This is a genomic window from Ralstonia sp. SA306 (assembly GCF_054792405.1).
In genome coordinates this window covers 115,343-172,673 of the sequence record NZ_CP096452.1, presented here as the reverse complement: position 1 = coordinate 172,673, position 57,331 = coordinate 115,343, and the positions used below count along the sequence as shown (strand labels likewise).

General features: G+C 65.5%; 50 protein-coding genes (1 of these 50 only partly in view). 27 read left to right on the top strand and 23 right to left on the bottom strand.

All coding sequences use genetic code 11. From position 1 onward, the window contains the following. Positions 1 to 120: 120 nt before the first annotated feature. The 4 genes from M1D44_RS17400 to M1D44_RS17385 form a co-directional block, all read right to left on the bottom strand. Positions 121 to 1,602 carry a DegQ family serine endoprotease gene (locus M1D44_RS17400; RefSeq protein WP_024977932.1) on the bottom strand — a complete coding sequence of 494 codons (1,482 nt, stop codon included), beginning with the start codon at positions 1,600 to 1,602 and terminating at the stop codon, positions 121 to 123. Positions 1,603 to 1,749: 147 nt separating this feature from the next. Further along, entirely contained in the window at positions 1,750 to 3,066 is a 1,317-nt protein-coding gene (locus M1D44_RS17395) for an ATP-binding protein (RefSeq protein ID WP_316853504.1), read from the bottom strand. 3 nt (positions 3,067 to 3,069) lie between these two features. After that, a complete protein-coding gene (locus M1D44_RS17390; protein ID WP_024977934.1) occupies positions 3,070 to 3,804 on the bottom strand; it encodes a response regulator transcription factor in 735 nt (244 codons plus the stop codon). 95 nt (positions 3,805 to 3,899) lie between these two features. Then, a complete protein-coding gene (locus M1D44_RS17385) occupies positions 3,900 to 5,624 on the bottom strand; it encodes a S53 family peptidase (protein ID WP_316853503.1) in 1,725 nt (574 codons plus the stop codon). A gap of 214 nt (positions 5,625 to 5,838) precedes the next feature. Between M1D44_RS17385 and M1D44_RS17380 the strand changes: the two genes are divergently transcribed. Then, positions 5,839 to 6,672, top strand: a complete 834-nt coding sequence (locus M1D44_RS17380) for a MurR/RpiR family transcriptional regulator (RefSeq protein WP_316853502.1) — start codon at positions 5,839 to 5,841, stop codon at positions 6,670 to 6,672. 13 nt (positions 6,673 to 6,685) lie between these two features. Here the strand turns inward: M1D44_RS17380 and M1D44_RS17375 are convergent, their stop codons facing one another. The 3 genes from M1D44_RS17375 to zwf are packed head-to-tail and all read right to left on the bottom strand — an operon-like array spanning position 6,686 to position 9,907. Then, positions 6,686 to 7,753 carry a glucokinase gene (locus M1D44_RS17375; RefSeq protein WP_024977937.1) on the bottom strand — a complete coding sequence of 356 codons (1,068 nt, stop codon included), beginning with the start codon at positions 7,751 to 7,753 and terminating at the stop codon, positions 6,686 to 6,688. Next, positions 7,734 to 8,438 (bottom strand): 6-phosphogluconolactonase, encoded by a 705-nt coding sequence (pgl, locus tag M1D44_RS17370; protein ID WP_024977938.1) that lies wholly within the window; start codon positions 8,436 to 8,438, stop codon positions 7,734 to 7,736. Before pgl ends, M1D44_RS17375 begins: the two co-directional genes overlap by 20 nt. Continuing rightward, on the bottom strand, positions 8,438 to 9,907 hold the full coding sequence (gene zwf / locus M1D44_RS17365; RefSeq protein ID WP_024977939.1) for a glucose-6-phosphate dehydrogenase: 1,470 nt from the start codon (positions 9,905 to 9,907) through the stop codon (positions 8,438 to 8,440). Before zwf ends, pgl begins: the two co-directional genes overlap by 1 nt. A 321-nt stretch (positions 9,908 to 10,228) precedes the next feature. Here zwf and edd point away from each other — a divergent pair, with 321 nt between their 5' ends. Then, positions 10,229 to 12,058, top strand: a complete 1,830-nt coding sequence (gene edd, locus M1D44_RS17360) for a phosphogluconate dehydratase (protein WP_316853501.1) — start codon at positions 10,229 to 10,231, stop codon at positions 12,056 to 12,058. 50 nt (positions 12,059 to 12,108) lie between these two features. On the opposite strand, the gene M1D44_RS17355 is transcribed toward edd, so the two are convergent. Then, a complete protein-coding gene (locus tag M1D44_RS17355) occupies positions 12,109 to 12,807 on the bottom strand; it encodes a YceH family protein (RefSeq protein WP_112186902.1) in 699 nt (232 codons plus the stop codon). A gap of 101 nt (positions 12,808 to 12,908) precedes the next feature. Then, complete coding sequence (locus tag M1D44_RS17350; RefSeq protein ID WP_024977942.1) at positions 12,909 to 13,364, bottom strand: universal stress protein; 456 nt, start codon at positions 13,362 to 13,364, stop codon at positions 12,909 to 12,911. Between the two features lie 146 nt (positions 13,365 to 13,510). Here M1D44_RS17350 and M1D44_RS17345 point away from each other — a divergent pair, with 146 nt between their 5' ends. From M1D44_RS17345 to M1D44_RS17310, 8 genes are all read left to right on the top strand, one after another. Next, on the top strand, positions 13,511 to 13,969 hold the full coding sequence (locus M1D44_RS17345; protein ID WP_316853500.1) for a DUF3293 domain-containing protein: 459 nt from the start codon (positions 13,511 to 13,513) through the stop codon (positions 13,967 to 13,969). 97 nt (positions 13,970 to 14,066) lie between these two features. Beyond that, positions 14,067 to 14,579, top strand: a complete 513-nt coding sequence (locus M1D44_RS17340) for a hypothetical protein (protein WP_316683564.1) — start codon at positions 14,067 to 14,069, stop codon at positions 14,577 to 14,579. A 231-nt stretch (positions 14,580 to 14,810) separates the two neighbouring features. Beyond that, positions 14,811 to 15,968 carry a cytochrome c oxidase subunit II gene (locus M1D44_RS17335; protein ID WP_024977945.1) on the top strand — a complete coding sequence of 386 codons (1,158 nt, stop codon included), beginning with the start codon at positions 14,811 to 14,813 and terminating at the stop codon, positions 15,966 to 15,968. Between the two features lie 12 nt (positions 15,969 to 15,980). After that, complete coding sequence (gene ctaD, locus M1D44_RS17330) at positions 15,981 to 17,762, top strand: cytochrome c oxidase subunit I (protein WP_316853499.1); 1,782 nt, start codon at positions 15,981 to 15,983, stop codon at positions 17,760 to 17,762. Continuing rightward, positions 17,759 to 18,367 (top strand): cytochrome c oxidase subunit 3, encoded by a 609-nt coding sequence (locus M1D44_RS17325; protein ID WP_112186894.1) that lies wholly within the window; start codon positions 17,759 to 17,761, stop codon positions 18,365 to 18,367. The genes ctaD and M1D44_RS17325 overlap by 4 nt, the downstream gene beginning before the upstream one ends. After that, positions 18,364 to 19,056: a heme-copper oxidase subunit III family protein gene (locus M1D44_RS17320; protein ID WP_024977948.1), complete on the top strand. Its 693-nt coding sequence runs from the start codon at positions 18,364 to 18,366 to the stop codon at positions 19,054 to 19,056. Before M1D44_RS17325 ends, M1D44_RS17320 begins: the two co-directional genes overlap by 4 nt. A gap of 7 nt (positions 19,057 to 19,063) precedes the next feature. Continuing rightward, positions 19,064 to 19,411 carry a cytochrome C oxidase subunit IV family protein gene (locus M1D44_RS17315; RefSeq protein WP_024977949.1) on the top strand — a complete coding sequence of 116 codons (348 nt, stop codon included), beginning with the start codon at positions 19,064 to 19,066 and terminating at the stop codon, positions 19,409 to 19,411. Positions 19,412 to 19,574: 163 nt separating this feature from the next. Then, entirely contained in the window at positions 19,575 to 20,930 is a 1,356-nt protein-coding gene (locus M1D44_RS17310) for an MFS transporter (protein ID WP_316853498.1), read from the top strand. A 476-nt stretch (positions 20,931 to 21,406) separates the two neighbouring features. Here the strand turns inward: M1D44_RS17310 and M1D44_RS17305 are convergent, their stop codons facing one another. After that, positions 21,407 to 22,309 (bottom strand): LysR family transcriptional regulator, encoded by a 903-nt coding sequence (locus M1D44_RS17305; RefSeq protein ID WP_260803474.1) that lies wholly within the window; start codon positions 22,307 to 22,309, stop codon positions 21,407 to 21,409. A gap of 130 nt (positions 22,310 to 22,439) precedes the next feature. On the opposite strand from M1D44_RS17305, the gene M1D44_RS17300 reads away from it, so the two are divergent. From M1D44_RS17300 to M1D44_RS17265, 8 genes are all read left to right on the top strand, one after another. After that, positions 22,440 to 23,426: a 2Fe-2S iron-sulfur cluster-binding protein gene (locus M1D44_RS17300; RefSeq protein WP_316683561.1), complete on the top strand. Its 987-nt coding sequence runs from the start codon at positions 22,440 to 22,442 to the stop codon at positions 23,424 to 23,426. Between the two features lie 34 nt (positions 23,427 to 23,460). Continuing rightward, the gene (locus M1D44_RS17295; RefSeq protein WP_316853497.1) at positions 23,461 to 24,717 is read left to right on the top strand and encodes an aromatic ring-hydroxylating dioxygenase subunit alpha; all 1,257 of its coding nucleotides are present in this window, start codon (positions 23,461 to 23,463) and stop codon (positions 24,715 to 24,717) included. 1 nt (position 24,718) lies between these two features. Then, a complete protein-coding gene (locus M1D44_RS17290) occupies positions 24,719 to 25,210 on the top strand; it encodes an aromatic-ring-hydroxylating dioxygenase subunit beta (protein ID WP_024977954.1) in 492 nt (163 codons plus the stop codon). Between the two features lie 9 nt (positions 25,211 to 25,219). Further along, positions 25,220 to 25,543: a non-heme iron oxygenase ferredoxin subunit gene (locus tag M1D44_RS17285; protein ID WP_024977955.1), complete on the top strand. Its 324-nt coding sequence runs from the start codon at positions 25,220 to 25,222 to the stop codon at positions 25,541 to 25,543. A 10-nt stretch (positions 25,544 to 25,553) separates the two neighbouring features. Next, positions 25,554 to 26,600 (top strand): gentisate 1,2-dioxygenase, encoded by a 1,047-nt coding sequence (gtdA, locus tag M1D44_RS17280; protein WP_316853496.1) that lies wholly within the window; start codon positions 25,554 to 25,556, stop codon positions 26,598 to 26,600. A gap of 101 nt (positions 26,601 to 26,701) precedes the next feature. After that, positions 26,702 to 27,400 carry a fumarylacetoacetate hydrolase family protein gene (locus M1D44_RS17275; RefSeq protein WP_316853495.1) on the top strand — a complete coding sequence of 233 codons (699 nt, stop codon included), beginning with the start codon at positions 26,702 to 26,704 and terminating at the stop codon, positions 27,398 to 27,400. Between the two features lie 11 nt (positions 27,401 to 27,411). Then, complete coding sequence (gene maiA, locus M1D44_RS17270) at positions 27,412 to 28,053, top strand: maleylacetoacetate isomerase (protein WP_316853494.1); 642 nt, start codon at positions 27,412 to 27,414, stop codon at positions 28,051 to 28,053. Between the two features lie 77 nt (positions 28,054 to 28,130). Further along, positions 28,131 to 29,234, top strand: coding sequence for a porin (locus M1D44_RS17265; RefSeq protein ID WP_316853493.1), 1,104 nt, complete (start codon positions 28,131 to 28,133; stop codon positions 29,232 to 29,234). Between the two features lie 74 nt (positions 29,235 to 29,308). On the opposite strand, the gene M1D44_RS17260 is transcribed toward M1D44_RS17265, so the two are convergent. From M1D44_RS17260 to M1D44_RS17245, 4 genes are all read right to left on the bottom strand, one after another. Further along, a complete protein-coding gene (locus M1D44_RS17260) occupies positions 29,309 to 30,544 on the bottom strand; it encodes a cystathionine gamma-synthase family protein (protein WP_112186878.1) in 1,236 nt (411 codons plus the stop codon). A 390-nt stretch (positions 30,545 to 30,934) separates the two neighbouring features. After that, positions 30,935 to 32,206 (bottom strand): Nramp family divalent metal transporter, encoded by a 1,272-nt coding sequence (locus M1D44_RS17255; RefSeq protein ID WP_316853491.1) that lies wholly within the window; start codon positions 32,204 to 32,206, stop codon positions 30,935 to 30,937. 7 nt (positions 32,207 to 32,213) lie between these two features. Beyond that, on the bottom strand, positions 32,214 to 32,480 hold the full coding sequence (locus M1D44_RS17250) for a hypothetical protein (protein WP_112186876.1): 267 nt from the start codon (positions 32,478 to 32,480) through the stop codon (positions 32,214 to 32,216). Positions 32,481 to 32,509: 29 nt separating this feature from the next. Further along, a complete protein-coding gene (locus M1D44_RS17245) occupies positions 32,510 to 33,001 on the bottom strand; it encodes a DUF421 domain-containing protein (RefSeq protein WP_316853490.1) in 492 nt (163 codons plus the stop codon). A gap of 157 nt (positions 33,002 to 33,158) precedes the next feature. Between M1D44_RS17245 and M1D44_RS17240 the strand changes: the two genes are divergently transcribed. Then, positions 33,159 to 34,019 (top strand): SDR family oxidoreductase, encoded by an 861-nt coding sequence (locus tag M1D44_RS17240; protein ID WP_316853489.1) that lies wholly within the window; start codon positions 33,159 to 33,161, stop codon positions 34,017 to 34,019. A 33-nt stretch (positions 34,020 to 34,052) separates the two neighbouring features. On the opposite strand, the gene M1D44_RS17235 is transcribed toward M1D44_RS17240, so the two are convergent. The 6 genes from M1D44_RS17235 to M1D44_RS17210 form a co-directional block, all read right to left on the bottom strand. Continuing rightward, a complete protein-coding gene (locus M1D44_RS17235; RefSeq protein WP_024977965.1) occupies positions 34,053 to 35,189 on the bottom strand; it encodes a porin in 1,137 nt (378 codons plus the stop codon). A 116-nt stretch (positions 35,190 to 35,305) separates the two neighbouring features. Beyond that, a complete protein-coding gene (mhpT, locus tag M1D44_RS17230; protein ID WP_024977966.1) occupies positions 35,306 to 36,526 on the bottom strand; it encodes a 3-(3-hydroxy-phenyl)propionate transporter MhpT in 1,221 nt (406 codons plus the stop codon). A gap of 29 nt (positions 36,527 to 36,555) precedes the next feature. Continuing rightward, complete coding sequence (locus tag M1D44_RS17225) at positions 36,556 to 38,304, bottom strand: tannase/feruloyl esterase family alpha/beta hydrolase (protein ID WP_316853487.1); 1,749 nt, start codon at positions 38,302 to 38,304, stop codon at positions 36,556 to 36,558. A 60-nt stretch (positions 38,305 to 38,364) separates the two neighbouring features. Further along, entirely contained in the window at positions 38,365 to 40,230 is a 1,866-nt protein-coding gene (locus tag M1D44_RS17220; protein ID WP_428984665.1) for a feruloyl-CoA synthase, read from the bottom strand. Positions 40,231 to 40,350: 120 nt separating this feature from the next. After that, the gene (locus M1D44_RS17215; RefSeq protein WP_112186869.1) at positions 40,351 to 41,814 is read right to left on the bottom strand and encodes an aldehyde dehydrogenase; all 1,464 of its coding nucleotides are present in this window, start codon (positions 41,812 to 41,814) and stop codon (positions 40,351 to 40,353) included. Between the two features lie 33 nt (positions 41,815 to 41,847). Further along, positions 41,848 to 42,681, bottom strand: a complete 834-nt coding sequence (locus M1D44_RS17210; RefSeq protein WP_024977970.1) for a p-hydroxycinnamoyl CoA hydratase/lyase — start codon at positions 42,679 to 42,681, stop codon at positions 41,848 to 41,850. 190 nt (positions 42,682 to 42,871) lie between these two features. Here M1D44_RS17210 and M1D44_RS17205 point away from each other — a divergent pair, with 190 nt between their 5' ends. The 4 genes from M1D44_RS17205 (at position 42,872) to M1D44_RS17190 (ending at position 49,482) form a co-directional block, all read left to right on the top strand. Continuing rightward, positions 42,872 to 43,345 carry a MarR family winged helix-turn-helix transcriptional regulator gene (locus tag M1D44_RS17205; protein ID WP_024977971.1) on the top strand — a complete coding sequence of 158 codons (474 nt, stop codon included), beginning with the start codon at positions 42,872 to 42,874 and terminating at the stop codon, positions 43,343 to 43,345. 161 nt (positions 43,346 to 43,506) lie between these two features. Continuing rightward, positions 43,507 to 46,713: an efflux RND transporter permease subunit gene (locus M1D44_RS17200; protein ID WP_316853486.1), complete on the top strand. Its 3,207-nt coding sequence runs from the start codon at positions 43,507 to 43,509 to the stop codon at positions 46,711 to 46,713. Then, complete coding sequence (locus M1D44_RS17195; protein WP_316853485.1) at positions 46,706 to 48,031, top strand: efflux RND transporter periplasmic adaptor subunit; 1,326 nt, start codon at positions 46,706 to 46,708, stop codon at positions 48,029 to 48,031. Before M1D44_RS17200 ends, M1D44_RS17195 begins: the two co-directional genes overlap by 8 nt. Beyond that, positions 48,031 to 49,482 carry an efflux transporter outer membrane subunit gene (locus M1D44_RS17190; protein ID WP_428984664.1) on the top strand — a complete coding sequence of 484 codons (1,452 nt, stop codon included), beginning with the start codon at positions 48,031 to 48,033 and terminating at the stop codon, positions 49,480 to 49,482. Before M1D44_RS17195 ends, M1D44_RS17190 begins: the two co-directional genes overlap by 1 nt. A 3-nt stretch (positions 49,483 to 49,485) precedes the next feature. On the opposite strand, the gene M1D44_RS17185 is transcribed toward M1D44_RS17190, so the two are convergent. Next, on the bottom strand, positions 49,486 to 50,400 hold the full coding sequence (locus tag M1D44_RS17185; RefSeq protein WP_316853483.1) for a hypothetical protein: 915 nt from the start codon (positions 50,398 to 50,400) through the stop codon (positions 49,486 to 49,488). 670 nt (positions 50,401 to 51,070) lie between these two features. Beyond that, positions 51,071 to 51,721, bottom strand: coding sequence for a helix-turn-helix domain-containing protein (locus M1D44_RS17180; protein WP_316683546.1), 651 nt, complete (start codon positions 51,719 to 51,721; stop codon positions 51,071 to 51,073). A gap of 94 nt (positions 51,722 to 51,815) precedes the next feature. Here M1D44_RS17180 and M1D44_RS17175 point away from each other — a divergent pair, with 94 nt between their 5' ends. Genes M1D44_RS17175 through M1D44_RS17160 form a run of 4 tightly spaced genes read left to right on the top strand, consistent with a single transcriptional unit; the run spans position 51,816 to position 56,288 of the window. Further along, positions 51,816 to 53,108: an MFS transporter gene (locus M1D44_RS17175; RefSeq protein ID WP_316683545.1), complete on the top strand. Its 1,293-nt coding sequence runs from the start codon at positions 51,816 to 51,818 to the stop codon at positions 53,106 to 53,108. 11 nt (positions 53,109 to 53,119) lie between these two features. Then, entirely contained in the window at positions 53,120 to 54,643 is a 1,524-nt protein-coding gene (locus M1D44_RS17170; protein WP_316853482.1) for an amidase, read from the top strand. Between the two features lie 21 nt (positions 54,644 to 54,664). Then, positions 54,665 to 55,021, top strand: a complete 357-nt coding sequence (locus M1D44_RS17165) for a RidA family protein (protein WP_024977979.1) — start codon at positions 54,665 to 54,667, stop codon at positions 55,019 to 55,021. 13 nt (positions 55,022 to 55,034) lie between these two features. Beyond that, entirely contained in the window at positions 55,035 to 56,288 is a 1,254-nt protein-coding gene (locus M1D44_RS17160) for an NAD(P)/FAD-dependent oxidoreductase (RefSeq protein WP_316853481.1), read from the top strand. Here M1D44_RS17160 and M1D44_RS17155 read toward each other — a convergent pair. Then, positions 56,285 to 57,331, bottom strand: the 3' portion of a protein-coding gene (locus M1D44_RS17155; RefSeq protein WP_316853480.1) for an NAD-dependent succinate-semialdehyde dehydrogenase. Its footprint extends 435 nt past the window's final position; only the last 1,047 of its 1,482 coding nucleotides appear in the window; its start codon lies off the right edge, out of view — the gene reads right to left on this strand; it ends in the stop codon at positions 56,285 to 56,287. The genes M1D44_RS17160 and M1D44_RS17155 overlap by 4 nt on opposite strands.

Sequence of the window (57,331 nt, the reverse complement as noted above, 5' to 3'; positions counted from 1 at the left end):
ATATATTAGAAGTCAAGGCAGGGTTTTCCCGGCAGAGCCGTAAGGCCGGCAAGACGGTAACAAAAAAAAGCCGGCCCCAGGGGACCGGCTATGCGAGAAGATGCAGCGCCGAGATTTACGTCAACCCAGATCCACAGGCACGAAGATCTTCGTATCGTCACGCTGTACGAGCAGGGCGACATGCTTGCCGGCGCGATCCACCAGCGTGCGCAACTCCTGCACCGACGACACCGGTGTGCCGTTGAGCGACAGGATCACGTCGCCGGGTTGGATGCCAACCTTGGCCGCCGGGCCGGTCACGTCCATCACCACCAGGCCGCCAGGCAGGCCGTTCTGGCGCTTCTCTTCCGGCTGCAGCGGTCGCACCGCCAGGCCCAGGCGGCCTTGGTCCGGCGCGGCCTTTTCACTGGATGCCACCTTGGCGTCCTTGGCGGCACCGACGGTCACAGTCAGTGTGGTCGGCTTGCCCTGGCGGATGATCTGCAGCGGCACGGTGGAGCCCGGCTTGATGTCGGCCACCTGCTCGGGCAGATCGCCCGACCGGTCGATCCGTGCACCGCCAATCTGCAGGATCACGTCGCCAGGTTGCAGGCCGGCCTTGGCTGCGGGGCCGCCGTCTTCCACCGAGTTGACCAATGCGCCTTCGGGCTTGGGCAGCTTGAAGGAATCGGCCAGCGACTGGTCGACCTCCTGCACCGCAATGCCCAGGCGGCCGCGCGTGACCTTGCCCGTCGACACAAGCTGCTGCTCCACCTTCATCGCCACATCAATCGGCACGGCAAACGACAAGCCCTGGTAGCCACCGGTCTGGCTGTAGATCTGCGAATTGATGCCGATCACCTCGCCGCGCTGATTGAACAGCGGGCCGCCCGAGTTGCCGGGGTTCACGGCCACATCGGTCTGGATGAACGGCACATAGGTATCGTCCGGCAGCGAGCGCGACTTGGCGCTCACGATGCCCGCCGTGACGGTGTTCTCGAAACCGTACGGCGAACCGATGGCCAGCACGGGCTCACCCACCTTGGTATTGGCTGGGCTGCCAATCTGCACGATCGGCAGGTTCTTGGCGGAGATGCGCAGCACTGCCACGTCGGATTGCTTGTCGACGCCGAGCACCTTGGCCTTGAACTCGCGGCGGTCCGTCAGCTTGACGTTGACCTCCTGCGCGCCATCCACCACGTGGGCGTTGGTCAGGATCAGGCCATCGGCCGAGACGATGAAGCCGGAGCCCAGACCGCGCACGATCTGGTCGCCGCGCTGCTGCGGCATCTGCGGCATGAACCGCTTGAAGAATTCGGAGAACGGATCATCCGGGCTCATGCCGGGCGGCAAGCCCTGCATGCTGGTGCGCTGCGCGTGCGCGGTGGTGCTGATGTTGACCACCGCCGGGCCGTAGCGATCGACGATGCCTGAGAAGTCCATTGGCGCCGCCACAGCCACCGGAGCTGCACCGGGAGCAGGCGCGGTTGTTGCCGTCGCAGTGGCCACGGGCGCCGCTACCGCACGCGAAATCATGTCTTTCTGCAGATAGGCATAGCCGCCTGCAACGGCGACCACTGCGGCCAGGCCAGCCGCACTGCGTGCCAGGGTTTGACGCGTCATTGTCGTGTCCTCTCTTGCTTAGCACGAGGGTCACGGCCTGCGGAGTCGCCTGTCGTGCCCATCGGTTGAAGGCATCGTAGGCGGGCAGACTTAAACGAGACTTAAAGGTGCAAGGCGCACGCGCACATCACACGAAACAAAATGTTTCTACGCATTGGCCTTGAATGGAAAGCGCAGCACCACGCGCAGGCCGCCACCCTCGCGCGCTTCCAGCGCCAGGGTTGCGTCGTGCGCCTGGGCGATCTCGCGCACGATGGCGAGGCCGAGGCCGCTACCGCCCGTGGGTGCCTGAGCAGGCCGATAAAAGCGATCGAGCACGCGTTCGCGTTCCTCCGCAGGGATGCCAGGGCCGTTGTCTTCCACCACCAGCTGCGCGCCACCGTCGGGCGTGTGTTCGGTTGATACATCGACGCGCGCACCGCGCGGGCAGTAGTTCAGCGCGTTGTCGACAAGGTTGACCAGCAGCACGCGCAGCGCATCAGCATTGCCGATGACCGATGCCGGCTGCGACTCCACCGCGACCCCCAAATCAATGCCCTTGTGCACTGCCGCCGGTGACAACTCGGCAAGCACGTCGGCCGCCACGGCGTCTAGCGCAACGGATGCGCGTTGCGTATCGGCCGCGCCCGGCTCCTGCCGCGCGAGCGTCAGCAACTGGCCAACGAGACGGATCATGCGTTCGACACCGCGATGCAGATCGGCATGCGCGGCGCGGCGTTCGTCTTCGTTCTCAGCGCGGTCGGCCACTTGCAACTGCAGCTTGAGGGCGGCCAGCGGCGTACGCAGCGCGTGTGCGGCATCGGCAACGAACGCGCGCTGGTGCGCAAGTGCGGTGCCGAGCCGCGCAAGCAGATCGTTCAATGCTTGTGTCAGCGGGCGGATCTCGTCAGGCAAACCCTGCGTGGGCAACGGCGACAGCGCTGCCGCATCGCGCGCCTGCACCTGCTTGGCCACCGAGCCCAGCGGCGCCAGCCCACGCCCGACCGCCAGCCACACGATCCATCCCAGCAGCGGCAGCAGGATCAGCAACGGTGCGACCGTACGCAGCGCCATGCGCGCCGCCACCTCGTGCCGCGCGCTATATGGCTGCGCGATCTGCACCACGGCGGGCCCGAACGCGACGCTGTAGATGCGCCACGGGCCCTCCGGCGTATTCGCGTCGGAAAAGCCGAGCTCCGCCTGGTCCGGCAGATCGGGCCGCGCGTGCGAGAGATACAGGCTGCGGCCAGTGCCGTCCCAGATGCGGATCACGACGTCATCGTCACGCGCAATGCCGGCGAGCGCCGGCGGCGGCGGGTCGATCCACTGGCTCGGCAGCGCGGCGGCCACCTGCTGCATCTGGTAGTCGAACAGCGCGTTGGCTTCCTGGCGCGCCTGCGCGTAGATCAGACCGGTGGCGATGACGATGCCCGCCAGCAGGCCGCCGGCCAGCCACCACAGCAGGGTTTTACGGATCGATTGCATGGCTTATTGGTGCGCGTCGCCAGCGGCAGGTTCCGCAGGCGACGTCGACGCCTCACGCGGAATCACATACCCCACGCCGCGGATGTTCTGGATGAAATGGCTACCAAGCTTCTTGCGCAACGCGTGAATGTAGACCTCGACCGTGTTGCTGCCCACCTCTTCATCCCAGCCGTAGAGGTTGTCTTGCAACTGGGCGATCGACCACACCTTGCCCGGCCGCGCAAGCAGCGCATGCAGCACCGCAAACTCGCGGCCCGACAGTTTGACCGGCACACCCGCGCGCAGCACCTCGCGGGTGACGGGGTTGAGCAGCACCTCGCCGTGGCGCATGAGCGGATCGGCGCGGCCGCCTTGTCTGCGCAGCAGCGCGTGCATGCGTGCCGCCAGCTCCTGGAGGTCGAAGGGCTTGACGAGGTAATCGTCTGCGCCGGCATTGAGACCGGCCACGCGGTCGGCCACCGCATCGCGCGCGGTCAGGATCAGGATGGGGATGGCGATGCCGCGCTGGCGCAGTTCGCGCACCACATCCAGCCCGTCGCGCTTGGGCAGGCCGAGGTCGAGCAGCATGAGGTCGAACATGGTGGCGCCGGACTCTGCGCCGGCGGCGCCAGGCGCCGTGATGGCGTGCACGGCTGCCTCGCCGTCACGCACCCAATCGATGGCGAAACCGTCGTGGCGCAAACCCTTGCGCACGCTGTCGCCGATCATGTCGTCGTCTTCTACGAGCAGTACGCGCATGGCGAATCAAAAATTAGCCGGGGAGGGCTCATTGTAGAACTGCTGCGCGGGCGGCCCGCACTTTGTGCAGAGCCGCCCGCAGTTTCACCCCCGCATCAGAACCCGCCCGATTTGATCAGTTGATTCAACGCGCCGATGTTCAGGCTGCCCCAACCCGTCGGGTAGTCCCAACCCGTAGCGGCGCTGTAACCGTAGCCCTGGTAGCCGTTGTTGCCCGAGACCACGTCATACCGCAGCAGCGACGCGTTGGCCTGAATGGCGCTGTACAGGCGCGCCGCCGGAAAGCCCAGGTTGCCGTTCGCCGCCAGCAACCGTGCCCAGAAGCCGACAAAGATGGGCGATGCCAGGCTCGTGCCGCCAATCTGTTGCAGTTGCCCGTAGTTGTAGATGTAGGCGCCGGTGCTCTGTGCTGCGTCGAACGACACATCGGGCAATAGGCGCGCATTGCCGCCCTGCCAACTTGGCGCCGGCAGGATCTGGCTGATGCCGCCGCCGGTGGCCCACAGCTTGCCGTTGCCGTCCAGGCCTTCGTTCCACACGGTCTCGCTAGCGAAGCTGGAACCGTTCGTATAGAGCGTGGTGCCGCCAATGGCGAGCACGTGCGGTGACGATGCCGGCCACGACACGCTGTAGTTGGCGCCGTCCGGATAGCCGCGATTGTTGCACTCGTAGACGCCCTCGTCGCCCGAAGACACGGAGAACGTCTGCCCCTGCGCGGCGGCAGTTGTGAAGATGGCCTCTTCGGCGTCGAGCGTGCCGTCGGCGCTGGCATCGTTCTCGCACCAGCCGAGCGACACGTTGATGACCTTGGCGGTGTTGTCGGTCACTGCCTTGTTGAAAGCCTTGGTCAAGCCCGTGTTGCCCGGCGCGTTCAGGTCGGCCATGTAGAAGGCCAGCTTGCCGACCGCGCCACCAGCCGCACCTACGATGGACTGGCTGTCGAGGTTCCATTCGCCCTGGCCTTCCTGATCATCGGTGTAGTTGCCGCTGCTGCCGTTGGTCTTGATCGTGGTGGTGGACACCGCGGCGTAGCCGTTGTTGCTCGTGAACGTACGCAGGTCACGCAGCGTTTGCGATACGCCGCCGATGGTGATGACGCCCACGGTCGTGCCCGCCGCCGTCGGAACGCCGGTCGCACCGTACAGCTCTGGGAATTCCTTCGGATAGTGGCCCGTCGCGGTGCCAGCAGCCAACGTGCGCGCTTCCGCCACATCCCCCACACGCAGCAGCGGACGCGCACGCGCCACGTTCTGCAGGCCCAGCACCGAGCCAACGATGCCGCCCAGCGCGCGCGGCACCTGGGCCTTGCTGCTGTTCGCAAACCCGCTGCGGCCGGCAAGCTGGTAATGCACCAGCGGCGTGTTGAACGCCGCCTTGACCGTGCCGGCCGTACCGCGCGCCGACACCAACAGCCGGTTGGGCGCAACGTCGATATCGATAAAGCCGTTCTGCCGCAGATAGCGCACCACGGCATCCACCTGTGCCTGCGTGGGCGCGTGGTTGGCCAGGAACTGCTCGCTGGTCAGGTACTTGCGGTAGTGTGAGCTGCTCGGGTCGTTGACATCGTGCGCGAGCGCCTTAAGGCTGGCCTCATTGCGCAGCTTGAGACTGATCAGTACATCAGTGGTCTGGCCGGGCGCGACCTCGTTGGCGGCGCCGCGCGCCATGAGTTGCGGGCCGGTGACGAAGGCCTTGGTGTGGGTGTCGACCCAGTCGGTGGCGGCATGCAGCGGCCCGGCCGCGAGCACCAGCGGCCATGCACAAGCCAGTTGACGGCACAAAGTAGAAAGTTGCTGCGTGGGGAGAGCAGTACGGAGCATCGGATGTCCTTTTGAGGAGTACGACGTTGCAGGACCACGCCGCTTGTGACGACGTGGGCGTCGTTCACCGTATCCAACGCGTTGCCCTCGCAACAGTGCGAAAACAGTCAGTTGCATCCGGAGCGCGCTGCATCTAGCACCCCTCGCCGGGCGGTTGCGCAAGGCAGCGCTTGCCTTTATCGTGATGCGATCCGCGATTCGAACCCGCGCCCAGATGAGCGCCCAGCAAACCACTTCCCCCGCCACCCCTGATTCACCGACCGACCTGCGCGAGCGCATTCGCATGGCGCGCCCGTCGCTCTCGCCGGCCGAACGCCAGGTGGCGGACTGGGTGTTGCGCCAGCCCGGTACAGTGCTGAGCCTGCCGGTGGCGGCCATCGCGCGTGAGGCCGGTGTCAGCCAGCCGACCGTGATCCGCTTCTGCCGCTCGATGGGCTGCCATGGCCTGTCGGATTTCAAGCTGCGGCTGGCGCAAGGCAACGTGGCCCGCGATACCGCGCCGGCGCGCATCGCGTCCCCCTCGGGCATGCGCGTCCTGCAGAACGCCATCGATTCGCTCACCACGCTGCAGGACCGCTTCGACCCGGGCACGCTCGATGCGGCGGTGGCGCTGGTCGACAACGCCCACCGCATCGATCTCTACGGCTTCGGCAGCTCGGGCGTGGTGGCGCTCGATGCACAGACGAAATTCTTCCGCTACGGCATTCCTGCGAATGCGTATAGCGATCCGTATCTCGTGTCGATGTCGCTGAACGTGCTGCAGGCAGGCGACGTGGTGATCGCCATTTCCAAATCGGGTGCCCTGCCCGAACTGCAGACAGCGGTGGAGCGTGTGCGCGAACTGGGCGTGCGCGTGATTGCCGTGACAGCGCCCGGCAGCCCGCTCGCGGCACTCGCCGATGTCGTGCTGCCCGCTGGCGTTGACGATACTGTGGCCGACCGTTCGATGGTCGCGCGCATCTTGCACCTGGCGCTGCTCGATGCGCTGGTGCTGGAAGTGGCGCTGCGCAAGGGCAGCGCACTCCATCACGCCGATCAACCTGAGTAACGCGAAAGCTGCGTCAGTGTCCCTGGGCCACCGCGTGGTCCATGGCAGCGCAAAGGCCGATCAGCCCCGGGTACGGAGAATGAATCACATACACCGGCATCGACGCCACATAGGTCGAGAAGCGGCCCTTGTCTTCAAAGCGGCGCCGGAACGGTGAGTTGGCAAACGCCGGCCCCAGACGCGGGACGATGCCCCCGCCGATGTACACGCCGCCGCGCGCACCCAGCGTGACCGCCAGGTTGGCCGCGATGGTGCCGAGAAACGCGCAGAACGTATCGACGGCATAGCGGCAGCGCGCATGGTCGCCGGCGGCGTCTTCCATCTCGCCAAGTGCGATGGCGGTGATGTCGGCCGCGCGGCGGAGGGTGGGGCCTTGCTGCCAGAGGTCGAAGCACGCACCCAGCGCCTCGTAGATCAGCTCCAGGCCCATGCCGGAGATCAGCCGCTCGGCCGACACATGGCCGAAGCGCTCGCGCGCGAAGCGCCAGATGACGGCTTCCTCGTCGTTCATCGGCGGGAAGGCGACATGGCCGCCCTCGCCGGCCACGGCGATGTAGCGGCCCTCCTGCGTCGGCAGCAGCGATGCAACGCCCAGGCCCGTGCCGGCACCGAGCAGCGCCCGCGGTGCATCGGCCAGGCTGGCACCGCCGCCCACCTGTTCCAGCTCATCTGCGGGCAGATAGGGCAATGCGTGCGCCAGCGCGGCAAAGTCGTTGAGCACGACAAAGGTGTCGAAGCCCAGCGACTGGCGCATTGCCTCGATCGAGAACGCCCAATCGCGGTTGGTCATGCGAATCTGGTCGCCCAGCACCGGATTGGCGATGCCGATGGCCGCATGGCGCACGCCAGCGGTTGCGATTTCCGGCGGCAACGATGCCAGGTACGCGCGCATGGCCGCTTCGAGCGACGGGTAGTCATCGCCGGCCAGCACACCGATGTGGGCCAGGCGCATCGGCGCCATCTCCAGCGCAAAGCGCACGTTGGTGCCGCCAACGTCGGCCACCAGCCGCGGGTAGGCCAGCATATCGGCCAATTGGTCGGCCCCAGTGCCCGCGTTCACCTCATGTAGTCCAATAGACATCGAGCGGTACCTCCCGCTGATGAATGACGTAGCTCACCGGCAGCGCACGCTGTGCCGCGCCTCGCGCGGCATCGTCGAACACACCGCGCTTGACCGGCCCGGAGATCGAAAGGAACAACCGCCGCGCCGCACACAGCGCAGACAGATTCAGGCTGATACGCCGATGCGGCGCTGTGCCCGGACGCACCGGCAGATAGGCCGGCGCCTGCGTGCGATCGAGGCCCTCGTTCAATTCGGGCGCGTCGGGAAACAACGATGCGGTATGCCCGTCGTCGCCCATGCCGAGAATCACTACGTCGGGTTGCTGAAACGGATCATTGGCAGTCGCCACGCATGCATCCACGTCAACCGATTCACCATGCACGTGCGGTGGCAACACCAGCGGAAAAAAGCGCGCCGCAGCCGCGGCATCCTGCAACAGGTGCTCGCGGACGAGGCGCGCGTTGCTGTCGGCGTGCTCGGGCGGCACGGCACGCTCGTCGACCAGCGTGATCGACACATCAGCCCAGCGCAGCGGCAACACGCGCAGCGCGGAAAACAGCGCGATGGGCGAACGCCCGCCCGACACGGCAAGGCACACGCTGCCCTGCTCGGCAATCACATGCGTGAGCGTGCTCGCAATGGACTGGGCCAACGCCTGGACCTGCGCGGTGGCGTCCGGAACTGCGTGCCAGCGCATCGCCATTACATCTCCTCGTGCCAGGCAGCGTTGTCGCGCGAGAGCAGCGCGCTCGATGCCGCCGGGCCCCAGCTACCCGCGGTGTAGCCCTTGGGCGGAATGCGTGCTTCGTTCCACGCTTCAATGATCGGCTCGACCCAGCGCCAGGCTTCGGCCTGTTCATCGCGGCGCACGAACAGGCCCAGCTTGCCATTGACGGCGTCCATCAGCAAACGCTCATAGGCGCCGGCATGGCGCACGCCGCCGTGGTCGGTAAAGTCCAGGTCCAGCGTGGACGGCTGCAGGCCGAGCGCCGCGCCCGGCGTCTTGGTCAGGAACTGCAGGCGGATGCTCTCTTCCGGCTGCAGGCGGATGACGAGACGGTTTTCCGGGAACTGGATCAGCGGCTTGGGAAACAGCGCGTGCGGCACATCGTGAAAACGCACCACGATCTCCGCCAGGCGCTGCGGCATGCGCTTGCCGGTGCGCAGGTAGAACGGCACGCCAGCCCAGCGCCAGTTGGCAATCTCAGCCTTGATCGAGACGAACGTTTCGGTACGGCTGTCCGGCGGAATGCCCTGCTCATGCAGATAGCCCTGCACCGGCTGCCCCGCAATGGCGCCTTCGAGATACTGGCCGCGCACGGTCTTCTCGGGCACCTCTTGCAGCGGGATCGGCTTGAGCGCCTTGAGAATCTTCAGCTTCTCGTCACGGATGGCGTCTTGCGACAGGCTCGACGGCGGCTCCATGGCGACGATACACAGCAGTTGCAGCAGGTGGTTCTGCACCATGTCGCGCAGCGCGCCGACACCGTCGTAGAAATCGCCGCGCTTTTCCACGCCAAGCTGCTCGGCAATGGTGATCTGCACGTCCTTGATCCACTCGCGGCGCCACAGCGGCTCGAACAGCGCGTTGCCGAAGCGGATCGCCATCAGGTTCTGGACGGATTCTTTCCCGAGGTAGTGGTCGATCCGGTAGATCTGGTCTTCGGCAAAGAACTCGGCCACGGCGGAGTTGATGCGCTCGTTCGACGCGAGATCGGTGCCCAGCGGCTTTTCCAGCACCAGCCGCACATTCGGCGTATTCAGCCCGACACGGGCGAGCTGCTTGCAGATATCGATGAAGAAGCCAGGCGCCGTGGCCAGATAGCACACGGTCACTGGCGCGCGGTCCTCGCCCAGCGCGGCGGCCAGTCCATCGAACTGTTCGGGTTTGCGGGCGTCGACCTGCTGGTAGACGATGCGCTCGGCAAACGAGGCCCAGGCGTCGTCGGAAACGGGCGCGCCGGAATACAGGCGCATGGTCGGGCGCGTTTCACGCTCCAGCAGGGCAAGGTAGCCGGCTGTCTCCAGCGGCTGCGTGCCGATGGCGAAGATCCGCCCGCGCGGGTGCAGTTCGCCGCCCTGATGCGCATCGAACAAGGCCGGAATCAGCTTGCGGCGGGCAAGATCGCCCGTACCGCCGAACAACACCATGTCGAATGCGGGCACCGACATCGTCATCTCCTGTGTGTGAGCCATCGATTAGGCTAGCCTAGCTGACTAGCAAGACAACACGCGTTTTAAGCTCATTTTGTAGTATTACTACATCGCGAGCAAGGCGTTCGTGAAACTGCCCCGGCAAGCGTTTCCAGCGAGACTTTTGCCACAGGGCACTGGCTCCGGCGCGTCTTCTGGCACGCAATTCGCGTGCTCGACCGTGTTATCGGCGCTGCATCGGATGCGATACCTGTGGAAAACCCTGCACCACATCCGGCGCATTTGTAGGAAAATTACAGCATTCCGTCCTGCCCGGACCTACCCCCCAGGAGAACCCGCATGGCCCTGCACCGCACTTTGGCCGCCGTCACCCAGCGCATCATCGACCGCAGCCGCGGCCCCCGTCAGGCCTATCTGGACGTCACCCGCAAGAACGCCGGCCGCAAGGTCGAGCGTACGCTGCTTTCGTGTACGAACCTCGCCCACGGTTTTGCGGCCATGCCGGGCGAAGCGAAGATCCGCCTGAAAGCGCTGGAACGGCCGAACCTCGGCATTGTCTCGGCGTACAACGACATGCTCTCTGCGCATCAGCCGCTGGAGGCGTTTCCCGCATGGCTCAAGCAGGCCGCGCTGGATGCCGGCGGCACCGCACAGTTTGCCGGCGGCGTGCCGGCCATGTGCGATGGCGTCACGCAGGGGCAGGATGGGATGGAGCTGTCGCTGTTCTCGCGCGACACGATTGCCTTGTCGACGGCCGTGGCGTTGTCGCACCAGATGTTCGACGCGGCGCTGTACCTGGGCGTGTGCGACAAGATCGTGCCGGGGCTGGTGATCGGTGCGTTGTCGTTCGGCCACCTGCCCGCCGTGTTCGTGCCGGCCGGCCCGATGACCACCGGCATCAGCAATGATGAAAAAGCCCGCACGCGGCAGCTTTACGCCGAGGGCAAGCTCTCGCGCGCCGACCTGCTGGAAGCCGAATCCAAGTCGTACCACGGCGCCGGCACCTGCACGTTCTACGGCACGGCCAACTCCAACCAGATGCTGATGGAAGTGATGGGCCTGCACCTGCCGGGCACCGCCTTCATCAACCCAAACACGCCGCTGCGCGAGGCGCTCACGCGTGAATCGGCGCGCCAGGCGCTCAAGCTCGTCTTCAGCGGCGACCAGTACACCCCCATTGCCGACGTGCTGAATGAGCGCGCCTTCGTCAACGGCATCGTCGGCCTGCTGGCCACGGGCGGCTCGACCAACCACACGCTGCACCTGATTGCGATGGCGCGCGCGGCCGGCATCCTGCTCACGTGGGATGACTTCAACGATCTGTCGGGCGTGATTCCGCTGCTGGCGCGTGTCTACCCGAACGGCAAGGCCGACGTGAACGAATTCCAGGCGGCGGGTGGCCTCTCCATCGTGATTCGCGAGCTGATCGATGCGGGCCTCCTGCACGACGACGTGACGACGATCATGGGCAAGGGCCTGCGCCGTCATTCGCAAGAGCCCTTCCTGGACGGAGACGAACTCGTGTGGCGCGATGGTGCCGCGGCCTCGCTCGATACCAACATCGTGCGCGGCGTGGCCGAGCCGTTCTCGCCGGACGGTGGCCTGCGCGTGCTGGACGGCAACATCGGGCGCTCGGTCATCAAGGTGTCGGCGGTCAAGCCGGAGCATCGTTTTGTGGAAGCGCCAGCGCGCGTGTTCCTCGCGCAGGACGATCTGATCAATGCATTCAAGGCCGGCGAACTGGAGCGCGATTTCGTGGCCGTGCTGCCGTATCAGGGCCCGGCCGCCAACGGCATGCCCGAGCTGCACAAGCTCACGCCCACACTGTCGGTGCTGCAGGAGCGCGGCTTCAAGGTCGCGCTGGTGACGGACGGCCGCATGTCAGGCGCGTCAGGCAAGGTGCCGGCTGCCATTCACATCACGCCGGAAGCGCTCAACGGCGGGCCGCTGGCGCGCGTGCGCGATGGCGACATCGTCGTGCTGGATGCCGAAGCGGGCACGCTCTCGGTGCGCGTGTCGGAAGATGAGTGGAATGCGCGCCAGGTCAGCACGCCCGATCTGTCGCATTACCACGCAGGCGTGGGGCGAGACCTCTTCTCGGGTTTCCGCCGCAATGTGTCCACGGCGGAAGAAGGCGCCTGCACGTTGTTCGTATCGGCGGGCGCATAAGCTGAAGGCAAACTAACCGGCCCCGAGGTCGATACCGGGGCCGGTTGCTTCTACAGCATCGACTTGTCGATCGAGATACCCAGCTCACCCGCCATCTGTTCGACGAGCGCCTGAAGCCTGGCCACCTTGTCGGCCAACTGCTTCTGCTCCGCCTTCAGCGCTTCAAACTCAGACGGTGCGATGGACTCGTCAACGCCGTCGCCCTGACGGATGTCGGCTTGCGCAACTTCACCGCAGAGCAGGTGCATCCAACGGCTTTCACGCTCCCCCGGCATACGTTGCAGTTTGACGACATAGGGTGGATCGTTCTCGGCCAGTTCATCCAGAAACGCTTCAACGGATGAAATATCGGCAAAGGCGTGGAACCGCGCGGCGTTCAGTCGCAGCTCGGCTGCGGTCTGCGGACCGCGCAGCAGCAGCACGGTAAGCAACGCGATGGATTGGCTCGGCACACCGAGCACGCGGTTCATGTTGTGCTCGAACCGCGGCACGCGGCTGCTGCTGCCCTCCATGACCAGGCTCATCGATTTCAGCCCGTCGATGGCCGTGAGGATCTCGGCTTCGGTGACGGACATGACCGGCGCACGCGCGGTTTTCTGATTGCAGCCGGCCGCCAGCGCATTGAGCGTCAGCGGATAAGTGTCGGGTACCGTGTGCTGCTTTTCGACCAGAACGCCAAGCACGCGTCCTTCAAGTGCGGTGAGGGTACGGATGGCACGACGCTGCACAGCGTCGGGATTGATATTCATGATGGGGCGGCGACGGATACGCTGGTTGGGGCAAATCGAATCCCAACATCATATCCGGCACCCGCAGGCAGGAGGCCCTGCCTGCGCAACGACAGCGAAACTCAGCCCTTGGCCGGGCCGCGCACCAGCAACACAGGCGTGGTCGCCTGGCGGATGAACTTCTCGGCCACGCTGCCCAGCATCGCATGCGCCAGCCCACGGCGGCCGTGCGTGCCGATCACGACCACATCGGCGCCACTGCGCACCGCTTCGCCCTGCAGAGCGGCGGCCACATCCTCACCCACGTTCTGCGTTTCCACCAGCACCGTTTCCTGCTGCAAACCGGCAGAGGTGAGCGTTGCGGCGGTGTCGGCCAGCAGCGCGGTGCCGGCCTGGATGAACGACTTGCGCAGCTCGGTCGGGTCGTAATAGCCAACGTCGAACAACATGGCGGGGCTGTCGACGATATAGACGGCACGGACGGTGCTTTGGAATGCCTTGGCCAGGCGCACGGCCTCGGCCAGGGCCAGCTTGCTGGTTTCGCTGCCATCAATGGCGACCAGGATCTTCTTGTACATGGTTCAAGCCTCGCAGGGGAGTGGTTGTCGGAATACTGTGCTGACTGTGCTGGGGCAGCGTTTTGGCCACCCACACGCTATTCTGTGACATCGAACGCCCTTTTGCGTTGCGCCAAATCAGATGGCCGCGACCATGCGACGCAACAATGTACCGTCATCCGCCCGCTCCTACGCCCGAGTTGATTGCTGCTTACCGCAGCGCGCGGTATCGCGTCAGCGCACCGCAAGGCGACGTGCTGCTGCGCGTCGATGCCATCAACCCATGTATGGCGGCATTGCTCGCGCAAGCCGATTCACCGTGGGCCGTCTTCGTGACGGCGCATCAGCCTTTCTCCCGCGCGGTGTCTGCCGATGAAAACGCTGCGCGGCAGGCCGAGCTGCTGGCCTGGGCCATCGCGCGCGGCATGCCCTGGCTCTCTGGCGAAGGCGGCCCGCCGGAAGATGCCCCGGCGAACACGTGGTCGCCCGAGCCGAGCCTGCTCCTGTTCATCGAAGACCCGGCCATCGCCGACACCCTGATGCTCACGTTCGAGCAGAACGCCGTAGTGCTGTGCGATGCGCACGGATTTTGTACCTTGCGTTGGCACCCGTATCTGCCAGACTGATTTTGCACAAGGCACTTGGCGCACAGCGCTTTGCAGCACCGTAAGTGGCGCTTCCGATTCCTAAGTGCTTGCGTAGATACATCAGCAGGAGGTTCGTATGGAACTGCACATGCAATCGCATCATTGGGAGCGCCGCATGCCCGACTGGCTCGCCGCCAGCGTGGCCGGCCTCGTGGGCGGCGCACTGGTCATCGTGCTCGAATTCTTCTGGTCGACCATGGTGCTCAATGAAAGCCCATGGCGCCCGACCCACAAGATCGCCGCTATGGTCATGGGCCGGGGCGCACTGGAAGAGATGTCGTTGTTCAGCTACAGCATCGTGGCGACGGCTCTCGTGCTGCACTTCGTGCTGGGCGCCATCATGGGGATGATTCTTGGCGCCATCATCGCGCCGTTCCACTTCGATTCGAGCCCGGGCATGCTCGCGGCCGTCGGCGTGGCCTTCGGGATCGTGGCGTACGTGGTGAACTTCTACGGCATGACGGCCGTGTTTCCGTGGTTTGTGTCGGAGCGCGGCTCGGGGCCGCTACTGGCGAACCTGCTGTTTGGGGTGGCGGCGGCCATCACCTACGGCATGCTGGAACGGCGCGTGCGGGAACCAATGCACTGACACGACCCTTTTTCCTGCGGCGCCGCAAGCTGAGCGGCGCTCTCAGGAGGCGGCCGCCTCTGGCAACACATGCCGGAGGCGGCCGTTTTGCATTGCGGCGCAGCACACAGATGCCGCATTGGCGCGATCCGTACGCGGGGTGCGCCTCGTCCTTACGTTGCCTTGCACGATCCGAGTGCGCGACCTAGCCTGTCTTTAGCGTGTTGAGGAAGTCCCTCGCCGGAGGTGCCCATGGCCCTTGCGATTGCGCTCGTGCTGATCGTCGTGCTGGCGGTGGGGTTTCACTTTGCCAGCCCGTGGTGGATCACCCCGATCGCCTCCAACTGGGTGCGCATGGACGACACGCTGACGATCACCATCGTCATCACCGGCGTGCTGTTTGTCGCCATCAACCTCTTCGTCGTCGCGGCGCTCCTGCGCTATCGCCATCGCGATGGCCAACCCAACCAACGCGCCGCCTACGAGCCGCACAACACACGACTGGAATGGTGGCTGATCGGTGTCACCAGCGTGGGTGTGGCGGCGCTGCTCGCGCCCGGCCTGTTCGTCTATGCCGATTACGTACGCCCACCAGCGAACGCCCTGCAGATGGAAGTGCTCGGCCAGCAGTGGCAATGGCGCTTCCGCTTTGCCGGCCCCGGCGGCAAGCTCGGCACGACCGACGTGCGCTACATCAGCAACAACAACCCGTTCGGCATGAACCCGGCTGACCCGAACGGACGCGACAACTACCTGATCGAAACCCCCGAGCTGCACCTGCCGATCAACCGCCCGATCCAGGTACTGGCGCGCTCGCGCGACGTGCTGCACGACTTTTATGTGCCGCCGTTCCGCGCACGCATGAACATGGTGCCGGGCATGGTCACCACCTTCTGGTTCACGCCCACCAAGGCAGGCCGCTACGACATCCTGTGTGCGCAGCTTTGCGGTATCGGGCACTCCAACATGCGCGGTGTGGTGGTCGTGGAAGACGAGGCATCGTTTGCACGCTGGCTCGCACAGCAGACCACCTTTGAGCAGAGCCAGAAGGCGAAGGTGCAGGCCGCGTCCGGCGCTGCGGGCGGCGGTGCACAGGCATTGGCCGAGCAAGGCCACACGCTCGCCCAGGCCAAGGGCTGCGTCGCCTGCCACTCGGTGAATGGCAGCCCCGGCGTCGGCCCGACATGGAAGGGCTTGTACGGCTCCACACAGACCATGGCCGACGGCTCGACCGCAGTGGCCGATGAAGCCTATCTGCGCGCCTTCATCCGCGATCCGAAAGCGCGTGTGGTCAAAGGCTTCGCGCCCATCATGCCGAACTTCGACCTGAGCGAGCAGGAACTCGCAGCGCTGGTGGCGTACATCAAGGCGCAAGGTGGCGACGCAGCGGCGACCGCTGCAAAACCGTAGCGAGGAGAAACCATGTCCTACGCACAGACCGACCCCCACGGCCAGGGCCACGCACCGCAAAGCTTCTGGACACGCTACGTCTGGAGCCAGGACCACAAGGTCATCGCGGTGCAGTATTCGCTCACGGCCATCGCCATCGGGCTGGTGGGGCTCGTGCTGTCGAACCTGATGCGGCTGCAGCTGGGCTTTCCGGGCAAGTTCGCCTTTATCGACGCCAACCACTACTACCAGTTCGTCACCATGCACGGAATGATCATGGTGATCTACCTGCTCACGGCGCTGTTCCTCGGTGGCTTCGGCAACTACCTGATCCCGCTGATGCTGGGCGCGCGCGACATGGTGTTTCCGTTTCTGAACATGCTCAGCTACTGGGTGTATCTGCTGGCCGTGCTGGTGCTGGTGGCGAGCTTTTTCGTACCGGGCGGGCCCACCGGTGCGGGCTGGACCTTGTATCCGCCGCAGGCGATCCTGCCCGGCACGCCGGGCACCGAATGGGGCATCGTGCTGATGCTGGTGTCGCTTGGGATCTTTATCGTGGCGGCAACGATGGGCGGCCTGAACTACGTGACCACCACGCTGCAGGCGCGCACGCGCGGTATGACGCTCATGCGCATGCCGCTCACGGTGTGGGGCATCTTCATCGCGACCATCCTGGCGTTGCTGGCGTTTCCGGCGCTGTTCGTGTCGGCCATCATGATGTTGCTCGACAAGACGCTGGGCACCAGCTTCTTCGTGCCGGCGGTGGTATCGATGGGGCAGCAGCTCAAGCACAGCGGCGGCAGCCCGCTGCTGTTCCAGCACCTGTTCTGGTTCTTCGGGCACCCCGAGGTGTACATCGTGGCGCTGCCCGCCTTCGGCATCGTGTCGGACCTCATCAGCACGCACGCGCGCAAGAACATCTTCGGCTACAAGATGATGGTATGGGCCATCGTCATCATCGGAGCCTTGAGCTTCGTCGTCTGGGCGCATCACATGTTCGTGTCAGGCATGAACCCGTACTTCGGGTTCTTCTTTGCCACCACCACGCTCATCATCGCCATCCCGACCGCGCTCAAGGTCTACAACTGGGTGCTCACGCTGTGGCGTGGCGACATCCACCTGACCGTGCCCATGCTGTTTGCCATCGGCTTCATCAGCACGTTCCTGATTGGCGGGTTGACGGGGCTGTTCCTGGGCAACGTGAGCGTGGACATTCCGCTGTCCAACACGTACTTCGTGGTGGCGCACTTCCACATGGTGATGGGCGTGTCGCCGATCCTGGTCGTGTTCGGCGGGCTCTACCACTGGTATCCCAAGGTAACGGGCCGCATGCTGAACGACACGCTGGGCCGCGCGCATTTCTGGATCACCTTCATCGGCACGTACCTGATCTACTTCCCGATGCACTACCTGGGTGTGCTGGGCATGCCACGGCGGTACTACGCGTATGAGGGCTACAGCTTCATCCCGCCCTCGGCGCAGACGCTGAATACGTTCATCACCGTCATCGCCATCATCGTGGGCGTGGCGCAGTTGCTGTTCCTCTTCAACCTGGCATGGAGCCTCGTGCGCGGCAGGAAGGCCGAGGCCAACCCGTGGCGGGCAACGACGCTCGAATGGCAGACGCCGCAGACTCCGCCCGTGCACGGCAATTGGGGGCCCGCGCTGCCGGTGGTCTACCGCTGGGCATACGAGTACAGCCCGCCCGACCGTGTGGATGACTTCGTGCCCCAGAACGAACCGCCCACCGGTGCACCCGACATGGGAACGGAATCCGGAACCGACATCCTTCACGCCGGCGGGGTGCGCACATGACGACCCTGCCCCGCCACTTTGTTCCCGATGCTTCGCCTGTATTGCCACCCGCGGGGCGCATTGGCCTGCGCGTCTTCATGGCCGTGGTGACGGCGCTGTTCTCGCTGCTGATCCTGGCCTATGCCATGCGCATGCGCGAGCCGGATTGGATGCCCGTTCCGCACCCCGTGCTGCTGTGGTGGAACACCGGCGTGCTGGCGCTGGCGAGCATGGCCATGGAACTGGCACGGCGCGCGCAGGCACGCCGCTCGATCTGGCTGCTGGCGGGTGGCGTGCTTGCCGCGCTGTTCGTCTTCGGCCAATGGGCAGCGTGGCAGCAGCTGTCCGCCACCGGGCAAGGCGTGGCAGTCAACCCATCCAACAGTTTTCTGTATGTGTTCACCGGCCTGCATGCAGCGCATGTCATCGGTGGCCTTGTCGTCTGGGCGGTGACGGTCGCGCGGCTGCGCAAGAACGCTGATCGCACCCAACGTGCCGTTGCCCTCTGCGCGACGTACTGGCACTTCCTGCTGGCCGTGTGGCTCGTGCTGCTGGCCGCAATGTGGTGGATCACGCCCGCATTCGTCAGCGCCATCTGCGGGCCGTTGTACGGAGCCACGCCATGAGCAACCCCACGCTTCCCACCGACTCGGCCAACGCCTTGCCCGAGGGCTGGCCCGGCATCGTCAACGACTGGTCGGGCGACCGCGAAACCTTCAAGGTGCCGTGGGGCAAGGCCATGATGTGGATCTTCCTGCTGTCGGACACCTTCGTCTTCAGCAGTTTCCTGATCGGCTACATGACGGTGCGCATGTCGACCACGGTGCCGTGGCCCGACACGGCCGAAGTGTTCGGCATGAAGATCGGTGGCGTGGAGGTGCCGTTGCTGCTGATCGCCATCATGACCTTCGTGCTCATCAGCAGCAGCGGCACCATGGCCATGGCCGTCAACTTCGGTTATCGGCGCAATGCAAAGCGTGCCGCCGCGCTCATGCTGGCCACGGCATTGCTGGGGGTCTGCTTCGTCAGCTTGCAGGCGTTCGAGTGGACCAAGCTGATCGTGCTCGAAGGCGTGCGCCCCTGGGGCAACCCTCTGGGTGCAGCGCAGTTTGGCGCGTGCTTTTTCATGATCACCGGGTTCCACGGCTTTCACGTGACCTGCGGCGTGATCTACCTGCTGCTGGTCGCACGCAAGATCCGGCAACCGGGCTTTGCCGAGCACGGCAACTTCCAGATCGTGGAGATCGCGGGCCTCTACTGGCACTTCGTCGATCTCGTCTGGGTGTTCATCTTCGCGTTGTTCTATCTGTGGTGAGGCAGCCATGAACCACACCGACCCATCCTCCACGCCAGCAGTGCCCGACACCCATGGCCAGCAGCACAGCATCAGCGTCTACCTGAAAATCTGGGGCCTGCTGTTCGTGCTCAGCACGCTGTCGTACCTCGTCGATTACTTTCGCGTGGAAGGCCTCACGCGCTGGGTGCTGATCGTCGTTCTGATGATCGCCAAGGCGGGGCTGATCGTCTCTGTGTTCATGCACATGATGTGGGAGCGGCTGGCACTGGTGTACGCCATTCTCATGCCGCCGCTCGCGTTGCTGGTGCTGATGGTTCTGATGGCGGCCGAGGCGCATCACACGTTCGGGATGCGCATGTTGTTCTTCCACTGAGCCGCCTCTCGGCTGTCGCTTGACTTGCCGGCCCAGGCCAGCCACACCTACCTTTTCCGTCCAGTATCAATCTGGTGAATGTCGCGCATTCACCAGCCGACTGGCGTGCCTCCTCGGTGCCCGCTACCTTCAGCGCACACCTACAAAAAACTGAGGAGACACCATGCTGCCCCACCCTACAACCATCGACGTGCGAGCGTGGCTCGACGGCCAGCGCTTTTCCGCTTTCCAGTGGCGCGTTGTTGCGCTGTGCTTCTTCATTGTTGCCATTGACGGCTTCGACACCGCCTGCGTCGGCTTCATCGCGCCGGCGCTCGTGCAGGACTGGCACGTCACCCCCGGCGTGTTGGGCACCGTGTTCAGTGCCGGCCTGGCGGGGCTGATGGTTGGGGCCCTTGCCTTTGGCCCACTGGCCGACCGCATCGGGCGCAAACGCACGCTGCTGATCACGGTAGCGGCGTTTGGCGTTGCCACCGTGGCATCGGCGTTTGCACCAAACGTGAGCGCGCTGATCGCGTTGCGGTTCCTGACGGGCCTTGGCCTGGGCGGCGCCATGCCCAACGCCATCGCCCTCACGTCCGAGTACTGCCCGGAGCGCCGACGGTCCTTCCTCACCACGGTCATGTTCTGCGGCTTCACATTGGGCTCGGGCTTTGGCGGCATCGTTGCCGCGCAACTGGTGCCCGACTTTGGCTGGCGCAGCGTGCTGCTGTTTGGCGGCGTCGTGCCACTGGTGCTGGTGCCATTGATGGCCTTTGCGCTGCCGGAGTCGGTGCGCTACTTGGTGTCCAGTGGTGCCGACAACACCACGGTCGGCAAGCTGCTCAACCGCATTGCGCCATTGGCCGTCACGTCCGACACGCGCTTCGCGCTGCATGAGGCCAAGGCGCCGGGGTCGCCGGTGCGGCAGCTCTTCCTGCCGGCTTTCCGCACGGGCACGCTGCTGCTGTGGACGGTGTTCTTTATGAGCCTGCTGATCGTCTATCTGTTGACGAACTGGCTGCCGACGCTCATTCACGCGGGTGGCGTGTCGCTGGCGCTGGCGTCGCGCATTGCGGTGATGTACCAGGTGGGCGGCACCATTGGCGCGCTCATCATCGGACGGTTGATGGATCGGTACCCCGCGACGATCGTGCTGTGCGGCACCTACGGCCTGGGTGCCCTATTTCTTGCCCTGACAGGCGTGACGCAAGGCACGATGCTCGCCTTTGCCGTCACGGGTGTGGGCTTCTGCATCAGCGGCTCGCAAATCGGCGCGAACGCATTCGCGGCCCAGTTCTACCCCACCGCCAACCGTGTGACAGGGATCAGTTGGGCACTGGGCGTAGGCCGTCTCGGTTCGGTGTGCGGTGCACTGGTGGGCGGCGTATTGCTGACGGCAAACATCGGGTTCCAGCTGCTGTTCCTGATCGTGGCGGTGCCGGCAGCAATTGCGGCGGTGGCCATCTTCCTATGCGGCAGCCAGGCAAAACGTGGCGGCGCCGGGCAGGCATTGCCCATTGCCCCGGAAGGCACGTAAGCATTCGGCCTGTTGCGGGCGGATTACGGACCTCGAACAATGGAGTGTCACCGTTTGAGGTCGAAAATTTCGACCTCAGAGCGCGGCGTTCGACAGTCCGAGAGCCGAACGCCAGCCCCAACCCGCCGAGCGCAACGGTCCGAGGGCGGATTGCGAGCCTCGGAGCACGGAAGGGTCGAATGTTTCAGGGCGGAGCACGAGCCTCCAACAGTCGCGTTCGAGCCTTCGAGGCTGAAACGTCAGCCTCCGAACGCGGCAGCCGAGTGTTCGAGAGTGAGACACGCCACCCAGACGGTGGAGCTTGTCCATCAGAGCGCCATCGTCGAGCGATCGAGCCTGACGCTCGACCCTCGGAAGTTGGAGCATCAGTGTTCGAGCCTCAGTCCTGACGATCCCCAGTTGGAATTCGAATGTTCGACGGTGGAGCGATGCTCCAGCACTCGCAGGCAACGAGGCGGCACACCCTTGTGTCCTGCCTAGATAGCAAACATCTCGAACAGCAACTGCCGCAGCCATTGGTTGGCCGGCTCGCGGTGATTGCGCCCGTGCCACAGCACATTGATGGTGATATCCGGAATCTTGGCCGGGCAAGGCGCCGTGGCAAGGTCAAACGGTTTGAGCGTGCGCGTGGCATAGGCCTCGGGCACCACCGCAATCATGTCTGTCGACTGCAGGATGTGCCCCAGCGCCACGAAGTGCGGCACACGCAGGCTCACCCGCCGCGACATCCCTGCCCGCAGGATGGTTGAATCCACCATGCCGTGGCCCGTTCCCTCGGCCACGATCGACACGTGCTCGGCTTCCAGGAAGCTCTTCATCGTCATGCCGTTCCTGGCGAGCGGATGGCCCTTTCGGAAGAGGCACACATAGCGCTGCTTGAACAGCCTGCGCTGGAAGAACCCCGCCTTCAGGTCCGGCAGAAAACCAATGGCGAGATCCACACGGCCGGCCTCCATCTCATCGCGCAGCGTGTCGGCATGGTTGCGCACCGTGCTGATGGTGACCCCGGGTGCGTCCTTCTCCAGGCGGCGCATCAGACTGGGCAGGAAGTAGATCTCGCCGATGTCCGTCATCGCAATGGTGAAGGCGCGTGTGCTCGTCTTGGGGTCGAACTTGGTCGTGGCATTGAGCGAGTTGTAGATCGCCCCGAGCGCGTAGGCGATGGGCTCGGCAAGTGTCTCGGCAAAGGGCGTCGGCACCATACCTTTGGATGTGCGGATGAACAGCTCATCTCCAAACAACTTGCGCATGCGGTTCAGCGCATTGCTGATGGCGGGTTGCGAGATGCCCAGTGTTTCCGCCACGGCCGAGACACGACGCTGCCGAAGCAATTCATTGAAGACGACCAACAGGTTGAGGTCGATGTCCTGCAGTTCCACCGCGTGTCTCCTCTTGTTCTCGCATTATCACTGCGAGTGATATGAGACATCAGGTTGCTTCTATTTATGTATGTCGTCAAGCAGGCCATGATGCTTCCACACAGAAAAACGACTAGCCCGGAGACACGGCATGGACGTCACCGTCACCCCACTGCAGCGCATCGTCAGCGCGCGCTCGGGCGATAACCTGCTCGAAGTCCTTCGCACCAACGAAGTCCCTATCTCGTACAGCTGCATGGCCGGTCGCTGCGGAACGTGCCGCTGCCGTGTCGTATCCGGCAATGTGGCCGTCACGGGTGGTGCCGACATGAACAGCCCCTCGGCCTCGGGCCAGATCGTGCTGGCCTGCCAGACCACGCTGGTAGAAGACTGCGCAATCGAACTGCCGGAAGTGGACGAGGTGGTCGTGCACGCCGCCAGGATCGTCAAGTCGAAGGTCGCGTCCATCGAGGACATGACCCACGACATCAAGCGCATCCGTCTGGACCTCGCCAAGCCGCTCGATTACTCGCCCGGCCAGTACGCCACGCTGCAGTTCACGCCCAAGCATGTGCGGCCGTACTCGATGGCCGTGGCCAACGAAGGGAGCACGCTTGAGTTCCATGTACGTGTGGTGCCGGATGGCCGTGTCACTTCGTACATTGCCAGCGAACTCAAGGTGGGCGATGACGTGCGCGTGAGTGGCCCGCTGGGCACGGCGTATCTGCGCCGCCGGAATGCAGACCCGATCCTTTGCGTTGCGGGCGGCACCGGCCTCGCGCCCATTCTCTCCATCCTGCGCGGCATGGCCGATGCGCGCATGACCAACCCGGTACACGTGTACTTCGGCGTGCGCTCACCCATCGACGTGTACGGCACCCATTGGCTGGATGCGCTGCGCGAGCGCCTGCCGAACCTGCACACGCACGTCGTCATCACGACATCCAACACAGACCACCGCTACCGCTCGGGCGTCGTGACCGACGCAGTGGCGAGCGACTGGCAGAGCCTCACGGGCTGGCGCGCCTACCTGGCCGGCGCGCCCGTCATGGTGGACGCCGCGAGCCTGCTGTTGCGCCAGCGCGGCGTGCTGCCCGAACACATCTACGCGGATGCCTTCTACGCCGTTGGCGTCTGAAGCCGCACGCCCATTACAAGCCTCGGAGACACCCATGAAAGAGTCGACCCTCACGTTTTCCAGACCCGCCTGGAAAGACGATGGCTCCAGCCGGATTCCATTCCGCGCCTACACCGACGACGAGATCCACCAGCGCGAGCTGGAACGCCTGTTCTACAACGGGCACTGGTGCTACGTCGGCCTGGAAGCGGAGATACCCAACGCGGGCGATTTCAAGCGCACGGTGGTGGGCGAACGTTCGGTGATCGTCACACGCACGCAGGACAGCTCGATTGCCGTGGTGGAGAACGTCTGCGCGCACCGCGGCGTGCGCTTCTGCCGCGAGAGATCCGGCAACCGCAAAGACTTCACCTGCCCCTACCACCAGTGGAACTACGACCTGAAAGGCAACCTGATCGGCGTGCCCTTTCGGCGGGGCGTGAAGTCCGAAGGCAAGGTGCAGGGCGGCATGCCTGCCGATTTCGATCCGAAGGAACACGGCCTCACGCAACTCAACGTGGCCGTGCGCAACGGGGTCATCTTTGCCTCGTTCGACCACGACCTGCCGTCTTTGGAAGACTTTCTCGGGCCGACCATCCTTGGCTATTTCGACCGCGTGTTCGACGGTCGCAAGCTGAAGATCCTTGGCTACAACAAGCAGCGCATTCCGGGCAACTGGAAGCTGATGCAGGAGAACATCAAAGACCCGTATCACCCGGGGCTTCTGCACACGTGGTTCGTCACGTTCGGGCTCTGGCGGGCGGACAACAAATCCGAGCTGAAGATGGATGCGCTGCATCGCCACGCCGCGATGATTTCCACGCGCGGCACCGGCGGGAAAGGCGCCGTCACCAGCGGCGTCACCAGCTTCAAAGAGAAGATGACGCTGCACGACGACCGCTTTCTCGATGTTGTGCAGGAACCCTGGTGGGGCGGCCCGACGGCCGTGATGATGACCATCTTCCCGAGCGTGATCATCCAGCAGCAGGTCAATTCCGTGTCGACACGACACATCCAGCCCAACGGCCACGGCTCATTCGATTTCGTCTGGACCCACTTCGGCTTTGAAGACGACACCGAAGAGATGACGCAGCGCCGCCTGCGCCAGGCCAACCTGTTCGGGCCCGCCGGCTTTGTCTCGGCAGATGACGGCGAGGTCATCGAGTTCTCGCAGGAAGGCTTTGAGCAGAAGCCGGGCCACCGCACCGTGGCCGAACTCGGCGGCCGCGAAGTGGGCGACACCGACCACATGGTCACGGAAACGCTTATCCGCGGCATGTACGAATACTGGCGCAAGGTGATGGAGATCTGACATGGCTGACGTGACTGACACGCTCGATTTCTCGACCTACCAGCAACTGCTGGCCCTCTATACCCGTTACGCCGCCGCCGTGGACAACGCGGCGTGGGATCAATGGACCGACCTCTTCGTCGACGACTGCACCTACAAGGTCCAGCCGCGCGAAAACTACGAACGCGGCTTTCCGCTCGCCACGCTGTCGTTCGAAAGCAAGGGCATGTTGAAGGACCGCATCTACGGCATCACAGAGACGATCTTCCACGACCCGTACTACCAGCGCCATGTGGTTGGCCTGCCCGAGGTCACGCATGTGGAAGGCGACCGCATTGAAGCGCAGGCCAACTACGCAGTGTTCCGCACCAAGCCCGATGCGTTGTCGACGGTGTTCAACGTCGGCCGCTACATCGACATCATCGTCCGCACCGAAGCGGGATTGAAGCTGAAGTCGCGCACCTGCGTGTTCGACAGCGAAATGATCCCGAACTCGATCATCTATCCGATCTGAGGTCTGCCCATGAGCAATACATCAACCACCACCTGGCTCAAGCTCATCAGCGTTGACGACCTGCCGGACGACGACGTGATTGCCGTCAGTGCCGGCGACGCGGAGATCGCGGTGTACCGCGTTGCCGGTGAAGTCTTCGCCACCGACAACGTCTGCACGCACGGCCACGCGCGCCTGTGCGACGGTTTTCTCGACGGCTACGAGATCGAATGCCCGCTGCACCAGGGCAAGTTCGACGTGCGCTCGGGCAAGGCGATGTGCGAACCGCTCACGACCGACGTGCGCACGTTCCCGATCAAGATCGAAGACGGCCACGTCTTTGTCGAGCTGTAAGGGGATGGCCATGACATCAACCACGCTGCAGACCGAGCGCGGCGCGTACTACGCGCAACTCGATGGCAGGCAACTGGCGCCGCTGTGGGAATCGCTGCATTCGCTGGTGCCGCGCGAGCCCAAGCCGCGCATCGTGCCCGCCATCTGGAAGTACAACGAGGTGCGCCCGCTGGTCATGCAGGCCGGCGCCGTCATCAGCGCCGAAGAGGCCGTGCGCCGCGTTCTGATCCTGGAGAACCCGGGGCTGCCGGGCAAGGCCAGCGTGACGTCCACGCTGTACGCGGGGCTGCAATTGATCCTGCCGGGTGAGATCGCGCCGAGCCACCGGCATACGCAATCGGCGCTGCGCTTCATTGTCGAAGGCCGTGGCGCGTGGACGGCCGTCAACGGCGAACGCACCACGATGCACCCCGGCGATTTCATCATCACGCCTTCGTGGACGTGGCACGACCACGGCTGCCCGACGCTTGAGGATGGTGGCGAACCCGTCGTCTGGCTGGACGGCCTCGACATTCCACTGGTGCAGCAGTTCGACTGCGGCTTTGCCGAGAACTATCCGGAAGCGCAGCAACCCGTGATGCGCCCGGAAGGCGACAGCTACGCGCGCTTCGGCCACAACATGGTGCCGGTGCGCCATCGCGTGACCGACCCCACGTCACCGATCTTCAGCTACCCGTATGCGCGCTCGCTCGAAGCGCTCGACACGCTCTACCGCCACGGCGAACTGGACCCCTGGGACGGCGTGAAGCTGCGCTACGTGAATCCCGCCACCGGCGGCTGGCCGATGCCGACCATCGCCACCTTCATGCAGTTCCTGCCCAAGGGCTTTGCGGGCAAGACCTACCGCAGCACCGACGCCACCGTCTACAGCGTGGTGGAAGGCCGCGGCACGGCACGCATTGGCGACGCGCAATTCGAGTTCGAGCCGCGCGACGTGTTTGTCGCGCCGTCGTGGGCGCCGGTGCAGCTCAACGCATCGGAGGACGCGGTGCTGTTCAGCTATTCCGACCGGCCCGTGCTGTCCGCACTGAATCTGCTGCGCGAAGCGCGTACCTGACAAGAACCCACTCCATTGCTCTTGCGGTGTGCCAGACGGCACCGCCGCCGGGCCGATTCACGCCTGACCCTTGCGCTTTGACCGACCACACTGAGCCCACCATGACCTACGTCTTCACGCCCCCTGCCCTCACCACGGTGCCCGTTGCAGGCAGCAGCGACCAATTTGCCGTCCGCCGCGTCTATTGCGTCGGCCGCAACTACGCCGCCCACGCCCGCGAGATGGGCTACGACCCTGACCGCGAACCGCCGTTCTTCTTCTGCAAGCCCACCGACGCCATCGTGCCGGTGGCGGATGGTCAAACGCTTGAACTGCCGTATCCCTCGCAAACGCAGAACTACCACTATGAAGCCGAGCTGGTGGCCGTGATCGGCAAACCCGGCGCCGACATCTCCGTGGACACCGCGCTCGACCATGTGTGGGGCTACGCCGTCGGGCTCGACATGACCCGCCGCGATCTGCAGATGAAGATGCGTGAGATGGGCCGCCCGTGGGAAATCGGCAAGGCATTCGATGTGTCCGCACCGATGGGCCCCATCCATCCGGTCAGCAAGATCGGCCACCCGCAGCAAGCCGGCATCTGGCTGACCGTCAATGGCGAGACCAAACAGCGCAGCGACGTATCGCACCTGATCTGGTCGGTGGCGGAAACGGTGGCGTACCTGTCGCAGTTCTTCCGTCTGGAGCCGGGTGACGTGATCTTTACCGGCACGCCGGAAGGTGTCGGGGCCGTGAAGCCCGGCGACCGCATCGTCATGGGCGTGGATGGCCTGGGCGAGCTGAAAGCCTGCATCGTCTGAGCAGGCGCGCCATGCAGCTCTACAGCTTCTTCAATAGCTCGACGTCGTATCGGGTGCGCATTGCGCTGGCGCTCAAAGGGCTGCCTTACGAGACGCTGCCGGTGAACATCCGCACCGGCGAACATCGCGCGGCAGGCTATGTGGAGCACATCAACCCGTCGGCGGGCGTACCGGCGCTCATCGACGGCGAGATGCAATTGAGCCAGTCGCTCGCGATCATCGATTACCTCGATGCGCGCCACCCCGAGCCACGGCTCATTCCGCTCGAACCGTTGCAGCGGGCACGCGTGCTGGAACTGGCCAATGCCATCGCTTGCGACATCCACCCCATCAACAACCTGCGCGTGCTGCGCTATCTGCAAGACGTGCTGAAGGTCACGTCCGAGCAGAAAGACGCGTGGTATCGCCACTGGATCGACGAAGGCATGGCGACCGTCGAGCGTTTGCTTGCGCGATATGGCGCCGGCCCATGGTGCTTTGGCGATGCGCCGACGCTGGCCGACGTGGCCCTGGTGCCGCAGGTTGCCAACGCGCTGCGCATGGGCTGTTCGCTGGAGCGGTACGAGCACGCGATGACGATCTACCAACACGCCAGTGCGCATCCGGCCTTCAAGGCTGCCGCGCCGGCACAACAGCCCGATTTCATCGCTTGATTCGCCACCAAAACGCCTGATGCACCGATGGGTGCACATAGGGCATCCACGCAAAAAAACACAACGGAGGAGACCTCATGAACCTGCGCCACCTGGCGTTTCCCTTGCTGCTGGCAGCGCCCGCGCTTGCCGCCGCACAATCAGCAGCCCAGTCCGTGACGCTGTACGGCGTCATCGATACGGGCGTCGAATACGTCAACCGCATCGGCTCGACCGGCAATAGCGTCGTGCGCATGCCCAACCTGAGCGGCACCGTACCCTCGCGCTGGGGCCTGCGCGGCACCGAAGACCTGGGCGGCGGCGCCAAGGCGCTGTTCACCTTGGAATCGGGCTTCGCGCCCGACAGCGGCACGAGCAACCAGGGCGGCCGCCTGTTCGGTCGGCAGGCGTGGGTGGGCCTGTCCAACAACTGGGGGCAGATCAGCCTCGGCCGTCAGTACACGATGCTGTTCTGGGCCACGCTCGATACCGACCTGCTCGGCCCCAACGCGTACGGTTCCAGCTCGCTCGACACCTATCTGCCCAACGCCCGCGCCGACAACGCCGTTGCCTACAAGGGCAAGTTCGGCGGGCTCACGGTCGGTGCGACCTACAGCTTTGGCCGCGATGCCGTCAACGCCGGGCCCAGCCCGTCCGGCACCAACTGCGCAGGCGAAAACCCTGCCGACACGCGAGCCTGTCGCGAGTGGTCTGCGCTGCTGATGTACGAGACCGGCAAGTGGGGCGTTTCCGCTGCGTACGATTCCCAGCGCGGCGGGCCCGGCGCGTTTGCGGGGTTGACGTCAAGCTCGCTCAAGGATGAGCGTATGGCGTTGGGCGGCTATGCGCTGTTCGACCGCGCGAAGATCGGCCTGGGCTGGATCGGCCGCCGCAATGGCGCATCGGCCACGCCGCGCAGCGACCTCTTCTATGCGGGCGCCGCGTACGACCTGACACCGGCACTCACGCTCACGGGCGAGGTCTTCCACCTGCGGTTCCACAACAGCGCCAACAAGGCATGGCTGGGGGCGGTGCGCGCCAGCTACGCGTTCAGCAAGCACTCGTCGGTGTATGCCACGGTCGGCTATATCGACAACCGCGGCAGCCTGGCGCTGTCTGTAGACAGTGCCGCCACGGGCGCCGCACCCGCCGCCGGCGGAAACCAGCTCGGCACGATGATCGGCATCCGACACGTGTTCTGACCTGCCGTGAAAAAGGCCCGCCACTCTATGCGAGTGAGCGGGCCTTCAAATTTCAAAGCCAGAACGATGCCAGCTCAGCCGACGGCCGTAGCATCCAGCGCCTGCGTGAAATCCGCCAACAGATCGGCCTCATCTTCAATGCCGACCGACACGCGGACCAGCGAATCGGCAATGCCCATGGATGCGCGGCGCTCCGCGCCCATTTCCCAGTAGATGGTCGGCGCGACCGGAATCACCAGCGTGCGTGTGTCGCCCAGGTGCGTGGCGCGCACGGCGTAGCGCAGGTGGTCGAGCATGTCGACGTAGTCTGCACCGTCCACCAGTTCGAAGCTCAGCAGGCCGCCGTAGTGGCGGAACAGCTCGGTGGCGCGGGCATGCTCGGGGTGCTCCGGCAGGCCGGGGTAGTACACGCGTGCCACCTTCGGGTGCGCCGCCAGCGTGCGGGCCAGCGCTAGGGCGTTGCTGCAGGTGCGGTCAATGCGCAGCGCCATTGTTTCGGCCCCCACGGCAATGCGGTGCGCGGCATCGGCAATCAACGTCGCGCCCTGGTCACGCAGGCCCTTCTTGCGAATCTGCTGGATGCCCTGCATTTCCGGCTTGGCCTTGCGGTACGCCGGGTAGATGTTCGGATACGTCGTCCAGTCGAACAGGCCGGTATCGACCACCGCACCGCCCAGCGCGTTGCCGTGCCCGCCGATGTACTTGGACAGCGAATGCACCACCAGGCTCGCCTGCGCGTCGCGCGCGCGGAACAGCCACGGCGAGGTCATCGTGCCGTCGACCACGTAGATCAGGCCGCGTGCCTTGCACACGTCGCCAATGCCCTTCAGATCCGCCACCTGGGTGCGCGGGTTGGCAATGGTTTCCACGAAGACGAGGCGCGTATTCGGCTGCACAGCGTCGGCCACGGCCTGGGCAGACGTGGCATCGACGAACGTCACCTCCACGCCCAGGTTGCGCAGCGTCTCGAACACGCTGTTGGTGTTGCCGAACAGGAAGGCGCTGGAGACCACGTGGTCGCCCGCGCGCAGCATGGTCGAAAACACCGCCATGATGGCCGCCATGCCGGTGGCAAAGCACGCAGTGGCCACGCCGGCTTCCATCATCGTGATCTTGGCTTCCAGTGCGGCGGTGGTCGGGTTGCCCTGGCGCGCGTAGGTGTAGCCGGGCTTGCCCTGGAACACGTCGATCAGCTCGCGTGTATCGGCATAGCCGTACGTGGTTGACGTGTGCAGGGGCTTGTGGACGGCGTAGTGCTCGACGCCGGCTTCACGGTCGGCGTGCAGGAGGGCGGTGGTCAGTCCGGTCATGGCGGGGCGGCAGAAAGGCGGGGTAGGACAGGAAACAGCAGGAAAGTCCTGCATTATCGCGCGATTCCGGGGCCGCCTGGGCGCCAGAGCCCGGGCGGGCGTGGAACATGGCTTGCGTCGCACCTCGCGTTGCAAGACTGACCGAATTCCACGCCTGGTGACGAGCCCGTCTTCTGCACCGTCCCAGTTCGGGCCGCGCCTTCATGCAAGCCGGCAGACGGGCGGGCTGATCTGCGATGTGGAGCGCGGCACTACGGGCACGTCTTCCAGACGAATGTCGCCAATGCCGTGGAATACGACAGCTTTCATGATTGACCCCTTGTTGGGAAACGGGACACCGCGCCTGTTGCACGGTTGCGCCCAAGACACGCAACCCCGGTGCCGGCCGTTTCACGAACCGCGCACAGCCAGCACGAAGAACAGGAGCGTACTGGCGCACATGCTCAGCGTCGCCAGCCACGCCGTGCCATGCAGCAGGCGGGAGCTGCGGAACGGCCCCATCACGGCCTTGCGGCGCGACATCAACTGCAGCATCACCATGACAGGCGTGGCCGCCACACCATTGAGCACAGCCGCCCAGTACAGCAACTTGAACGGTTCGATAGGCAGAAACACCATCACCGTGGCCACCGCCATCACGAGCGCCAGGAACAGGTAGAACTTGGGCGCGCGGTGCACCTTCGCCTCCAGGCTGCTGTGCCACTGGAAGGCCTCGGCAGCGGCATAGGCAGCGGAGCCCGCCAGCACCGGCACCGCCAGCAGCCCCGTGCCGATCACGCCCACGGCAAACAATGTCTGCGCAAAGCGCCCGGCCACGGGCTTGAGCGCTTCAGCGGCCTGTGCGCAGGTCTCGATTTGCGTGACGCCGTGCGTGTGCAATGCGTAAGCGGCCGTCAACATGATGCAGAAGGCGATCAGCGCCGACACCACCATCCCGACCGTGGTGTCGATGCGGATGCGTGCGAGCTGATCCTTCGCCTGCCACGGCGCTTTCTTGAGCGGCGCTTCGTCTTCGGCCAGCCGTGTTTCCTCGACCTCGCCCGCAGCCTGCCAGACAAACAGATAGGGGCTGATGGTGGTGCCAAACACCGCCACCAGCGTCATTGCATAGTCTTTCGACCAATGCAGCCGGGGCACCACGGTGTCGTGCAGCGCGTGCACCCAGTCCACCTTCACGACAAATGCCGTCGCCACATATGCCAGCAGTGACAGCGCCGTCCATTGCAGATAGCGCGCATAGCGGCGGTACGGCATCCAGACTTGCAGCACGAGCGTGAAGACGGCAAACAGGCATGCATACCACGCTGTCGCCCCCCCCAGAAGCAGGCGCACGCTGTCGCCCATGGCCGCAATGTCGGCACCCACGTTGATGATGTTGGCAAGCGTCACCAGCGCCACAAATGCATAGGCAAGCCATGGCGACTGATGCCGCCGGATGTTGGCGACCACGCCCTGCCCGGACACGCGCCCCAAGCGGGCGCTGACGAGCTGGATGGAAATCATCAGGGGCAGCGTCAGCAACAGCGTCCACAGCATGCCGGTACCCATCTGCGCGCCGGCCTGCGCATAGGTGGCGATCCCGCTCGGATCGTCATCTGCGGCGCCGGTGATCAGGCCGGGCCCCAGCCGGCGGTACCACGGGGCGTCGTCTGCGGCAGGCACGTTGCGCTCAGCTGCGGTTATCTGTGGGTGAAGCGCCGGGGGTCTGGTCGCCGGGGTCGTGCAGCTTGTCGCGGGTGATGCCAGGCGGCACCTCGCCCTGGCGCATGCGGCGCAGCGTGTCGTGCGGGCTCTGCTGCTTGGGTGCCGTGCTGCCGGTGCGGCCGACTTCCGCATTGGCCGGCCGGTCGCCCGGCTTGCGGTGCGATTCGGCCTGTTCCCAATCAGCCTTGCGTTGTTCGGCGTCTCGGTTTTCCTTCTGTTGCTTGTTTCGCATGGCTGGCTCCGGTGTGCGTGTGTGCAAAATCAGCGACGCTTGCGGATCAGGCTGACCTGTCCGTTGCGCTCCAGGATGGCGGCCTCCACATCGTCGAGCGTGCGCGAGCCTAAGGTCTGGCGCACGCTCTCTTGCAAATCGCCCACGGTGATGAGCGCGGCATCCATCTGCCCTTGGTCGAAGCGCCCTTCGCGATAGACCTCGCGTTCGCGCCCCGCGATGAGCCGGTCCAGCTTCGGCAGCCGCACGCATGCCCACCCCAGCAGGCGGTGCACGGCCACCAGCGCGAGCGACGCCGACACCGTGGCCACAAACGGCGAGGCCCCGACAATCGCTCGGCTCAGCGTCGCGCCCAGCAACACGGCGACAACGAAGTCGAACGGCGCCCGCTGGCCGAACGAGCGCCGGCCCGACAGGCGCACCAGCGCCAGCCCGATGGCGAACACGACCACCGCGCGCAATGCGGTTTGCAGCGGGTTGAGATCCTTGCCTTCGCCAAACAGGAACAGCAGCGTGTCCATGGCGCCTCCCGTGGTCGATGTGGAGTCTGTTCCACCAGCAGAGCAAGCGGCGTGCCGCACGGCATGCGCCCGAGAGTGCATCTCACGCCGCGTTCGGGCGCAATGGCATGCCGCGTGCTGAAAGCCGGCGTATCCACACTTTCATAGCGAGCCCGCCATGCCCGACCAGCCACAGCAGCAACCGCCACAGCACCAGGACCGTCAGCCCGGCACCGAGGGCAACATGACGCCACGCCCGCGCGCGGAGATGGAGAATTACGTCGGCAGCGGCAAGCTCACCGACAAGGTCGCCATCATCACCGGCGGCGACAGCGGCATCGGACGCGCCGTCGCCATCGGCTTCGCCAAGGAAGGCGCGGACGTGCTGATCGCCTACCTGGATGAACACGACGACGCCAACCAGACCTGCCGCCTGGTACGCGCCACGGGCCGCCGCTGCGAAGCCATTGCCGGCGACCTGGGCGACGAAGCGCATGCACGCGCAGTAGTTACGCAGGCGGTGGCCATGTTCGGCAAGATCGATCTCGTGGTCAGCAATGCGGCAGAGCAGCATCCACAGCAAAGCCTGGCCGACATTGATGCGGCGCAGCTGGAGCGCACGTTCCGCACCAATGTCTTTGCGATGTTCTATTTGATACGCGCGGCGCTACCGCACTTGCATGAAGGCGCGCGCATCATCGCGACCACGTCGGTCACGGCGTTTCGCGGCAGCGGGCACCTGGTGGACTACGCCGCCACCAAAGGCGCGATCGTGGCGTTCACCCGCTCACTGGCGCAGCAGTTGGCGGACAAGGGCATCCTGGTGAACGCCGTGGCGCCGGGGCCGATCTGGACGCCGTTGATCCCGTCCACCTTCGATGCTGAGCACGTCGCCAAGTTTGGCAGCAAGGAGCCATTGGGCCGGGCCGGCCAGCCGGATGAAGTGGCCCCCTGCTACATATTTCTTGCGTCTGCCGATGCGAGTTACATGACGGGGCAGACGCTGCATCCGAATGGGGGGGAGATCGTCAATGGGTGACGGGGTGGCGATGCTCCCCCCCCTTCCACATCATCAAAACGCCGTCCGCATCCCCACCATCGCACCGAGCTGGTTCACGCCCTTGGCGGGCGTGGTGCCGCCGCCTCCGGCGCTGACGGAATACTGCGCGTTGGCGCTGTTCCAGAGATAGCCAGTCTGCGCATACAGCGCCGTGCGCTTGGACAACGCATAGACGCCGCGCAGCACGGCCATCGTTGCGCTGCGGCTCTGGTCGGCATTGACGATACGGAGCAGGCCGGCATCGAGCGTGAGCGCACCCGTGAGCGGATAGCTGCCGTTGACGAAGTACAGGTTGGAGCGGACATCCCCAGCAACGGCTTGCAGGTGGCGGCCGATCCAGCCGACGCCAAGCTTGGCGTTGCCGAGCTTCACATAACCGTTGGCGACGATGCGGCGGTCCTTGTCGCCCGCATCGGTGAACGCGATGGGCGCGCTGCCGTTGAAGAACGATGCAGTAGCCCCGGTGCCGCCGCGCTGCTCTTCGTAGGCGCCGGCCACACCAAAGGTGGCGGCGTCGTACTTCACCATTGCCGACATGGTGCGGCACGCCGATGCATTACCCGCTACCTCTCCCGCACACGTGCCGGACGCGGGCACACCGCCCGCGGCATCGTGGCCGAACGAATACGTGGCGCCCACCGTCAGGCCGCTGAAGGTGCCCTTGTAGGCGATGGTGTTGTCTGTGCGGGCGTTGGGGATGTAGGCGTCCAGTGAACCGATGGCGTACTGGCTGGGGCCGAGAATGTCAGCATCGGCCAGCGACAGAAACACCATGCTGTACTGCCGGCCCAGCGTGACGGTGCCGTAATCGCTTGCGAGCCCGACCCACGCCTGCCGGCCGAAGAGACGACCGCCCTGACCGGAGGTGCCGGTGTCTGTGTTGAAACCGCTTTCCAGCGTGAACACGGCCTTCATGCCGCTGCCCAGGTCTTCAGCGCCGCGCAGGCCCCAGCGCGAGGGCAACGTACCCGTCACCGAGGGGATGCGTGTTAGGCCATTGCCGTTGGCGTTGGCATGGCTCACGTATTCGATGCCGGTGTCGATCAGGCCGTAAAGCGTGACGCTCTGGGCGTTGGCCACGCCGCTGGCGAGTGCGCAGGTGGCCGCTGCCAGCGCGAGACAGTGCGTGCGCAAGGTGGTGGTTTGCATGTGGGGCCCCTCCTAGGGTCGAGCCGGTCCCGCCCCCCATGTCTGGCGGGCCGGCAGTTTGGAATGCGTGGAAGGCGCCATCCGGGCGGACGGCGCGAGAAAGAAGAAGCGCTGTGTCAGTCCTGCACGCGCGGCCGCTTGAGCAGCAGCAACGCCGCCAGCGCCGCAACAACGGTGACGGGGATGCTCGCGCCGATGATGGTGGTGGCGTGCTGCCCCATCGCCAGCAACTGCCCCGCCAGCAACGGCCCGGCGATCGAGCCCAGCCGGCCCACCGCCACCGCCGCGCCCACCCCGGTGCCGCGCACGACGGTCGGGTAGTACGCCGCCGCCAGCGCATACAGCACCGATTGCGCGCCGATCACAAACAGCCCGGCCATGAACGCCCCGGCCGACATCGATGCCATACCGCCCGCAGCGGCCAGCAACGACAGCGCCGCGATGATGCCGACATACATGCCCGACACCACCCAGCGCGGGCGCGCCGCGTCCATCAGCATGCCGATACCCAGCGCACCGGCGCCGCCACCAATGTTGAACAGGATCTGCACCATGCCCACCTGCGGCCGGCTCAGCCCCTGCGCGGCCATCAGCGAAGGCAGCCAGTTGAGCAGGAAATACAGCACGATCAGCGTGAAGAAGTAGCTGACCCACAGGAACAGCGTGGCGGCCGTGCGGCGCTCGCCAAACAGTGCCCATGACACGGGCGGTGGCTGGATGGCGCCACGCTGTGCGCTGTCGAACCGGCGCGATTCCTGCAGCGTCAGCAGCAGCGGCACCACGACCAGCGGGCCGAAGCCGCCCACGTAGAAGATGTGGCGCCAGCCGGAATCGCCCGCGCTCAACATGCCGACCACCGCGGCGATGGCGCCGCCAAACGGGATGCCGCAATACATGACGCTCACGGCGGTGTTGCGCAGGCGTGTGGGTACCGCTTCGGCACACAACGCGATCAGGTTGGGCATGGCAGCACCCAGGCCGATGCCGGTGGCCACGCGGATCATCAGCAGGCTGTTGAAATCCCACACGTGCGCCGTGGCGATTGAAAAAATGCCAAACAGCGCCGTGGCCAGGATCAGCACACGCTTGCGGCCGATGCGATCGGCCAGGCGGCCGCCCAGCATGGCGCCCGGCAACAGGCCGAACGTGCCGGCGCTAAAGGCCAGGCCCATCTGCCCGACCGATAGGCCGAACTCGCGCGCCATGCGCGGCGCGGCCACGCCGATGGATTGCAGATCGAGCCCTTCAAGCAGTGCAACGATGAAGCACAGCCCGAGGGTCATGGCGACACCGGGGCCAACGTTCTCCCGGGTCAATGTCGTGGTGGTGGTTTGCATGGCGTCTCCTTCCGGATGTTGGGCGGCCGTCATTGGCAACTGAAGCTCGACGCGTCGTTGACGTTACCGGTGCCCGTATAGCGGGCGTTCTTCGGGTACGCGCACAGCGGGCGCGTGCGGTCGTGGCCGGCGGAATTCCAATCGCTGGGCACTTCGGCATTGGGCACGGCGTTGGCAGGGCCGCGCGCGGTGGCGACCACGCTGTCGGGCGCCACGCCGTGTTCCACCCAGGCCACCAGCGGCGTGAGCATGTCGAACTGGTCGGCGGTCGGGCCGCCCGCGCAGTGGTTCATGCCGGGCACCGGATAGAAGCGCGCGAAGTTGCTGGCATCGCCGCCGTTGGCAGCAGCCAGGCGCTGGTACCAGTCGGTCGTATCGTCGGACGAGAACACCGGGTCGCTCGTGCCGTGATAGACCATCAGCTTGGCGCCGCGCCCCTTGAGCGTGCCGAGGTTGGTCTCGTCGGGCGGCGTCATGAACGACCAGGCGGATTCGGTGTACGTGGCGTCGGTGGCGAAGATCTTCGGCGCGTCGGTGTCCATGTTGAACGCCAGGCCATACGCGGTGAGTGACGTAATGGCGGATGCGGGCTGCGGCGTGGTCGTAAACACGAACGCCAGTGCTGCGGGGTCGAGCTGAATGGAGTTGCCCTGCTTCCAGGCAGCCCAGTTGCTGCCGCTGATACCGGCATCAAACGAAAAGCCCGAATACAACGCCTGCCCTGCGCTGTTGTGCGCGCCGGCAAACAGATTGGCCATCACGGTCTTCTGCGCGGCGGTCAGGCAAGTGCCGTCGCGTGCGCCGGTGCAGGTCGGCACATCGTTAGCGAGGCTGAAGGCCGTCTGGCACGCCTTGAGGTTGTTGATCATGCCGTCGGTCGTGCCATCCAGCGCATCGCACTTGGCGAGCACGTGGCTGGCCACCATGGCGCGCTCCGTTGCGCTCAGGGACGTGGTGATGTCCGGAAAGCCGGCACTGGTGTTGGCCGTGGCCACCGTCGCCAGCTGCTGCGCGCTGTACACCTCGTTGATGGCCGCCTTGGGCAGATGGAAGCCCGGGTCGCCGGCAACGATGCCGTCATACGCATTGGCCGAGCGCGCAGCGGCCACCATCGCATGGCGCCCGCCGTTGGAGCACCCGCCAAAGTAGCTGCGGTCCGGCGCCTTGCCGTACACCTGCGCGATCATCGACTTGGCCATTGGCGTGAGCGTGGCGACGGCGTTGTAGCCGTAGTCGAGGCGCGCCTGCGGGTCACGCCCGAACAGCGGCACCTGGCTGCCGTTATGCCCAGCATCCGAACTGATCACGGCAAACCCCGAGCCCAGCGCACTGCTCACGGGCCCGCCACCCAGCGCGCCCAGCGCGGTGGCCACCGAGCCATCCAGCCCGCCGTTGGCCTGATAGAAGAAGCGACCATTCCACGCCTTGGGCAGGCGCATTTCAAAACCGATGGCGTAGGTCTTGCCGTCTACCGGGCTCACGCGCGTGTTCATGGTTCCGGTGATCAGGCAATGCTCGGGCACGGCGTTGCCGCCAACGGTCAACGTGCCTGCCGCCACGGTAGAGACGGCGGTGATGCTGGTGTTGGCAAAGCTCAGCTTGCCGGCAAAGCTCTCGCACGTGGTGGCGAGCGTCAAACCGGTGGCAGGCGTGAGTTGTGGCAGTTGCGATGCTTGCGACGTTGATGCGTCGCCTGTGCTGTCGTCGTTGCAGCCGGCGCAGCTCAGCGCGAGGGCGAGCGCGGTCAGCGCCATGCCCCGTGACATGACGGTCTTCATGAGTCTCCTCCTGGGTGGATGAACCAGTCTTTGCCGGTTGGTCGTATTGCTGCGTTGGGATCAGCCCGCGCGGATGACAGCGGGATCGCCATCGCGATACAGCGTGTCGACCTGCTCTGCACGGTGGGTCAGCACGGCACGCTGGTTGAGCGTGCCCTTGTCGGTGATCTCGCCACGGTCCAGCGACGGCGGCGCGTCAAGCAAGCGCAGCCGCGCCACGCGCGTGGCGCTGCCGGTGGCCGTGGCGTTCAGTTCATGCAGCAGCGCGGCAAATGCGGCGCGCACGGCGGGGGCAGCCAATACTTCGGCCACGCCCGCGGTGGCCGGCAGGCCAGACAGGCTGCGGCATCGCTCCATTTGCGGAAACACCAGCAAGCCGATGTCATCGCGGTTCATGCCGGCAATAACCACGTCCTGCACGTACGGCGCGCCCGCCGCAATCACGCGGGCGCGCAACGGCCCCACGCTCACGAAGGTGCCGGAGCTGAGCTTGAAGTCCTCCGCGATGCGGCCATCGAAGACGAGGCCCTTCTCGGGGTGCTCCGGGTCGTAGAAACGCAGCGCGTCGCCGCTGCAGTAATAGCCGTCTTCGTCGAAAACGGGAGCCGCGGGCTCTTCGCCCAGGCGCCAGTAGCCACGCATGACGTGCGGCCCGCGAAAACGCGCCTCCAGCTTGTCGCCCACGGGCACGAGCTTGAGTTCGCACCCCGGTGCCGGCGTGCCGACATAGCCGGAGCGCATGATCGGCGCGGTGGTGAACAGGCAGCACGGCGAGGTCTCGGTCATGCCCAGCCCGGCCATGATGCGGATGCGCTCGCCGCAGTGCTGGCCGGTCACGCGCTCCAGCCGGTCCCATGCCTCTTGCGACAGCCCGGCACCGCCAAAGAAGTAGAGCTTCACGCGCGAGAAGAAGCGCTCGCGCAACGCCGGGTCCCGTTCCAGCGCCAGCGCGAGTTCTTCCCACCCCTTGGGCACGTTGAAATACGCGGTGGGCGCGATCTCGTGCAGGTTGCGCAGGGTCTCGTCGAATTTGCCCGGCACGGGCCGGCCGTCATCGATGTAAAGCGTGCCGCCGTTGTAAAGCACGATGCCAACGTTGTGGCTGCCGCCAAAGGTGTGGTTCCAGGGCAGCCAGTCCACCAGCACCGGCGGTTCCTTGGCAAATTCGGGAATGGTCTGGCGCAGCATCTGCTGGTTGCTGCACAGCATGCGGTGCGTGGTCGGCACGGCCTTGGGCGCGCGTGTCGAGCCGGAAGTGAAGAGCACCTTCACCAGCGTATCGGGGCCGGTTGCGGCCTGCGCGGCGTCTGCTGTCGTTACGGGCGTCTGCAGCAGCGTGCCGAAGGCTGTAGCGCTGCGCCCCGGCAGTATGCCGTCGCGCGTGATCACCTCCACGCCCTCCGGCACCACCGCATCGATGGCTTTGGCAAAGGCCGCGCCATCTGCCGCATAGACGAGCCCCGGCGTGAGCACATCAAACACGTGGCGCAGCTTGCCAAAATCCGTCGACACCAACGCATACGGCGGCGACACCGGCGCGTACGGCACACCCGCCCACATGGCGCCCAGGGCCAGCTGCAGATGCTCAAGATCATTGCCGGACAGAATCGCCAGCGGGCGCTCGGTGGAGACACCACGATCCAGCAACGCCTGGCCGATGGCGCGGGCGCGCTCCAGCATCTCGCGATACGTCAGCTTGATCCACGCGCCGTCTGCCCCGCGGCGTGCAGCCAGCACACGATCCGGATGGCGCTGCGCGCCCGCCACGAGGCAGTCGGTCATGCGTTGCGGATGCTCGGCAAGCGCCTCGGTATTGCGCACGTGCCAGACGGTGCCGTCGCGCGCGTCCATCTCGCAACGCGCAGGCGCATCGCTCACGGCAACCTGCCTGTATGGGTGATTTGGCACACCTGCCGGGGGCGGCATGTGATGCCCGGTTTGAACCTGCCGGCCTTGAGCCTGCATTTCGACGTGATTCACGTCTTGTCTCCTGAATGCGCCGCCCGTTTTATGGTTGTGGTGGGCGGCTGCCGAACTTCAGATCGGTTAAATCGGATAGTGGCGCGGCGTATTCTGCAAGGTGATCCAGCGCAGCTCCGTAAATTCCGCAATCGATGCCTTGCCGCCAAAACGGCCATAGCCACTGCTCTTCACGCCGCCAAACGGCATCTGCGCTTCATCGTGCACGGTGGGGCCGTTGATGTGGCAGATGCCCGATTCGATACGCTGCGCAACCCGCATGGCGCGCGACACATCGCGGCTGAACACGGCGGCCGACAAGCCGTATTCGCTATCGTTGGCCAAGCGGATCGCCTCTTCGTCGCCATCCACGCGCGCCACCGTCACCACGGGGCCGAACGATTCCTCGTTGTACAACCGCATGGCAGGCGTCACGCCATCCACGATGGCCGGCTGCACGATGGCGCCATCCATGTGCAAGCCAACGGGCAGCGCGGCGCCGAGCGCGCGGGCATCTTCCACCAGCGCCTGCACGCGCTTGGCCGCATCCACGCTCACCATCGCGCCCAGCTGCGCGGTGGCGTCGGTCGGGTCACCTGCGCGAAGCGTGCGCGCCTTGGCGGCCAGCTTGTCGACGAGGGCATCGGCAATCTTGCGATCGACGATGACGCGTTCGGTCGACATGCAGATCTGCCCCTGGTTGAAGAACGCACCGAAGGCAATCGCATCCACCGCGGCGTCGAGATCCGCATCGTCCAGCACCAGCACCGGCGCCTTGCCGCCCAGCTCCAGCAGCGCTGGCTTCAGATGCCGCGCGGCGTGCTGCGCAATGATGCGCCCCACGTGCGTCGAGCCCGTGAAGTTCACGCGCCGCACGGCCGGGTGCGCGATCAGGCGTTCCACCACCTGGGCCGCATCGGCCGGCGCGTTGCTCACCACGTTGACCACACCGTCGCCCAAGCCAGCCTCTTGCAGCACGGTGCCGATCAGCCGGTGCACGCCCGGACACATCTCCGAGGCCTTCAACACGACCGTGTTGCCGCACGCCAGCGGCATCGCCAGCGCGCGCGTGCCCAGGATCACTGGCGCGTTCCACGGCGCAATGCCCAGCACCACGCCGCACGGCTGACGCACGGCCATCGCAAAGTTGCCCGGCACATCGGACGGGATCACGCTGCCGTCGATCTGCGTGGTCATGGAGGCAGCTTCGCGCAGCATGTTGGCCGCCAGCATGACGTTGAAGCCGATCCAGTTGGGGCTGGCGCCGGTTTCGGCTGCGCCGGCATGGATGAATGCCTCGGTGTGCTGGTCCATCAGGTCGGCCGCCTTGAGCAGGCGCTTGCGGCGCTCGCCCGGCGGTAGCGCTGCCCACGCGGGGAAGGCATCGGCGGCGGCCTGCACGGCGGCGTCCGCATCCTCCAGCGTGGCAGCCGCCGCGCGCGAGGCGACCGCGTCGTTGACTGGGTTGCGGCGCTCGAAGGTGGCACCGTTGGCGGCTGGCCGGCTTTGACCGCCGATCAGCAAGGTCACAAGCTGAGTCACGTCAGGCATGGGTTCGTCTCCGGGGGCGTTGGAGGGAGCGGATCAGGCGCGCTTGTATGCCTGCAGACCCGGCTTGATCGACTTGTCGTCCAGGAACTGCTTGAGGCCCTGCTCGCGGCCGCCCTCAGGGTCCCGCAGCGTGGCCTGGTCGAGCTTGGCGTACAGGTAGTCCTCGTTCTGCTCCCACGTCAGCTCGCGGCTGCGCTTGAAGCCGTGCTTGGCGGCACGCAGCACCACCGGGTTCTTCTCCAGCAGCTTCTCGGCCAGCGCCACGGTGCGGGCGCGCAGGTGGGCGCGCGGCACGCTCTCGTTGACGAGCCCCATGGCGGCGGCCTGCTGGCCTGTGAAGGTCTCGCCGGTCATGATGTAGTAGAGCGCCTGACGGTGGCCAACGGTATCCGCCATCGCTTTGCTGACGAGGTTGCCCGGCGGGATGCCCCAGTTGATCTCCGACAGACCGAAGGTGGCCTCGTCTGCGGCAATCGCCAGATCGCACGCCACCAGCGGCGAAAACCCGCCACCGAAGCACCAGCCGTTGACCATCGCGATGGTCGGCTTGGCATACATGCGCAAGAGCTTCCATTGCCACTGGCAGGCGTCGCGGCGGATCTTCTCCTGCAGGATCTCGGGGCCCGCGTCCACTTCGCGGAAGTATTCCTTCAAGTCCATGCCGGCCGTCCATGCATCGCCCGCGCCGGTCAGCACCAGCACCTTGGCATCGGCATCCAACTCCAGCGCTTCAAGCACCTGGATCATCTCCGCGTTGAGCGTCGGGCTCATGGCGTTGCGCTTCTCGGGGCGGTTGAACGTCACCCATGCAATGCCCTGGTCCACCTTCACGTCCACGGTCTGCCAGCGCCCTTGGTAATCAGCCATTTCCATCTCCTTGATCAGTCGGCTTGCTTGAGACACCCGCCGCCTTGTGTGTGCGGCGCGTCTCAGCTTGGTGCCCATTTAATATCAGGTAACCTGATATCACAAGGAGATTATCATTGCCGTAAACCCTGATCCGAACGACACGTAGCAGAATGTGCGCATCTGCATAGGTGCACACCCACTCACATCCATGGCGGCCACACGAACCAAACGCAACACCCCCCAGCCCGCGCAAGAGGGCGCCCCTGCAACGTCTGCCCGACTGCCCTACCTGATCGGCCGCACCGACCGCATCGTCAAGCGCCGCCTGGGCGAGGCGCTGGCGCCGCATGGGCTGACAGTCCCGCAGTTCACCGCGCTCTCTGTGCTGCATGCGCGCGGCAGCCTGTCGAACGCGCAACTGGCGGAACGCTCTTTCATGTCGCCGCAATCGGCCAATGAAGTGGTGAAGACGATGGAAGCGCGGGGCTGGGTGACGCGCACGCCCGATCCGACGCACGGCCGCATCGTCATGCTGGGCCTGACCGACGAAGCGCTCGCGCTGCTGGCGCTATGCGACGAGGCCGTCAGCCGGCTGGAGAAGGAAATGTTGCAGGGAATCGACGTCGCGCACGCCGCATTGCTGCACGATCTGCTGCTGCAATGTGGGCGGAATCTGCGCTGAGCGGGCGCCTTCAGTTGCCCCGGCGGCCGCCGTTATTCAATGTAATAAAGTCTGATCATAGGAACATTCTGATCGACACCCCTCGGCGATAGAATGGCTGGTCGCCGCCGTTCGAGCGGCCTTCGTCCCCCATCAACGCACCGCGGTTCTGAAACACCTCCATGTGGATTGTCCAACTCGCGCTGCGAAGGCCGCTGACGTTCATCGTCCTCGCCCTGCTGATCCTGCTGGCGACGCCGTTTACGCTCATGCGTACGCCAACGGACATCTTTCCGGAAATCGATATTCCGGTCGTCAGCATCATCTGGAATTACAACGGCCTGCCCGCCAAGGAGATGGCCGACCGCATCGTGTCAGTCACGGAGCGCAGCCTGACGACCACCGTCAACGACATCGAGCACATTGAATCGCAATCGTTGAACGGCATCTCGATCGTCAAGGTGTTCTTCCAGCCGACGGCCAACATCCAGACCGCGCTGGCGCAGATCGTTTCGGTGTCGCAGGCGCAGGTGCGGCAGTTGCCACCGGGAACGACTCCGCCGCTGATCATCAAGTATTCAGCGTCGAGCATTCCGATCCTGCAACTGGGCCTGTCGAGCAACACGCTGTCGGAGCAGGAACTCAATGATGCGGCGCTGAACTTCCTGCGCCCGCGCCTGATTACGGTGCCTGGCATCGCCGTGCCGTTCCCGTATGGCGGCAAGAGCCGGCAGATCACCGTCGATCTCGACACGCAGAAGCTGCTGGCGCAGGGCTTGACGCCCGTGGACATCGTCAACGCGGTGGGCGCGCAGAACCTGATCCTGCCAGCGGGCACGCAAAAGATCGACGCCACCGAATACGGCGTCACGCTCAACGGCACGCCCGGCAGCATCGCCGCGCTCAACGCCATTCCGGTCAAGACCAGCAACGGCGCGACGCTGTACCTGGGCGACGTGGCCCATGTGCGCGACGGTTTCTCGCCGCAGACCAACGTGGTGCGCCAGGATGGCCAGCGCGGCGTGCTGCTGTCCATCCTGAAGAACGGCGGTGCGTCGACGCTGGATATCGTCAGCAATATCTACAAGCTGCTGCCCACCGCCGCGGCGGCGCTTCCGCAAGACATCAAGATCACACCGCTGTTCGACCAGTCGCTGTTCGTGAAAGCGGCCATTGAAGGCGTGATTCGCGAGGCGCTCATCGCCGCGTGCCTGACCGCCGCCATGATCCTGCTGTTCCTCGGCAACTGGCGAAGTACGGCCATCATTGCGGTGTCGATTCCGCTGTCGATCCTGTCGTCGATCATCGTGCTGCACCTGCTGGGCGAGACCATCAACCTGATGACGCTCGGTGGCCTCGCACTCGCGGTCGGGATTCTCGTGGACGATGCCACCGTCACCATCGAGAACATCGAGCGCCATCTGCACGAAGGCAAGGAGCCCGTTACCGCCATCCTGGACGGCGCGGCCGAGATTGCCGTGCCGGCCTTTGTGTCGACGCTCTGCATCTGCATCGTGTTCGTGCCGATGTTCTTCCTCACAGGCGTGGCTCGCTACCTGTTCGTGCCGATGGCCGAAGCGGTGATCTTCGCCATGCTGGCGTCGTATGTGCTGTCGCGCACGCTGGTGCCGACGCTGGTGATGATGTTCATGACCGGGCACACGCAAGACGCCAAGAAAGCCGACGCAAAACCGAGCACGTTCGGCCGCATCTACCGGGCGTTCAACACGCAGTTCGAGCACATGCGCGGCAATTACGCCGCCGTCCTGGGCGGGTTGCTGGAGCGCCGCCGCGTGTTTGCACTGTCGTTCCTGGGCTTTTGCGTGGCGTCGTGCGCGCTGTTCCTGGTGCTCGGCCGCGACTTCTTCCCCGATGTGGATGCAGGCCAGATCCGCCTGCACATGCGGGCACCGTCGGGCATGCGCATTGAAGAGACAGCGCGCCTGGCCGACGAGGTGGAAACCACCATCCGGCAAATCATTCCCAAGAATGAGCTGTCGACCATCCTGGACAACCTGGGCGTGCCCAACTCCGGTATCAACCTGTCGTACAGCAACGCGGGCACCATCGGCACGCTCGACGGCGAAATCCTGATCGCCCTGCACGAAGGCGAGCGCAAACCCAGCGCTCAGTACATCCGCCGCCTGCGCGAAGAATTGCCGAAACGGTTCCCGGGCGTGGAATTCGCCTTCCAGCCCGCCGACATCGTCAGCCAGATCCTGAACTTCGGCCTGCCGTCGGCCATCGACGTGCAGTTCTCGGGCGCAGACGTGGCCACCAACAAGCAGCTCGCGGGCATGCTGGCCAACCGCATCAAGCAGATTCCGGGCGCGGTGGATACACACGTGCACCAGCGCTTCGACCAGCCCACGCTGGCCTTGAACATGGACCGCACCCGCATCCAGCAGGTGGGCCTGGAAGGGCGCGACGTGGCGCAGAACCTGCTGGTGTCGCTCAGCTCCAGCTTCCAGACCTCGCCCACGTTCTGGCTGAACCCGATCAACGGTGTGGTGTACCAAGTGGCCGTCACAAGCCCGCAGTACCGCGTCGACTCTCTTGATGCGCTGCTGCGCACGCCGGTGGCGGGCTCGCGCGGTGGCGCTGCACAGGCAGGCGGCCCGCAGTTGCTGGGCAACCTCGTGCAGGTCGGCCCCGGGGTGCAGCCGCAGGTCGTTTCGCATTACGACATCACACCCGTGGTGGATGTGTACGCCGCCGTGCAGGGCCGCGACCTGGGCGCCGTCGCCAAGGAAGTGCAGAAAGCCGTTGACGACATTCGTCCCAAGCTGCCGCGCGGCGCGCAGGTCACGGTGCGCGGCCAGGTGAAGACGATGGAATCGTCCTTCGTCGGCCTGGGTGTGGGGCTGGTGATGGCGATCGTGCTGGTGTACCTGCTGATCGTCGTGAACTTCCAGTCGTGGATCGACCCGCTCATCATCGTGACGGCCCTGCCGGCCGCGCTGGCGGGCATCGCCTGGATGCTGTTCGTGACGGGGACCACGCTGTCGGTGCCGTCACTCACGGGCGCGATCATGACGATGGGTGTGGCGACGGCCAACTCGATTCTGTTGATCTCGTTCGCCCGGGAGCGATTGGCCGAAGGCATTGCGCCTGTGCAGGCCGCGCTGGAAGCGGGCGCCACACGCCTGCGCCCGGTGTTGATGACGGCCCTGGCGATGATCATCGGCATGGTGCCCATGGCGTTGGGCCTGGGCGAAGGCGCAGAACAGAACGCGCCGCTTGGGCGCGCGGCGATCGGCGGTCTGCTGTTTGCGACCGTCTCGACCCTCTTCTTTGTTCCGGTGGTGTTTGCCAGCGTGCACAACAGATTGCAGCGGCGCGCCGCCCGGCGTAGTCACGATTTGCGGGGAAGCGAAGGACATGTCTGAACAAACATCCGGTGCCCATTCAGGGCCGCATTCAGGGCCGCATTCGGGGCACCTCGCGGGCGGCCCGCCCCACCACGTCGTCACGGTGGACCCGATCGAACAGGTCGACCGCGGCCCCGCCATGCGCCGCGCACGCTGGGTCGTGATTGCCGTGGGGGTGCTCCTGGCGCTGGGCGCTGCGCGCACGCTGGTCGGCCGCTACTACAACGCGCATGCGCTGGAGCGGCAGGTGAATGCGCAGACCAGCCGCTACGTCACCACCATCGCCCCCAAACCGGCCCACACCAATCGCGAACTGACGCTGCCAGGCACGCTGCAGGGCTACGTTGAATCGCCCATCTATGCGCGCACCAGCGGTTACGTGCTGCGCTGGTTCAAGGACATCGGCGCGCACGTCGACAAGGGCGAAGTGCTGGCGCTGCTCGACACGCCAGAAGTGGACCAGGAACTGAACCAGGCGCAGGCCACGCGCAACCAGGCCGCCGCACGCAAGGCGCTGGCGCAGACCTCGCTCACGCGTTGGCAGAACCTGCGCCAGAAAGACGCCGTCTCGCAACAGGAACTGGACGAGCGCACCAGCGCCGCCAACCAGGCCCAGGCCGACCTGGCTGCCGCAGAAGCCAACGTGCGCCGCCTGCAGGAACTGCAAGGCTTCCGCCGCGTGGTGGCCCCCTTTGCGGGCGTGGTGACCAAGCGCAATGTCGACGTCGGCGCGTTGGTCAACGCCGGCAACGCGGGCGCCAACCGCGAGCTGTTTACGCTTGCGCAGACCGATCCGCTGCGCATCTACCTCTACGTGCCGCAGGCGTATTCGCAACAGGTGAAGGTCGGGCAGGACGTGGCCGTGACGCTGGCCGAGCTGCCGGGCCAGACCTTCCACGGCACCATCGCGCGCGCCTCCGGCGCCATCGACGCCACCACGCGCACCATGCAGGTGGAAGTGCAGTTACCCAACAAGGACGGTCGCCTGCTGCCCGGCGCCTATGTGCAGGTCGCCATCAAGGGCAAAGCCACCGGCGACGAAGCCGGCGCGAGCGCGAAGGTAGATGCACCGGTTGCATTCACGGTGCCAACCAACACGCTGCTCTTCCGCAAGGAGGGCCCGCGCATCGCCGTGGCAGAGAACGGCCACGTCGACCTGCGCCCCGTCAACATCGGGCGCGACTACGGCCGCACGGTAGAAATCATCTCCGGCCTGAAGGCGACGGACGCGCTGATCCTCAACCCGGCCGATTCGATCGAACAGGGCGAAGCGGTGACCATCGTCACGCCTGCCCCGGCATCGGCACCCGCGGCTTCCGCGCCACACGCATCATGATCGACCGACCGCGACTGCGTACCACCGCGCTGGCGGCATCGATGATCGTCTCGCTGGCCGGCTGCTCGCTCGCGCCGACCTACGAGCGCCCGGCCATGGACGTGCCCGCGCACTGGCAGACCGAAGCGCCCTGGCGCGCCGCGCAACCCGCCGACGCCACGCCCAAAGGCCCCTGGTGGCAGCGCTTCAACGATCCGCAGCTCGACAAGCTCGTCACGCAGGCGCTGGCGCACAACCAATCGCTCAAGGTTGCGTTGTCGAACCTGGAGCAGGCGCAGGCTCAGACGCGCGTCGCCCGCGCAAGCCTGCTCCCCACCCTCACGGCCACCAACAACGACACGCGCACGCGCACGTCGTCGGAACGGCCGCTCTCTTCATACACGAGCCCGACGATGTCGACCGTGCAGAGCGACTTCGTCCTGCGCGCCGACGCGAGTTACGAAGCCGATCTGTTCGGCCGCGTGCGCAACACCGTCGCCAACGCCGCCGCAAGTGAAGAGCAGGCGGGCGCCAATTTCGAGAACTTCCGCCTGCTGCTTGCCGCGCAGGTCGCCACCACCTGGTACAACCTGCGCGAGACCGATGCGGAAATCGCCGTGGTGCAGGAAGGTTTGGCGCTGCAGCATAAGGCGCTCGATTTCGTCACCTCGCGGCATCAGGACGGCGTGGCCTCGGGGCTCGATCTGGCGCAACAACAAGCGCTGGTGGACAGCACCGCCACGCAGGCCGAACTGCTGACCAAGCAACGCGCGCAGTACGAACACGCGCTGGCGACGCTCGTCGGTACACCCGCCCCGGCCTTTCATCTGGACCCCGCACCGCTGGCGGGCACCGCGCCGCAGATTCCGGTGGCGCTGCCCTCCGACGTAATCGAACGCCGCCCCGACGTGGCCGCCGCAGAGCGCGGTGCAGCGGCCGCCAACGCGCAAGTGGGCGTGGCACGTGCGGCCTTCTTCCCGAGCGTGATGCTCAACGGCGGCGCCGGTTGGGAAAGCCGCGATCTTGCGCTGTTGTTTTCTGCGCCTACGCTGCTGTGGTCGTTCGGCACGCAGATCGCCCAGACGGTGTTCGACGCTGGCCGCACACGGGCACGCGTGGACATTGCCAATGCGGCCTACCAGGGCGCGATCGCCAACTACCGGCAGACGGTGCTGGGCGCGTTGCAGGAAGTGGAAGATGGACTGGCCGGGCTGCAATCGCTGGACCGCGCGGCAAACCAGGCGCGCCATGCCGTGGAAAGCGCCCGCAAGGTCTACGACATTGCGAGCGTGCGCTACGAGGGCGGGCTCGCAACTTCGTTGGACGTGATCACCGCGCAGCAATCACTGTTGAACAACCAGCGCACGGCCGTGCAGATTCTCGGCCAGCAGATGACGACGAGCGTGTTCCTCGTCAAGGCGGTGGGCGGCGACTGGAACCACGCCGCGCCTGCGCCAGCAGCCACGCAGTAGGCGTCAGGCAACGCGGCGCAGAAAACCCGCGCCAACAAAGAGACCGCCCAGCCAGCTGAGCGTGAGCGCCACGGCAACGAGCATTTCAAGCAGATCGGTGGCATCGCCAGGTATGCGCAGCGCCAGCGCAATCACCAAAGCCATCAGCACACCCGCGGCCAGCACGCTCACCAGGAGCGCGCCCAGCCCGGTCGACAACGTGCGTACGACGGGCGGATGCACATGCGCCGGCGGACACAGCTCTGACATGCGCGCACGCACATAGGCCGCCGTGCGGGTGCCATCTGTGGCGTCGGCGTGATGCCGCATGACGTGCATCCAGGTTCGGGTGTCCAGCACCCCGGAACTCAGTTCCTGTGCAACGCGCCGCAGGGCCGCGCGTTCGCGTGCGTGGTCGGTGGCGTCAGAGGGCGTTTCATTGGGGGCGGGCTTGTCGAACACGGCCGGTGCTGCAGCAGGATCGGTCAGCCGCACCTCATGCCGATAGGTCACGCGCACGCGGCGCGAAAACCAGATGTACGCTGCCGAGCCGATGAGCAGCAGCGCCTCCGCTGCCAGCAGCAGCGTGATCGGCATGCGCCCCGCCGTACCGCCGGAGGCTTGCATGGTCCACGCGTGGATGCCGCCGCTCATGGCCAGCGTGGCCAGCAGCTGGAGCACGCCGTATCCGAGCCACACCATCGGAAACCAACGCACACGCAAGAAGGCCAGGGTAACGAGCCCCAGCGGGAAGACGAGCCCAGCCAGTGCCGGCACCGCCCGCGCCGGCCCGCCGTTGGCCTCGCCGAGCGTGAGCATCATGCCCATCGCCAGCACGATCGCCAGCGCCGGCAGCGTGTTCAGCCACAGCAGTGTCACGAGCCAGCCGCGCACGCCGTACAGGCGATGGGCCCGCGCGCGCGCCGCCGAAATTGCCATCCAACTCTCTTGCATGAAGCTCCCCGACCGGGTCTGCCATGCGTCGCATGTGGCGCAGCATGACTTCTGAATTTTCGCGATTGTGTCACCGGGGCAAGGCAGTTGCCCCCCTCCAAAGTGGGGACAGCACCACATTGTTGTCAATGTCTTGGCGGATCCAATGCCAGCAAGGCATTGCGGGTGATTAGTTGTTCTTAACTCAGATATTGAAAACGCTGAGTGTTGTATTGACGCCTGCGCGCAAGCGCTCCTGCACCGCGAACCCCTGCATGTCCGTTCCGCATACCGGCCCGAACCATTTGCATGTCATGTGGGCAACCAGGCTCCTTACACTCGCTGCACACCACGAGGAAGCCGATATGCGCCCATACCGTTTGCCGCAGTGCCTGCTGTCCGCCCACACCCTGAGCCTTGCGCTCGCTGGTCCGGTCAGCGAGCGCACGCACCGCTGATATCTACGGCATCAAAGACCGCGGCACTGTGCAGCCCGGCAAGTTTGCCGATCTGGTCATCCTCGACCCTGCCACCTACGCCGACCGTGCGCGCTATGACAGCCGGGGCTGCCGCCCGTGCGTGTGCGCTGGCTGCTGGTCAATGGCACGGTGGTGGTGGCCGACGGCAAGGCTGCGCCGGATGTTCTGGCGGGGCGGGCGCTGCGCAAGTCAGCCGCTCAGATCACGTCGCCAAGTTCGCGCACATCGGTGCCGGTGCAGCACGCGAGTATCTCGGCGTCTTCCTTGCTGACGGAGAGATAGACGTGCCCGACTGCGCTGTCGAAGTACAGGCTATCGCCGGGCGCCAGGCGAAAGGCTTCACCGTTTTCGAAGCGCAGTTCGATCTCGCCGCCCAGCACGAAGACGAACTCCTCGCCGGGGTGGCGGATGTAATCGGGAAAGTCGTCGACCGAGCGTGCGCGGATGTGCGCGCGCATCGGCAACATGCGTTTGCCGGTCAGTGCATCGGCCAGCATGCCGTATTCGTAATTCGGCGTGTCATAGATGACTTGGCCGCCCGAGGGCGTGAAGGTCGGGCGCAATGGTCCGGCATCCGGCGTGCGGCGCCGGCCGAGCAGTTGCTCGAACTCCAGCCCCAATGCCTGCGCCAGGCCGGCAAACTTTTCATACGTCAGCGCAATGTCGCCGCGCTCGGCTTTGGAGATGGTCGACAGCGCCACGCCAGAGCGCTCCGACAGCTCTTGCAGCGTCAGCCCGCGCACCTTGCGTGCCTCGCGAATGCGCGCGCCGACCTCTTGGTGATTGAGCTGCGCCGGTGCCTCGTCGATTGGATGGGCCTGGATAGCCGCTTTTGCGCTAGATGCCACGCATGTCTCCGGGTTTTCTCGTATACGAGAATTTGATTTTTCTCGTATACGATAACTCAAACCCTCCCCAGCCTCCAACCTAGGAGAGCAGCCCGTGTCGACACTCGCCCTCGACAGCCGCCCCGCGCTGTCACGCACGCAAGTCATTGCCGCCACTACCATCGGCACAGCGCTGGAGTTCTACGACTTCACCATCTACAGCTACTTCGCCATCCAGATCGGGCAACTGTTCTTTCCATCGGCATCGCCGGTGAACCAGTTTCTGTTGTCGATCGGGGTGTTTGGCGTGGGCTTTGTGGTGCGGCCGCTCGGCGGCGTCATCATCGGTGCCTATGCTGACCGCGTCGGCCGCAAGAAGGCGATGGTGCTGACCATCATGATGATGGCGCTGTCGTGCGCGCTGATCGCCACGGCGCCCACCTACGCCACGGCCGGCATCTTCGCGCCGATGATCGTGCTGGCCGCGCGCCTGATGCAGGGCTTTGCAGCAGGTGGCGAATTCGGGCCCGGCACCACGCTGCTCGTCGAATACGCCAGCGACCGCACCCGGGCGTTCTTTGCGAGCTGGAACTTTGCGGCAACCGCACTGGGGCTCGCGCTGGGCGCGGCGGTCGCCACGCTCATCAACGTGACGCTGTCCAAAGAGGCGGTGCTCGCCTGGGGCTGGCGGCTGCCATTCCTGCTGGGCATTTTTGCGGCCCCGGCCGGCATGTTGATCCGCCGCCGGCTGGAAGAAACGCTCGACCGCCGCGATGCGGCGCCCGGCCACGCCAGGCCGCAGGGCGCCCTCAAGGCCGCGCTGACCACGCATCTGAAGCTGACCATTCTCGGCACCTTTGCGGAGCTTGGCGGCTCGGTGTCGGTGTACATCACCGCGTTCTTCCTCCCGAGTCACGCGGTGCGCACGCTGCATATGTCGCCCACGGCGGCAGTGGCTTCCGGCGTGGTCAGCTCGCTCGTCCTGTTTGTGGCCGCACCGATTGCCGGGCGCATGGCCGATCGCTACACCCGCAAGCGCTTGCTGGTCACCTCGCGCATCATCATGCTGCTGGCGGTCTACCCCGCGTTTGCCTTTCTGGGCGCGCATCCAACGCCGCTGGCGCTGTACGCGGTATCCGCATTGCTGGCGGTATTCGTCGCCGCGCAGATCGTGCCCGTGCTGGTGATGATCCCGGAGCTGTTTCCCAAGCATGTGCGCGCCACCGGCATTGCACTCACGTATGTGGTGAGCGCATCGTTCTTCGGCGGGTTCTCGCCGTTCATCGCGAGCTGGCTGGTGGAGCGCACGGGCAACCCGCTGGCGCCGGCGTGGTATGTGGCGGCGGCATGCCTAGTGTCACTGGTGCCGGTGATCTGGCTGCGGGACCGTACCGGCGAAGCGCTTTAAAGGGAATGTTCATGTCGCACAACGACACACTCGTCAGCCGTTCTGCCGTGGAATTGCGTCGGATGATCGGCGCCAAGGAAATCTCGCCCGTCGAGTTGCTCGACGCCTGCATCGAGCGGATCGAAGCCATCAACCCAGCCGTGAATGCCATCACGGCGACGTGCTACAGCCAGGCCCGCGACGCCGCCCGTGCGGCCGAGCGTGCCGTGCTCAATGGCGAACCGCTCGGCTTGCTGCACGGCCTGCCGCTGGGCGTGAAGGATCTGGAAGACACCGCCGGCCTGCTCACCACGTACGGCTCGCCCACCGCACGCAGCAACGTGCCGACGCAGGATGTGCTGCTGGTCGAGCGCCTGCGCGCAGCGGGCGCCGTGCTGGTGGCAAAGACCAACGTGCCGGAGTTCGGTGCCGGCGCCAACACGAGCAACCCGGTGTGGGGCGCGACAGGCAACCCGTTCAACCCGATGCTGAATGCAGGCGGTTCGTCGGGCGGGGCGGCAGCGGCGCTGGCGTGCGACATGCTGCCCGTCTGCACGGGCTCCGACACCGGCGGCTCGCTGCGCATTCCGGCATCCAAATGCGGTGTGGTCGGCTTTCGGCCATCGCCGGGTCTGGTGCCGAATTCGCGCAAGAAACTCGGCTGGACGCCCATTTCGGTGGTCGGCCCGATGGGACGCACCGTGGCCGAAGCCTGCCTGCAACTGGCCGCCACGGCGGGCCTGGCGGCAAGCGATCCGCTCAGCTTTCACGTCGATCCACTGAGCTTTGCCACGCCCGCGCCCGTCGATCTCTCCACCCTGCGCGTCGGCTGGACAGAGGACTTCGGCTGCTGCGATGTCGATGCCAGCATCCGCACGGTCTTCCGCGAGCGCATGGCCGCCATCGCGCCGATGTTCCGGTCGTGCGAACCCGTGCAGTTCGACCTGGGCGAGGTGCATCGCTGCTTTGACGTGATCCGCGCAGAGAGCTTCGTCGCCGGCCTGCACGACGCCTACACGCGCGACCCGGCATCGATCGGTCCCAACTCGCGCGCCAACTACGAGCTGGGCGCCGCCATGACGCTCGCTGACTGCGCGTGGGCCCAGGCTGAACAGACGCGCATCCTCAAGCGCTTCCAGGCGGCCTTCGGCCAGTACGACGTGATCCTGTCGCCCACGACGCCGGTGTCGCCGTTTCCATGGAGCGAGCTGTATGCCACGCACATCGACGGCCGCGCGCAGGAGAACTATTACCGCTGGCTGGCGCTGACGTACGTCGTCACGCTGACCACGCACCCGGCGATCTCCTTGCCATGCGGTGTTGACCACGCGGGCATGCCGTTCGGCCTGCAGATCGTCGGGCCCTTTCACGGCGATCGCAAGACGCTTGCCGTGGCGCATGCGCTTGAGCAGGCTTTCGATGCGTCTGCTACGCTGCGGCGGCCGCGTCCGGACCTCGCCAGGCTCACGCAACCGACGCCTGCACTCCAATCCATCGTCACCGCGCCACCGGTGTTCGATGCCGCCACGAGCGGCATGGGCACCTCGGCCGTCTGAACCTACAACGACCTCCTCGACATGACCGATATCCAACGCCTCCACACCAACGCCCGCATGAGCCAGATCGTGATCGCCAACGGCATCGTGCATCTGGCGGGGCAAGTGCCCGACGTCGATTTCCTGTCGGTGACGGAGCAGACCAACAATATCCTCGAGCGCATCGATGCCCTGCTCGCCGAAGCGGGCGTGGACAAGACGCGACTGATTTCCGCCAACATCTGGTTGACCGATGCCAAGCACTTTGCCGAGCTGAACGCGGCCTGGGAGGCCTGGGTGCCGGCCGGCCACGCACCCACACGCGCCTGCGTGCAGTCAGGCCTGATGCGCCCGGGCATTGACGTGGAAATTGCCGTCACGGCGTTGGCCAAGCGTTAAGGAGCGGGTTGCCATGCGCTTCGACACCCTTGTGCTGGGCGCCGGCATTGTCGGCGTATCGGTGGCGGTGCATCTGCAGAAACGCGGGCGCGCCGTCGCCCTGGTGGACCGCCGCGCGCCGGGCTTTGAGACGTCGTTCGGCAATGCCGGGCTGATCCAGCGCGAGGGCGTGTATCCGTATGCGTTCCCGCGCGACCTGTCGACGCTGTTGCGTTATGCGAGCAATACGTCGGCGGACGTGCATTACCACCCGGGCGATCTGCCCCGGCTGCTGCCCTTTCTGTGGCAGTACTGGCGCAATTCGCACCCCGCGCGGCACGCGGCGATTGCACGTGCGTATGCGCCGCTCATCGCACATAGCGTGAGTGAGCACCGCGCACTGGCCGAAGCCGCCGGCGCCATGCATCTGATCCGCCCCAGCGGCTGGATCAAGGTCTTCCGCAACACGGCCACGCAGGACAAGGAAACGCGCAACGTCGAACGCTGGCAACGCGAGTACGGCGTCGCCTTTGAAGCGCTGGACCCTGCGCGCCTGCGCACGGTTGAACCGCATCTGGATACATCGCTGCTGGGCGGTCTGCGCTACACAGAAGCCGATTCCGTGAGCGACCCGAACGCCCTGGTCACGGCCTATGCGAAGTACTTCCAGCAACTCGGCGGCCGCCTGTTTGAAGCCGATGCCAACACGCTCACGCCCAACGCACCGTGGCTGCTGCAAACCAAGGAAGGCGAGCTGCGCGCCGACAACGTCGTCATCGCCATGGGCCCCTGGGCGGACGTCATCACCTCGCGCCTGGGCTACAGCCTGCCGCTGGCCGTCAAGCGCGGGTACCACATGCACTACGCGCCCGCGCAAGGTGCGCAGTTGAACCATCCCGTGCTTGATGCCGACGGCGGATATGTGCTCGCACCGATGGCGCCCGGCATTCGCCTGACGACCGGCGCGGAACTCGCGCACCGCGATGCACCCAAGACGCCCGTGCAACTCAACGCCGTCGAGCCCGTCGCCCGCAAGCTCTTTCCGCTGGCCGAACGTGTGGATGCGGAACCGTGGATGGGCGCTCGCCCCTGCACGCCCGACATGTTGCCGATCATCGGGCCCGCGCCGCATCATCCCAGCCTGTGGTTCGCATTCGGCCATGCACACCACGGCCTGACGTTGGGGCCGATTACCGGGCGATTAATTGCAGAAATGATGACGGGCGAGACACCCACCGTGGATGCTCGCCCGTTCCGTGCACAACGCTTCTGGGATTCAGCGCGCTAGTTCAACCCGCCCTGGCACAGGTACTTGATCGACAGATAATCGTCGAGCCCGTACTTGGAGCCCTCGCGGCCGTAGCCCGATTCCTTCACGCCGCCAAAGGGCGCCGCCTCGCTGGCAAGCGCGCCTTCATTGATGCCGACGATGCCCGCTTCCAGCGCGCGTGATACCCGCTCGATGCGGCGGATGTCCTGCGTGTAGAAGTACGACGCGAGGCCGAACGGCGTGTCGTTGGCGGCCTGCACGGCTTCGGCTTCATCGACAAAGCGGAACAGCGGCGCAACGGGGCCGAACGTTTCTTCGCCGCACAGGGCCATGCCGCTGTTGGCGTCGGCCAGCACGGTGGGCGCATAGAAGTGTTCGCCAACTTCCGGCAAGCGCTTGCCACCGGCCAGCACGCGCGCACCGTTGGCGACGGCGTCCTGCACGTGGCGTTCGATCTTGTCGACAGCGCGGGCGTTGATCATCGGGCCGATCTGCGCATCCGGATCGGTGGCGGGTGCAACTTTCAGCGCGGAAACCCGCTCGGCCAGCATGGCACCAAAGCGCTCATACACGCCGGCCTGCACGTAGACGCGATTCGGGCACACGCACGTCTGGCCGCCGTTGCGGAACTTGGCCGCCAGCAAACCCGTGATGGCCGCATCGAGGTCCGCGTCGTCAAACACGATGAACGGCGCGTTGCCGCCCAGCTCCAGCGACAGCTTCTTCAGCGTGCCCGCCGATTCCCGTGCCAGATACTTGCCCACCGGCGTGGAGCCCGTAAAGGTGATCTTGCGCACGCGGCTGTCGTGCAGCCAATCGGCCACGGCCTCGATGCCGCGATCACGCGAGGCGGAAATCATGTTCAGCACGCCCGGCGGCAGCCCCGCTTCCTGCGCAAGCTGCGCCAGCGCGAGCGCCGTGAGCGGCGTGTCTTCCGCCGGCTTGGCGACGACGGTGCAGCCCGCCGCCAGCGCCGGCGCGATCTTGCGCGCAATCATCGCCAGCGGGAAATTCCACGGCGTGATGGCCGCCACGATACCCACGGGCTCCTTGACGGCGCT

Excerpts from the sequence above, each read along its gene's own strand:
- M1D44_RS17290 (WP_024977954.1), top strand. The coding sequence starts at position 24,719 with ATGGCTGACGTGACTGACACGCTCGATTTCTCGACCTACCAGCAACTG.
- M1D44_RS17200 (WP_316853486.1), top strand. The coding sequence starts at position 43,507 with ATGTGGATTGTCCAACTCGCGCTGCGAAGGCCGCTGACGTTCATCGTC.
- edd (WP_316853501.1), top strand. The coding sequence starts at position 10,229 with ATGGCCCTGCACCGCACTTTGGCCGCCGTCACCCAGCGCATCATCGAC.
- M1D44_RS17275 (WP_316853495.1), top strand. The coding sequence starts at position 26,702 with ATGACCTACGTCTTCACGCCCCCTGCCCTCACCACGGTGCCCGTTGCA.
- M1D44_RS17195 (WP_316853485.1), top strand. The coding sequence starts at position 46,706 with ATGTCTGAACAAACATCCGGTGCCCATTCAGGGCCGCATTCAGGGCCG.
- M1D44_RS17340 (WP_316683564.1), top strand. The coding sequence starts at position 14,067 with ATGGAACTGCACATGCAATCGCATCATTGGGAGCGCCGCATGCCCGAC.
- M1D44_RS17235 (WP_024977965.1), bottom strand. The coding sequence starts at position 35,189 with ATGCAAACCACCACCTTGCGCACGCACTGTCTCGCGCTGGCAGCGGCC.
- M1D44_RS17215 (WP_112186869.1), bottom strand. The coding sequence starts at position 41,814 with ATGCCTGACGTGACTCAGCTTGTGACCTTGCTGATCGGCGGTCAAAGC.
- M1D44_RS17250 (WP_112186876.1), bottom strand. The coding sequence starts at position 32,480 with ATGCGAAACAAGCAACAGAAGGAAAACCGAGACGCCGAACAACGCAAG.
- M1D44_RS17210 (WP_024977970.1), bottom strand. The coding sequence starts at position 42,681 with ATGGCTGATTACCAAGGGCGCTGGCAGACCGTGGACGTGAAGGTGGAC.
- maiA (WP_316853494.1), top strand. The coding sequence starts at position 27,412 with ATGCAGCTCTACAGCTTCTTCAATAGCTCGACGTCGTATCGGGTGCGC.
- M1D44_RS17355 (WP_112186902.1), bottom strand. The coding sequence starts at position 12,807 with ATGAATATCAATCCCGACGCTGTGCAGCGTCGTGCCATCCGTACCCTC.
- M1D44_RS17285 (WP_024977955.1), top strand. The coding sequence starts at position 25,220 with ATGAGCAATACATCAACCACCACCTGGCTCAAGCTCATCAGCGTTGAC.
- M1D44_RS17315 (WP_024977949.1), top strand. The coding sequence starts at position 19,064 with ATGAACCACACCGACCCATCCTCCACGCCAGCAGTGCCCGACACCCAT.
- M1D44_RS17375 (WP_024977937.1), bottom strand. The coding sequence starts at position 7,753 with ATGTCTATTGGACTACATGAGGTGAACGCGGGCACTGGGGCCGACCAA.
- mhpT (WP_024977966.1), bottom strand. The coding sequence starts at position 36,526 with ATGCAAACCACCACCACGACATTGACCCGGGAGAACGTTGGCCCCGGT.
- ctaD (WP_316853499.1), top strand. The coding sequence starts at position 15,981 with ATGTCCTACGCACAGACCGACCCCCACGGCCAGGGCCACGCACCGCAA.
- M1D44_RS17160 (WP_316853481.1), top strand. The coding sequence starts at position 55,035 with ATGCGCTTCGACACCCTTGTGCTGGGCGCCGGCATTGTCGGCGTATCG.
- M1D44_RS17325 (WP_112186894.1), top strand. The coding sequence starts at position 17,759 with ATGACGACCCTGCCCCGCCACTTTGTTCCCGATGCTTCGCCTGTATTG.
- zwf (WP_024977939.1), bottom strand. The coding sequence starts at position 9,907 with ATGTCGGTGCCCGCATTCGACATGGTGTTGTTCGGCGGTACGGGCGAT.
- M1D44_RS17395 (WP_316853504.1), bottom strand. The coding sequence starts at position 3,066 with ATGCAATCGATCCGTAAAACCCTGCTGTGGTGGCTGGCCGGCGGCCTG.
- M1D44_RS17310 (WP_316853498.1), top strand. The coding sequence starts at position 19,575 with ATGCTGCCCCACCCTACAACCATCGACGTGCGAGCGTGGCTCGACGGC.
- gtdA (WP_316853496.1), top strand. The coding sequence starts at position 25,554 with ATGACATCAACCACGCTGCAGACCGAGCGCGGCGCGTACTACGCGCAA.
- M1D44_RS17260 (WP_112186878.1), bottom strand. The coding sequence starts at position 30,544 with ATGACCGGACTGACCACCGCCCTCCTGCACGCCGACCGTGAAGCCGGC.
- M1D44_RS17390 (WP_024977934.1), bottom strand. The coding sequence starts at position 3,804 with ATGCGCGTACTGCTCGTAGAAGACGACGACATGATCGGCGACAGCGTG.
- pgl (WP_024977938.1), bottom strand. The coding sequence starts at position 8,438 with ATGGCGATGCGCTGGCACGCAGTTCCGGACGCCACCGCGCAGGTCCAG.
- M1D44_RS17265 (WP_316853493.1), top strand. The coding sequence starts at position 28,131 with ATGAACCTGCGCCACCTGGCGTTTCCCTTGCTGCTGGCAGCGCCCGCG.
- M1D44_RS17220 (WP_428984665.1), bottom strand. The coding sequence starts at position 40,230 with ATGCCGCCCCCGGCAGGTGTGCCAAATCACCCATACAGGCAGGTTGCC.
- M1D44_RS17300 (WP_316683561.1), top strand. The coding sequence starts at position 22,440 with ATGGACGTCACCGTCACCCCACTGCAGCGCATCGTCAGCGCGCGCTCG.
- M1D44_RS17345 (WP_316853500.1), top strand. The coding sequence starts at position 13,511 with ATGTACCGTCATCCGCCCGCTCCTACGCCCGAGTTGATTGCTGCTTAC.
- M1D44_RS17295 (WP_316853497.1), top strand. The coding sequence starts at position 23,461 with ATGAAAGAGTCGACCCTCACGTTTTCCAGACCCGCCTGGAAAGACGAT.
- M1D44_RS17385 (WP_316853503.1), bottom strand. The coding sequence starts at position 5,624 with ATGCTCCGTACTGCTCTCCCCACGCAGCAACTTTCTACTTTGTGCCGT.
- M1D44_RS17170 (WP_316853482.1), top strand. The coding sequence starts at position 53,120 with ATGTCGCACAACGACACACTCGTCAGCCGTTCTGCCGTGGAATTGCGT.
- M1D44_RS17380 (WP_316853502.1), top strand. The coding sequence starts at position 5,839 with ATGAGCGCCCAGCAAACCACTTCCCCCGCCACCCCTGATTCACCGACC.
- M1D44_RS17320 (WP_024977948.1), top strand. The coding sequence starts at position 18,364 with ATGAGCAACCCCACGCTTCCCACCGACTCGGCCAACGCCTTGCCCGAG.
- M1D44_RS17240 (WP_316853489.1), top strand. The coding sequence starts at position 33,159 with ATGCCCGACCAGCCACAGCAGCAACCGCCACAGCACCAGGACCGTCAG.
- M1D44_RS17185 (WP_316853483.1), bottom strand. The coding sequence starts at position 50,400 with ATGGCAATTTCGGCGGCGCGCGCGCGGGCCCATCGCCTGTACGGCGTG.
- M1D44_RS17245 (WP_316853490.1), bottom strand. The coding sequence starts at position 33,001 with ATGGACACGCTGCTGTTCCTGTTTGGCGAAGGCAAGGATCTCAACCCG.
- M1D44_RS17165 (WP_024977979.1), top strand. The coding sequence starts at position 54,665 with ATGACCGATATCCAACGCCTCCACACCAACGCCCGCATGAGCCAGATC.
- M1D44_RS17350 (WP_024977942.1), bottom strand. The coding sequence starts at position 13,364 with ATGTACAAGAAGATCCTGGTCGCCATTGATGGCAGCGAAACCAGCAAG.
- M1D44_RS17225 (WP_316853487.1), bottom strand. The coding sequence starts at position 38,304 with ATGAAGACCGTCATGTCACGGGGCATGGCGCTGACCGCGCTCGCCCTC.
- M1D44_RS17205 (WP_024977971.1), top strand. The coding sequence starts at position 42,872 with ATGGCGGCCACACGAACCAAACGCAACACCCCCCAGCCCGCGCAAGAG.
- M1D44_RS17335 (WP_024977945.1), top strand. The coding sequence starts at position 14,811 with ATGGCCCTTGCGATTGCGCTCGTGCTGATCGTCGTGCTGGCGGTGGGG.
- M1D44_RS17400 (WP_024977932.1), bottom strand. The coding sequence starts at position 1,602 with ATGACGCGTCAAACCCTGGCACGCAGTGCGGCTGGCCTGGCCGCAGTG.